This window comes from Bacteroidales bacterium (assembly GCA_023228145.1).
In the GTDB taxonomy this organism is placed as follows: Bacteria; Bacteroidota; Bacteroidia; order Bacteroidales; family CAIWKO01; genus CAIWKO01.
Window position 1 is genome coordinate 1 of record JALOBU010000002.1, and the last position, 57,671, is coordinate 57,671.

At 35.4% G+C, this 57,671-nt stretch carries 50 protein-coding genes (1 of these 50 running past the window's edge); 24 read left to right on the forward strand and 26 right to left on the reverse strand.

Annotation, left to right across the window (positions count from 1 at the left end):
* Nucleotides 1-697 (forward strand): OmpA family protein (locus M0R16_00890; protein MCK9611440.1); only part of this gene is annotated, 697 nt, incomplete at its 5' end.
* A gap of 805 nt (nt 698-1,502) precedes the next feature.
* On the opposite strand, the gene M0R16_00895 is transcribed toward M0R16_00890, so the two are convergent.
* Nucleotides 1,503-1,724 carry a hypothetical protein gene (locus M0R16_00895; protein ID MCK9611441.1) on the reverse strand — a complete coding sequence of 74 codons (222 nt, stop codon included), beginning with the start codon at nt 1,722-1,724 and terminating at the stop codon, nt 1,503-1,505.
* A 216-nt stretch (nt 1,725-1,940) separates the two neighbouring features.
* Between M0R16_00895 and M0R16_00900 the strand changes: the two genes are divergently transcribed.
* Entirely contained in the window at nt 1,941-5,204 is a 3,264-nt protein-coding gene (locus tag M0R16_00900) for a T9SS type A sorting domain-containing protein (GenBank protein MCK9611442.1), read from the forward strand.
* 12 nt (nt 5,205-5,216) lie between these two features.
* Nucleotides 5,217-5,966, forward strand: a complete 750-nt coding sequence (locus M0R16_00905; protein MCK9611443.1) for an FkbM family methyltransferase — start codon at nt 5,217-5,219, stop codon at nt 5,964-5,966.
* A gap of 108 nt (nt 5,967-6,074) precedes the next feature.
* On the opposite strand, the gene M0R16_00910 is transcribed toward M0R16_00905, so the two are convergent.
* From M0R16_00910 to M0R16_00965, 12 genes are all read right to left on the reverse strand, one after another.
* Complete coding sequence (locus tag M0R16_00910) at nt 6,075-7,541, reverse strand: glycosyltransferase family 39 protein (GenBank protein MCK9611444.1); 1,467 nt, start codon at nt 7,539-7,541, stop codon at nt 6,075-6,077.
* Between the two features lie 2 nt (nt 7,542-7,543).
* Nucleotides 7,544-9,034: a T9SS type A sorting domain-containing protein gene (locus M0R16_00915; GenBank protein MCK9611445.1), complete on the reverse strand. Its 1,491-nt coding sequence runs from the start codon at nt 9,032-9,034 to the stop codon at nt 7,544-7,546.
* Nucleotides 9,035-9,036: 2 nt separating this feature from the next.
* Complete coding sequence (locus M0R16_00920; protein MCK9611446.1) at nt 9,037-10,305, reverse strand: DUF5723 family protein; 1,269 nt, start codon at nt 10,303-10,305, stop codon at nt 9,037-9,039.
* 10 nt (nt 10,306-10,315) lie between these two features.
* The gene (locus tag M0R16_00925; GenBank protein MCK9611447.1) at nt 10,316-11,896 is read right to left on the reverse strand and encodes a hypothetical protein; all 1,581 of its coding nucleotides are present in this window, start codon (nt 11,894-11,896) and stop codon (nt 10,316-10,318) included.
* Between the two features lie 5 nt (nt 11,897-11,901).
* The gene (locus M0R16_00930) at nt 11,902-13,176 is read right to left on the reverse strand and encodes a replication-associated recombination protein A (protein ID MCK9611448.1); all 1,275 of its coding nucleotides are present in this window, start codon (nt 13,174-13,176) and stop codon (nt 11,902-11,904) included.
* A 106-nt stretch (nt 13,177-13,282) separates the two neighbouring features.
* The gene (locus M0R16_00935) at nt 13,283-14,287 is read right to left on the reverse strand and encodes a T9SS type A sorting domain-containing protein (protein ID MCK9611449.1); all 1,005 of its coding nucleotides are present in this window, start codon (nt 14,285-14,287) and stop codon (nt 13,283-13,285) included.
* 126 nt (nt 14,288-14,413) lie between these two features.
* Entirely contained in the window at nt 14,414-15,289 is an 876-nt protein-coding gene (locus tag M0R16_00940; GenBank protein ID MCK9611450.1) for a diacylglycerol kinase family lipid kinase, read from the reverse strand.
* A complete protein-coding gene (locus M0R16_00945; GenBank protein ID MCK9611451.1) occupies nt 15,279-16,703 on the reverse strand; it encodes an LTA synthase family protein in 1,425 nt (474 codons plus the stop codon). Before M0R16_00945 ends, M0R16_00940 begins: the two co-directional genes overlap by 11 nt.
* 550 nt (nt 16,704-17,253) lie before the next feature.
* A complete protein-coding gene (locus M0R16_00950) occupies nt 17,254-17,571 on the reverse strand; it encodes a DUF5011 domain-containing protein (GenBank protein MCK9611452.1) in 318 nt (105 codons plus the stop codon).
* A 10-nt stretch (nt 17,572-17,581) separates the two neighbouring features.
* The gene (locus M0R16_00955; protein ID MCK9611453.1) at nt 17,582-18,202 is read right to left on the reverse strand and encodes a DUF5011 domain-containing protein; all 621 of its coding nucleotides are present in this window, start codon (nt 18,200-18,202) and stop codon (nt 17,582-17,584) included.
* Between the two features lie 61 nt (nt 18,203-18,263).
* A complete protein-coding gene (locus M0R16_00960) occupies nt 18,264-18,899 on the reverse strand; it encodes a DUF5011 domain-containing protein (GenBank protein MCK9611454.1) in 636 nt (211 codons plus the stop codon).
* 141 nt (nt 18,900-19,040) lie between these two features.
* Entirely contained in the window at nt 19,041-19,721 is a 681-nt protein-coding gene (locus M0R16_00965; protein MCK9611455.1) for a DUF5011 domain-containing protein, read from the reverse strand.
* A gap of 153 nt (nt 19,722-19,874) precedes the next feature.
* Here M0R16_00965 and M0R16_00970 point away from each other — a divergent pair, with 153 nt between their 5' ends.
* Both M0R16_00970 and M0R16_00975 read left to right on the forward strand, forming a co-directional pair.
* Entirely contained in the window at nt 19,875-20,099 is a 225-nt protein-coding gene (locus tag M0R16_00970) for a hypothetical protein (protein ID MCK9611456.1), read from the forward strand.
* Between the two features lie 162 nt (nt 20,100-20,261).
* Nucleotides 20,262-20,546, forward strand: a complete 285-nt coding sequence (locus M0R16_00975) for a hypothetical protein (protein ID MCK9611457.1) — start codon at nt 20,262-20,264, stop codon at nt 20,544-20,546.
* Between the two features lie 48 nt (nt 20,547-20,594).
* Here the strand turns inward: M0R16_00975 and M0R16_00980 are convergent, their stop codons facing one another.
* A complete protein-coding gene (locus M0R16_00980) occupies nt 20,595-21,245 on the reverse strand; it encodes a hypothetical protein (GenBank protein MCK9611458.1) in 651 nt (216 codons plus the stop codon).
* 168 nt (nt 21,246-21,413) lie between these two features.
* Between M0R16_00980 and M0R16_00985 the strand changes: the two genes are divergently transcribed.
* From M0R16_00985 to citF (M0R16_00995), 3 genes are all read left to right on the forward strand, one after another.
* The gene (locus M0R16_00985) at nt 21,414-22,643 is read left to right on the forward strand and encodes an aldolase/citrate lyase family protein (protein ID MCK9611459.1); all 1,230 of its coding nucleotides are present in this window, start codon (nt 21,414-21,416) and stop codon (nt 22,641-22,643) included.
* Nucleotides 22,630-24,189, forward strand: coding sequence for a citrate lyase subunit alpha (gene citF, locus M0R16_00990; GenBank protein MCK9611460.1), 1,560 nt, complete (start codon nt 22,630-22,632; stop codon nt 24,187-24,189). Before M0R16_00985 ends, citF (M0R16_00990) begins: the two co-directional genes overlap by 14 nt.
* A gap of 247 nt (nt 24,190-24,436) precedes the next feature.
* Nucleotides 24,437-25,999: a citrate lyase subunit alpha gene (citF, locus tag M0R16_00995; GenBank protein ID MCK9611461.1), complete on the forward strand. Its 1,563-nt coding sequence runs from the start codon at nt 24,437-24,439 to the stop codon at nt 25,997-25,999.
* A 15-nt stretch (nt 26,000-26,014) separates the two neighbouring features.
* Here citF (M0R16_00995) and M0R16_01000 read toward each other — a convergent pair whose 3' ends face one another.
* The 5 genes from M0R16_01000 to M0R16_01020 form a co-directional block, all read right to left on the reverse strand.
* Nucleotides 26,015-30,001 carry a gliding motility-associated C-terminal domain-containing protein gene (locus M0R16_01000; GenBank protein ID MCK9611462.1) on the reverse strand — a complete coding sequence of 1,329 codons (3,987 nt, stop codon included), beginning with the start codon at nt 29,999-30,001 and terminating at the stop codon, nt 26,015-26,017.
* Between the two features lie 141 nt (nt 30,002-30,142).
* Entirely contained in the window at nt 30,143-30,892 is a 750-nt protein-coding gene (locus M0R16_01005) for an NADPH-dependent oxidoreductase (protein MCK9611463.1), read from the reverse strand.
* A 10-nt stretch (nt 30,893-30,902) separates the two neighbouring features.
* Nucleotides 30,903-31,595, reverse strand: coding sequence for a DNA alkylation repair protein (locus tag M0R16_01010; protein ID MCK9611464.1), 693 nt, complete (start codon nt 31,593-31,595; stop codon nt 30,903-30,905).
* Complete coding sequence (locus M0R16_01015; protein MCK9611465.1) at nt 31,595-32,566, reverse strand: hypothetical protein; 972 nt, start codon at nt 32,564-32,566, stop codon at nt 31,595-31,597. Before M0R16_01015 ends, M0R16_01010 begins: the two co-directional genes overlap by 1 nt.
* The gene (locus M0R16_01020) at nt 32,563-33,582 is read right to left on the reverse strand and encodes a hypothetical protein (GenBank protein ID MCK9611466.1); all 1,020 of its coding nucleotides are present in this window, start codon (nt 33,580-33,582) and stop codon (nt 32,563-32,565) included. Before M0R16_01020 ends, M0R16_01015 begins: the two co-directional genes overlap by 4 nt.
* A 113-nt stretch (nt 33,583-33,695) precedes the next feature.
* On the opposite strand from M0R16_01020, the gene M0R16_01025 reads away from it, so the two are divergent.
* The 3 genes from M0R16_01025 (at nt 33,696) to purB (ending at nt 37,506) form a co-directional block, all read left to right on the forward strand.
* Nucleotides 33,696-34,439, forward strand: a complete 744-nt coding sequence (locus tag M0R16_01025; protein MCK9611467.1) for a PorT family protein — start codon at nt 33,696-33,698, stop codon at nt 34,437-34,439.
* Nucleotides 34,440-34,462: 23 nt separating this feature from the next.
* Nucleotides 34,463-36,091 (forward strand): NAD+ synthase, encoded by a 1,629-nt coding sequence (locus M0R16_01030; protein MCK9611468.1) that lies wholly within the window; start codon nt 34,463-34,465, stop codon nt 36,089-36,091.
* A 77-nt stretch (nt 36,092-36,168) separates the two neighbouring features.
* Nucleotides 36,169-37,506: an adenylosuccinate lyase gene (gene purB / locus M0R16_01035; GenBank protein ID MCK9611469.1), complete on the forward strand. Its 1,338-nt coding sequence runs from the start codon at nt 36,169-36,171 to the stop codon at nt 37,504-37,506.
* Between the two features lie 92 nt (nt 37,507-37,598).
* Here the strand turns inward: purB and yihA are convergent, their stop codons facing one another.
* The 5 genes from yihA to M0R16_01060 form a co-directional block, all read right to left on the reverse strand.
* On the reverse strand, nt 37,599-38,210 hold the full coding sequence (yihA, locus tag M0R16_01040) for a ribosome biogenesis GTP-binding protein YihA/YsxC (GenBank protein MCK9611470.1): 612 nt from the start codon (nt 38,208-38,210) through the stop codon (nt 37,599-37,601).
* Nucleotides 38,211-38,214: 4 nt separating this feature from the next.
* Complete coding sequence (locus tag M0R16_01045; GenBank protein MCK9611471.1) at nt 38,215-39,141, reverse strand: GNAT family N-acetyltransferase; 927 nt, start codon at nt 39,139-39,141, stop codon at nt 38,215-38,217.
* A gap of 9 nt (nt 39,142-39,150) precedes the next feature.
* Nucleotides 39,151-40,014, reverse strand: coding sequence for a 1-acyl-sn-glycerol-3-phosphate acyltransferase (locus tag M0R16_01050; GenBank protein ID MCK9611472.1), 864 nt, complete (start codon nt 40,012-40,014; stop codon nt 39,151-39,153).
* 78 nt (nt 40,015-40,092) lie between these two features.
* Nucleotides 40,093-40,707 (reverse strand): hypothetical protein, encoded by a 615-nt coding sequence (locus M0R16_01055; protein MCK9611473.1) that lies wholly within the window; start codon nt 40,705-40,707, stop codon nt 40,093-40,095.
* A 69-nt stretch (nt 40,708-40,776) separates the two neighbouring features.
* Nucleotides 40,777-41,199 (reverse strand): hypothetical protein, encoded by a 423-nt coding sequence (locus tag M0R16_01060; GenBank protein MCK9611474.1) that lies wholly within the window; start codon nt 41,197-41,199, stop codon nt 40,777-40,779.
* A gap of 170 nt (nt 41,200-41,369) precedes the next feature.
* On the opposite strand from M0R16_01060, the gene M0R16_01065 reads away from it, so the two are divergent.
* The 5 genes from M0R16_01065 to M0R16_01085 all read left to right on the forward strand — a co-directional run bounded on the left by M0R16_01065 (nt 41,370) and on the right by M0R16_01085 (nt 47,242).
* Nucleotides 41,370-42,020 carry a CoA pyrophosphatase gene (locus tag M0R16_01065; GenBank protein MCK9611475.1) on the forward strand — a complete coding sequence of 217 codons (651 nt, stop codon included), beginning with the start codon at nt 41,370-41,372 and terminating at the stop codon, nt 42,018-42,020.
* Between the two features lie 73 nt (nt 42,021-42,093).
* Complete coding sequence (locus M0R16_01070) at nt 42,094-44,172, forward strand: glycosyltransferase family 39 protein (GenBank protein MCK9611476.1); 2,079 nt, start codon at nt 42,094-42,096, stop codon at nt 44,170-44,172.
* Between the two features lie 134 nt (nt 44,173-44,306).
* The gene (locus M0R16_01075) at nt 44,307-45,491 is read left to right on the forward strand and encodes a hypothetical protein (GenBank protein MCK9611477.1); all 1,185 of its coding nucleotides are present in this window, start codon (nt 44,307-44,309) and stop codon (nt 45,489-45,491) included.
* A gap of 52 nt (nt 45,492-45,543) precedes the next feature.
* A complete protein-coding gene (locus M0R16_01080; GenBank protein ID MCK9611478.1) occupies nt 45,544-45,912 on the forward strand; it encodes a four helix bundle protein in 369 nt (122 codons plus the stop codon).
* Nucleotides 45,913-45,940: 28 nt separating this feature from the next.
* The gene (locus M0R16_01085) at nt 45,941-47,242 is read left to right on the forward strand and encodes a glycosyltransferase family 4 protein (protein MCK9611479.1); all 1,302 of its coding nucleotides are present in this window, start codon (nt 45,941-45,943) and stop codon (nt 47,240-47,242) included.
* An 8-nt stretch (nt 47,243-47,250) separates the two neighbouring features.
* Here the strand turns inward: M0R16_01085 and M0R16_01090 are convergent, their stop codons facing one another.
* Nucleotides 47,251-47,607: a hypothetical protein gene (locus M0R16_01090; GenBank protein ID MCK9611480.1), complete on the reverse strand. Its 357-nt coding sequence runs from the start codon at nt 47,605-47,607 to the stop codon at nt 47,251-47,253.
* A gap of 148 nt (nt 47,608-47,755) precedes the next feature.
* Here M0R16_01090 and ligA point away from each other — a divergent pair, with 148 nt between their 5' ends.
* Genes ligA through M0R16_01125 form a run of 7 tightly spaced genes read left to right on the forward strand, consistent with a single transcriptional unit; the run spans nt 47,756 to nt 55,531 of the window.
* A complete protein-coding gene (ligA, locus tag M0R16_01095) occupies nt 47,756-49,807 on the forward strand; it encodes an NAD-dependent DNA ligase LigA (protein ID MCK9611481.1) in 2,052 nt (683 codons plus the stop codon).
* Between the two features lie 30 nt (nt 49,808-49,837).
* Nucleotides 49,838-50,413 carry a D-sedoheptulose 7-phosphate isomerase gene (locus tag M0R16_01100; protein MCK9611482.1) on the forward strand — a complete coding sequence of 192 codons (576 nt, stop codon included), beginning with the start codon at nt 49,838-49,840 and terminating at the stop codon, nt 50,411-50,413.
* 16 nt (nt 50,414-50,429) lie between these two features.
* On the forward strand, nt 50,430-50,996 hold the full coding sequence (locus tag M0R16_01105) for an HAD-IIIA family hydrolase (GenBank protein MCK9611483.1): 567 nt from the start codon (nt 50,430-50,432) through the stop codon (nt 50,994-50,996).
* Complete coding sequence (locus M0R16_01110; GenBank protein ID MCK9611484.1) at nt 50,980-52,011, forward strand: LytTR family transcriptional regulator DNA-binding domain-containing protein; 1,032 nt, start codon at nt 50,980-50,982, stop codon at nt 52,009-52,011. The genes M0R16_01105 and M0R16_01110 overlap by 17 nt, the downstream gene beginning before the upstream one ends.
* Before the next feature lie 4 nt (nt 52,012-52,015).
* Nucleotides 52,016-53,101 carry a tRNA 2-thiouridine(34) synthase MnmA gene (gene mnmA / locus M0R16_01115; protein ID MCK9611485.1) on the forward strand — a complete coding sequence of 362 codons (1,086 nt, stop codon included), beginning with the start codon at nt 52,016-52,018 and terminating at the stop codon, nt 53,099-53,101.
* 38 nt (nt 53,102-53,139) lie between these two features.
* Complete coding sequence (locus tag M0R16_01120; protein ID MCK9611486.1) at nt 53,140-53,814, forward strand: hypothetical protein; 675 nt, start codon at nt 53,140-53,142, stop codon at nt 53,812-53,814.
* A gap of 7 nt (nt 53,815-53,821) precedes the next feature.
* Nucleotides 53,822-55,531, forward strand: coding sequence for a S8 family serine peptidase (locus M0R16_01125; protein MCK9611487.1), 1,710 nt, complete (start codon nt 53,822-53,824; stop codon nt 55,529-55,531).
* A gap of 53 nt (nt 55,532-55,584) precedes the next feature.
* Here the strand turns inward: M0R16_01125 and M0R16_01130 are convergent, their stop codons facing one another.
* Complete coding sequence (locus tag M0R16_01130) at nt 55,585-55,833, reverse strand: hypothetical protein (protein MCK9611488.1); 249 nt, start codon at nt 55,831-55,833, stop codon at nt 55,585-55,587.
* 317 nt (nt 55,834-56,150) lie between these two features.
* On the opposite strand from M0R16_01130, the gene M0R16_01135 reads away from it, so the two are divergent.
* Nucleotides 56,151-57,671: the 5' portion of a PKD domain-containing protein gene (locus M0R16_01135; protein MCK9611489.1), read on the forward strand. Its footprint extends 723 nt past the window's final position; only the first 1,521 of its 2,244 coding nucleotides appear in the window; its start codon is at nt 56,151-56,153; the stop codon falls past the right edge of the window.

Genomic DNA, 57,671 nt, shown 5'->3' on the forward strand with positions numbered 1-57,671 from the left:
TGCCAGCGTTGTGCTAAAGGATTTGGCAAGCAATGAAACTATCAATGTAAGAACTAATTCATACGGAGAAGTGCTTTTGCCTCTTGATCATAAAAGCATTGGCGATAGTTTACGTTATCAACTTAATATAAGTAAAGAAGGTTATAAAACCAAAGAAACCGTAAATAAAAATGTTACCCTTCCAGGAGAGAATCTATTCAGCGAATCACTTGAAAAGATTGAAGTATTTCCTGAGATAGTAAAGGTAATTGAAATAAACTCGATATTTTTTGATTTTGACAAATACAATATCCGACCCGATGCGGCCATTGAATTGGACAAAATTGTAAAAATTATGAATGAATATCCGAACATGGTAATCGAGTGCGGCTCACACACCGATTGTCGCGGAAGTTATGATTATAATATTAAATTATCTAAAAAAAGAGCTCAATCAACAGCAAATTATATTAAACAAAGAATTACAAATCCAAATAGAGTATCTGAAAATAGTTATGGAGAATCAAAACTTATAAATAATTGTGATTGTGAGAATAATAAAATATCTAGTTGTAATGAAAAAGAACATCAGCTGAACCGGCGTACAGATTTCTTTAATATTCATTTTGTTGTGGGTAAAGACACGATAAATCCATTAAGTTTGGGAATAAAAATAATAAATAACTCCCCGTTATCAATTGAAATGGATAATAAATGAGAAATATTATATCAAAACAACAAGCATGAATTCAGCAACAATGGTGACGTTTTATTCCATGTCCAAATATCATCAGGAAGCAGCATGCTGCCCCTTAATGGCTATTCTTTTAAGGGATTAAAAATATTTTTATGTATAAACATAACGGACTCTACAAATACACATGAGGAAAAACCAACGATTATAATGAAGCACAAATTATTAAAAAACAATTACACAGCCGTGGATTTATAGACGCATTTATTGTTCCTTTTTATAAAAACAAAATAATAGGTATTCTTTAAGCAAAAAAAAATTCAACACAATTAGTCCTAAATCATTTCTGTTAGTATAATTTTACCAATCCTTTTAATACTGTTTCTTTTCAACTTTCACTTGAAGATTGTTTAGCATCTGGAGTTTCCTCAAAATTTAATCTGGGAATAAAGATAGTTGAAAAGTGTCGTATTTATGTCCAATTCGTGATTTAAACTGGTTGGGGCCGGCCCTGGAATGTTTTAGTAGTTCAAATATACCGTCAGCCATAGCGTAATTAAAGAAAGTTGGCACGCCAAATATCCTTTTTGAAAGGAAAAATATTTTTTGTACCATTACTTTTAATTTCAGCGGTACAAGGGTTCAGATATTGTAAGTTCCGGAGGATTATCCGAAACTTATTGCATCATCGCAATACTGGCAACACTAATTTTTTTCATCCTAGGAATTGTAAGATTTAAGAGAATGGATGTACTGATATAAAACGCGGTCAACTCAGATGCAAAACCAGAATTGATTCCCCTCAAAAATAAACTGCAGCTTAGGGTTATTAATTCGAAGTTCCAAAGCAATACACATCATAAATTTCAAAAATATGAATCGTTGTATCTATTTTGTATTTTATCTTCAGTTCATCAAGAAGCGGATTCTTACCAAAAGCAAAGTCGGTGCCGCAATCAAGATACACTACTTTCCTGTCTGTTAAATTTATGTTCTGAATCTCATTTAGGCCTCTTACAGGATAAATTTCTTCGCTGTTAAGCAGTTTCACGGTATTGTTATAATCCCTGAAATATGAAATGTTGTAGTAATAAGTGAACTCCCTGAAAGCATAATCGGGGGAAATAAATTCCCAAAAAATTCCATTCTTTGGTTCAATAAAAAATTTGTATTTTTACAATTTTTACAGAGATTTGGAACAAATTTGAAATAGAGAATTTAATAACACTTATAAACATAAGAAACTTACAATCAAAATTTATAAACTATGAAAACAAAAAAATTTTGTTTAACCTTATTGGGTGTAATCTTCCAAATAAATTTATTACAGGCGACACCCACAATTTCAAATGTTATTGCTTACCCAGCCAATAATGTCTACTTGTATGATAAATTTGAAATAACTTTTACAATGAATAATTATTTATTACCACATGATCCTGATGTAATTAATTCATATGGTGAGTTTTGGTCGCCAAGTGGAAAATATTACAAAGTATATGCATTTTATTATAAGGGTTATACAAAAACAGATTCAATTTGTTCTTGTGCTTATCCTGATAATTGTTATCCATGTGAAATACTTACAGAAAATGGAACTAATAATTGGAAAATCAGATTTACACCAAATGAGGCAGGAAACTGGTTATATAGAATTGTTGCAACTGATGCTTCCGGAAGTATTACTTATCCATCATCAAATTTCCGTTGCATACCATCAGCATACCCAGGTTTTATAGAAAAAGCAAATAATAAATTTTTGCATAGAACAACAGGAGAATTCTTTTTTCCTGTTGGACAAAATGTGGTATCGTATGGCACACCAACACCAACAGTTTATCCTTTCACTCTAACATTTGGAACAAACGAATATAAATATTATATTGACAATGCTGCGATTAATAATTCAAATTTCATTAGGATATGGTTGGATAACTACCCCGGAATGGCATTGGTTGGTAAGGATCTTACCACACAAGAATTTTACTTTGACTTATATAATCAGAAAGACGCATATCAACTGGATTTGATAATTAATTATGCGAAAACAAAAGGTGTCAATATTATGCTGTGTCTTTTTAATGTAGGATCGTGGGGTGATGGCAATCCATATACAGATTATAATCACTGGACTGACGAAAATGCATTCAATTTACATAATAATTATAATAGTCCTATTTCAAACCCCTATCAATTTTTTTCAAATGCCACAGCAATTGATAAAACAAAAAACCTTTTAAAATATATAGTGTCAAGATGGGGGTATGCCACAAATATTGTTGCCTGGGAATTATGGAATGAATTTAATGAATTTGTTAATGCTAATAGTTACCTTTATGAAGCACCTCCTCCCACTTTTGAAACTGACTTACTAAATTGGCATGATATGATGTACAAATATATTAAAAGCATTGACCCCTATAAGCATTTGATAACAACATCTGTTTCCGGAGGATTAACAACTTCAAACCAATCAATATTTTCTGCTATGGATTTTACACAGTCACATGTGTATAAGGATCCTGTTGATAGTAATAACTATTGGGATGACTTTCAGAACGACTTCTATGAACAAACTTTTCAACTTGAACTAGTTCAAATAAATAAACCTATTTTTACTGGAGAGTGGGGTTTTACTGATCCTGAAGATTGGAATCAATATGATCCAAATGGATTTGAATTACATAATTCTTTATGGTCATCTGCATTTTCAACTGCACTTGGCTCTGCATCTAATTGGTGGTGGGATAGTTATATTAAACCAAATAATTTATTTAATCGTTATAAGCCAATATCTGTATTTATGAATTCATTGCCAACACCTTCTGACTTATTTATTTCGGATAGAATAACAGATGAAAATTATTTGGACATAAATGGTTTGCGCACCTATTATATGCATAATACAAATTTTGATACAATTTATGGGTGGACACAAGATGTTAATTTTTATTTCAGAAAGCTTCACGAAACTCCAGAAGGTGACGAATACTTACAAACACTTAATCCTGTTTATAAGCCCGACCCATCTTCATTAAATAATGAAATTGCAATTATTGATGTTGATCCCATTCAAAACAATAAGATATATATAGTAAAATGGTATAGTTCTGAAACCGGGATGTTATTTGAAACAAATTCTGTTATATGTAGTAATAATCAAATAAAAATATATATACCTATAGCTTTAAGAACTAGTACATTTGGAGATGCTGTTTTTGCAATATATTTAGATTGCGATAGGTATTTTTGGAGAGAGGGTGTGTTGAGCTACAATACATATCAGAATGTATCTGGAAATATTGTTTGCAATAAAACGACCGGGCAAGTATTTTACAAAACAATTGATGGGAAAATACATTCCATGTGGTGGGATCAAAATTCCAATACTTGGCAATGGTCTGAGTTAAATAATACAGGGAATAACGTAGCTGGTGATTTAGCCATTTCGCAAGATGGTAGCCAAGTATTTTATAGAACTACAGATAATAAATTAAACTCTATTTGGTACAACACAAATATACCAGATTGGCAGTGGTCAGACCTTAATCAGGTTGAAAACGGAAATGTAAAAGGCCCTATCGCCGTAGGCCCTAATGGTGAGGTTTTCTATAGAACTCTTAGTAATAAATTAAACAAAATCTGGCGAAACCCAACTAATAATATATGGCAGAGGACCGATTTAAATAATGCAGCTGGTAATAATGTTGGTGATGCAATGGCGGTATCATCAAACTGTCAAGTATTTTACAAAACACTAGATAATAAACTGAATAATATTTGGTTTAATACAAGATCTAATTTGTGGATTTGTTCAAACTTAAATAATGCTGCAAATGGAAATGTTTGCGGGAATATAACAATAACCCCTAATGGTCAGGTTTTTTATCGAACTTGTACTTATAAGATAAATAATATCTGGTGGGATCCGTCAACTAAAATATGGAATTGGTCGGGATTAGATAATGCTGCAAATTATGTTGCAGGAGATTTAATGGCGGACAATGTTGGGAAGGTATTTTACAGAAATACTAGTTCAAATATTAACTGCATTTACTGGGATAATACCTGGCATTGGTCGGAGTTAGATAACTCAACAAGTAACAATGTTTATTCGGGCAACATTGCAACAGACAATAATGGCAATGTTTTTTTCAGAGGTACTGATAATTTAGTTCATAGGCTTTATTACAATAGTCAATGCTATTACATTCCCTCAACAAATTTCCTAAAAAATACTTCTGATGATTCAAACTTATTAGAAAACACATATATTGATAAGATCGATAATGATAATAACATTATTATCTATCCGAATCCCACGGATAATATAATTAATATTATATCGAATGAAAACATAAATAATCTATACTTGTATAGTTTTGATGGCAGATTAATAAAAGAAATAAATAATATAAATGTAAGTGAAACTTTGATAGACGTTTCCGGGCAAAATGATGGTATTTATTTTATAAAAGTATATCTTGCGAATGGTCAAATTATAAATAGTAAAATAATTATTAACCATTAAAATTAATTTGTTTTGAACATTTTTAAAGACACTCTCAGAGAGGTATTAATTTCTCTTCATTTAGATTTAACAAAAAATCTAAAATACGACAGACTTACAAGGAAAATATTAAAAAAATGCCTTAAAAGAAACTATAATTGCGTTGATATTGGCTGTCATAAAGGTGAAATATTAAATTTAATGCTAAAATATGCACCTGGTGGAAAGCATTACGCTTTTGAACCTATACCTTATCTATTTAATGAATTAGTAAATAAGTATAAGAATAAATCTAAAATTTATCCATATGCACTTTCCGACAATAATGGAGAAAGTACTTTTCAACTCGTCAAGAACGCACCTGCTTACAGTGGTATAAAAAGAAGGCGATATGATATAAAAAATCCTGTTATTGAAGAAATAAAAGTAGAATTAAAAACCCTTGACGAAGTTATTTCTTCAGCCGAAAAAATCCATTTTATTAAAATTGACGTTGAAGGTGGCGAATTCGGAGTAATAAAAGGCGCCAAAAATTTATTAATAAAAAACAAACCTTTTATTTTATTTGAATGTGGTAAAGGTGCGAGTGACTATTACGGAACAAACCCATTGGATTTATACAATTTTATTTCCAAAGAAATTGGATTAAAAATATACACTCTTAAATCATTTGTTACAAATCAACAGCATTTGAGCCTTGTTGAATTTGAAAATTATTTTAACACTAACGAGGAATATTACTTTATAGCTGCCTTTAATGATGATTCTTTATATCAACAGTAGTAAGCTTTTCAGGGACAGTAATTTGATTTGTAATATTTTATTTGTTTTTATAACTAATCGTGTCCAGTCAATTACGGGGCCGGATCAATTTTTCATTATCTCTGCACTTTAATTATTTGTTGAGAAACAGTATATATCATAAATTTGATGTATATGAATTAGTGTATCCAGTTTGGTTTTAGTTTTCAATTCATCCAGTATAGGGTTTGAACCAAAGGCAAAAACTGTAGCACAGTCTAAAAAAGCAATCTTTTTGCTTTCCAGTTTTTCCTTCGGGATTTTATCAATAGTATTTGCCGGGAAAATATTCTCTCTGTTCAAGTATGATATTGTGTTTCTGTAATCTTTAAAAAAATCTAAATTATAACTGTAAGAAAACTCACGAAAATAATAATCCGGAGATATTATCAAGGGCATTTCGGGGTTTTGCTTTTTAAGAGTTTGAACCGTGAAAACAAGTTCTTTAACATTTCTATTATTATCAGGATATAACGTGAAATTATATAACATTACAATAATAACAATCACAAGGCTAAGATACCTTAATAATTTCTTATCTGTCCATTGAAAAAATATAATACTTATTAATAAATATAAGCTTATGCTTGTATAGAGAATATAACGGTCGAGAAACATGGGGGCATAAAAAGAAAGGCAGAACATTAATAAATAAGGACACACGAAAAATATAAAAACAATTTTGCTGTAAATATTTTTTATAAATGATAAAAATGAAGATTTAAATCTGCCTTCTTTAATCTGTAACGCAACTATGAGCACTATCATAATAATTAAAGCAATAGTTGTGAATTTTGAATTTAAAAAACGATTTATATTCCCATATAATTCAGACCATTCAGGTTTTTTAAGCCATGTTCCATGCATAATTGAAACAGAAATTCTATTGATAAAAATTATAATATTGGGAATATAGGTAATTAATAAAGCTAAAATAACAAAGGCAAACCTTATTAATATTTTTCTGCTTTGAGGAATAATAAAAACACAGAATATTTCTGTAACAATCACAAAAAAGCCAAAATAGTGGGAATAAATTAAAAGAGCATTTGTAATGAAAAGCCATATATAATTTTTTTTCTTTTCAGGTTTATCAATAATTGACATAAATAAAAACAAACTCAGTGAAGTAAAAAACACAAAAATGGGATAAACCCGCGCTTCGTGAGAAAAATATATATGAAAATAGGATGCTGTATATATCAATGAACTAAACAATCCAGTATAAGCAGAGAAAAATTTCTTTCCAGTTAAAAAAATAACCACAACAGTTAAAGAACTGAACAACAAAGAAATAAAACGAACAGAAAATGCACCTAAACCAAAAATCTTAATCCAATAATGTAAAAGAACAAAATGCAATGCCGGGTTATTTTCAGTTGCCAGCATTTTAAATATTGACCGTACATCCATTTGAGCATAAAAGATACTGAAAGGTTCGTCATTGGCAATATCATTTTCTGATATGCCTATTATTTTTATTATAAAATTCAATAGAAATAAAAAAAGTGATATTATCAGGGTTTTGTATTTTTCAAAAAGACCGGGTACTTTCATAATCACCTGCTATTCTTGACTAACTTAATAGAAATGCGTTTTGTTTCATTGGTTACAGTAACAATATACAAGCCTGAAGCTTCTTTTGTCAGGTCAATAGTGTATTTACCATAACTTTCCGAAGCAATATTATCTGTTAGTATTTTTCTGCCCATAACATCTGAAACATCAATTATTGCCTTTTCAAAATTATCATCCATTCCAAAATGCAAGTAGAATATACCATCGGAACAAGTTGGGCTGATATAATATTTTCCCTTGTTATTACTATTTTCATTTATTTGTTCATCTACACCTAATATATGCTGTATGTTGGGATTAAAACTGCAGTCATTGCCGAATTTCAGCACATACATATTGACAATTCCTATTCCTAAACCTTCAGCTTCACCAATGATTATATAACCGCCATCGCTGGTTTGTGAGGCGTAATATCCCGCATCGTCAGCAAAAGAGCCAGCTGTCAGACTGCATTTGAAATCTACAAAGTCACCCATTACTGCAATACTCAATTCTTTACCTCCGTTACCGGCACCCGTTGTATATCCGGTAATCAGGTATCTTGCAGAATCATCAATGTTTACATGGTATGATACATCATCACCGGGGCCTATAGTCCAGAATTCAGGAAGTTTCCACACATAGTTGCCATTTTTATCGTATCTCATCAGCCAGGATTCATGTTCAACGGCGTCATAACTCATGGTAGAGCCTACAAAAACAAAACCCGTATCCGGTGTTTGTTTTATTGAATATATAATATCTTCTTTATCCTCACCGTATGTCTTTGTCCACAAGGTATCGCCATTCACATCAAGATTAAGAAGATAGCCGTCGAAACTGCCATAACCAAAACTATTGGTAGCTCCTCCTATCAGGTAGGTGCTATCGAACATTATTTCCAGAGATGTTGCATAATCGGAACTATCACCACCGAAAGTTTTTGTCCAGATGGTGTCTCCATCAGAAGTGGTTTTTACTATGTACATATTCTCGTTAGCAGCACCGTAACTATATGTCAGGCCGGCAATAAGATATGCATTGTCTTTGGTTTCTATTACAGCATTGGCAATATCCCATCCATCCCCGCCGATTGATTTCTCCCAGATTATGTTGGCATTGGAGTCGGTCTTCATAAGCAGCATATCATAGCCTTTGTCCGGATTTTCAAGGGTAAGCCCTGCTATCAGATATCCTTTGTCTGTCGTGCGAATAAAATCATTAGCCCAATACAATGACTGGCCCCCCAACGATTTTTGAAAAACAAGTAAGCCTGTTGAATCAATACGGAGCATAGCGATGTTTGAGTTTCCTGTGTTTGAAGTCACATTGCCCATTATCATAAAACCTTTATCTCCTGTTTCAATAATCCGCCTTCCATAGTTGTAAGGCATATTTCCATAGGTATAATTAAATTTTATATTTTGTGCCTGGCTAATAATAAAACAACACATAAAATAAAATACTAACAATGTCCTGAAAAAATATTTCATACTTATAGTGTTTTTATCAAAGAAATGTAACCTCCAAGTCCGGCAGAGTTTTTCGGGGACAAATATGAGTTGACGTATGAACTCCTGACATCAAAATAAAATCCTTTATTAATCCTTGCCGACACACCAAGCCCGCAATTAAAGCGGCCATGGCCTCCATACTGAAAATCAGCATAAACCACAACATACGAACTTTTACAAGGCAAATGTACAGCCGGTGTAATTTTAAATAAAGGGCTGTAGCGTAAGAAAAAGTATTGATTATAGTGGAGGGTAACAGACAATAAATTTCTCAGAAAATATCTCTTATATGTAAAATTGAAACTCATGGGTATCATCTCTGTAAAAGGAGCTGTTGCTTTGGCATAAGCATAGTCATTCAGGATGGTATCTAAACCTAAACCTGCCAGTGTTGAGCTGTCAATTACAAAAATATTTTGTATTTCGAAGCCCTCGAACTGTATCAGTGTATCTTTCGCATAGCTATGAGATTTTCTGTTCCATCTAATAAACCCTAAATTGTTAAGCCTCAATTCAAACACATTGCTCTCGTCCTGATAAAAATATCCTGCATCCAGACATATTCCCGAACCATTTTCTGCACCAAATCGTGAATCAAGAGTATCTGAACGTTTCATCTCAAGATACATATCCAGGGTTAATTCTTCCGCGTTGGGATGAGTGAAAAAATTAGCTTTCGGCAAGCTGAACTGCATCAGGCTTTGCCCGTTGCAATATCCAAGCCCGCCCATAATACGCTGAATAGCATCCTGCCCTCTCCATGTTTTATAAAAACCTGCTTTCAACTGTTGAAAATTTAAATTTTTATATAAAAAATTCCCCAACGGAACATATTTCCCGGCAAAGTCCTTATTGCCGTATAACACCAGTTGAAATAAGTATTTATTAAATGTCAATTCGAGAAAATTATGGTTTTCAAAACCGATAAAATAATTAATATCATATTTATTTCCAGGAATATTTAAAAATACAGAAGTATTAAACTGATACCCGGAAAGATTATAATTGGTATTCAGAAAGCTTTCTGTGTTTTTTTTCAGGTTATCACTTATATATTTGCCTTTATATATTGAACTTACAAAGTGATTTGTTAATCCGGTCGAATTAACATCCAACTGAGAATTCAAAGACAGAAAATATTCCTGATGGCTTATATCTTCCGTTATTGGAAACTGCGGGTAAGCATTATAAATATTTCCAAGAAGAAGCAAGCAGAAATAAAACCCGTATTGGTATTTGTGTATTCTCATGAACTTTCTATTACAACTGTATCAAATAATTAAAATCACCGGTCAATTTTATTTCTGCTTTGTAGTGGCTGTATATTTTTACATGATGGCTTGCACCCGCTGTATTGAAATGAGCCTTAATCACAAGTTTTTTTGATGCAAAAAAATTATCAATGCGGCTTTCGGGGACAGGAATGTATATTTCCGTGCGCTTCGGCGTAACAACCATGTAATTGGCATCCAGAGAAGGTGCATGGATTAATCCTGGAACAAGAACGGAATCTGTTATCTGATTGTTTTCATCAACGAGATAAAACTGAACATCAGCAGAAAAAGGGAATCCGTTGTCGGCAATTAGATTTAGTACTCCTGAGGCCGGTTGTCCGGGTTTTTCTCCCATTTCGAGCAAAACGGTATCCACAAGCACCAGTTCGTTAGCAATGAGGGAAAAAGGAATTTCCAGATTGATAGATGCATTCAGATAATTATCGTAATAGATAAAATCATTGCCCGCCGAAATATTTCCTAAGGGGTTGGTAGTAAATTTCATTTTGTAAATTGCCTTATTGGCCATGCTCTCTATCATCTGTTCGATGTTGGAACTGCTCATATCGAAAAAGTACTTCGAAGGAATCACCGGAGCATAAGGATCATATGTTTCTATTGCCCGGGATATGTTTATTACCTGTCCAATTATCGGATCATTCAGGGTAATTGCGTTCCCATTATGTGAGTTGTAAGATTCAAAATCTTCAAAAACCACCTGCCCGTCAACGCCAAAACGGTTTTCAATAGTCAGGTTGAATTGAACTGCCTCAAGGTCAATGATACCACTTTTTATATTGTCAAAGATGTTGGTAATGGTAGCTGTATCGGGGCCGAAAGCATAACTGTTGCTGCCGAAATATCCTTTTGCGTATTTAACCGTAATATCTTCAAAGCGAACATTGAAGTTAAAAACATCAGAATTATCAAGCACATAGGGATTGCCTTCGGGGTCAAGAACCGCAACCGTAGTATTTGATAACATATTATAGCTTAAGCCAAAAGGCCCACGTAAATCCAGACTGTAATCCGAGATATCGTATTGTTTTACATAATGAACCGTATTACCTCCGGAAGCAGCAGGCACAACCTCCGTAACCTGAAAAGGCAGGCCGTTTTTTGTTGCGTAGGGTATTTTGTAGGTAATATAAATCTTTTCTTCAAAAGTGCTGTATATTTCAAACACAAAAAAACCGGATTTAAAATCCACTCTTAGTAATTCTGCGTCAGGAATATTTAATTTTGTATTTTCAGTGAAATTAAAAAAAGTTTCGCTGGGTTCTATTTCCAAACCCACAACAGGAGGTAGTAATTTTTGTGATATCGTATCGGGCATTTTTACCAGCGAGTCAATATTGAAATTATAGAAAAAATAGCGGTAAACCAAGCTCAGCGTATTGTCAGGGTTGATTTGCATCAAAGAATCTGGGAGTATCTTTGTCAAATCCAGTGTTGAATGAATCAAAGGTATGTAAATTGCCACATCCCAACTTGAATTAATATCCTTACGGCACGAAAACACGACAATCAATAAGAAAAAAACAGGCAATAGGAGTTTTCGCTTCATAATAATTAATAGTTATACTTCTTATTCCATCGTTTTTTTAGGAAATCCCGAATTTCTTTTTCCCTTTTATTTTCCTGTGGCTCGTAAAGTGTAGTGCCTGAAATTTTCTCAGGCAGGAATTCCACTTCTGCAAAATTTCCTTCGTAATCATGTGCATACTTATAGCCTTTATGATAACCCAGTTCCTTCATCATGTCGGTAGGTGCATTCCGGATTGGTAAAGGCACAGGCAAATCACCGGTTTTCTTTATAAGCGAATGAGCCTTGCTGATGGCCATATAAGATGCATTACTTTTTGTTGAAGTTGCGAGGTATATAGCTGTTTGCGACAATATCAGCTCACATTCGGGGTAGCCCACCAGATGCACTGCCTGAAAACAATTGGTTGCCAATAACAATGCGTTGGGGTTTGCATTTCCTATATCTTCGGATGCTAATATTACCATACGCCTTGCAATAAATTTGGGATCTTCTCCCCCTTCAACCATACGTGCCAGCCAATATACGGCGGCATTGGGGTCGCTACCCCTCAACGATTTGATAAATGCTGAAATAACATCATAATGCTGCTCCCCCAGTTTGTCATACAATGCGATATTTTGCTGAATTACATCCAAAACAAGCTTATTGGTAATAATAATTTCATGATTTTTTTCCTGCTCGGCATTGACAACCAGCTCAATAGCATTAAGTAGTTTTCTCGCATCGCCTCCCGAAACCCTCAGTAAAGCCTCATTTTCAGTAATTGTAATCACAATGTCATATAACTCCTCAAGCTTCCTTTTCCCTTTATCAAGAATATGGAGTAATTGTTTTTCGTCCAGATTATTTAAGATATAAACCTGGCAACGCGAAAGCAAGGGAGAAATCACCTCAAAGGAGGGGTTTTCGGTAGTGGCGCCTATAAGTGTGATTATGCCTTTTTCGACCGCTCCCAGTAATGAATCCTGCTGAGCTTTATTAAAACGATGTATTTCATCAATAAACAATATCGATTTCTCGGTCTTTTCTGCTGCTTTTTCAATCACATTCCTGACTTCCTTAACACCTGAATTAACAGCACTCAGGGTATGGAAGGGGCATTGAAGCTGTTTGGAAATAATAAATGCTAAGGTAGTTTTTCCAACTCCCGGAGGCCCCCATAAAATCATGGAAGGAATGTTACCAGACAATAGAGCTTTCCGCAATATAGCGTCAGCTCCAGTCAGGTGTTGCTGTCCAATATAATCATCAAGTGTTGACGGGCGCAAAAGTTCGGCTAAAGGAGCAGATTTATTCATTATTTAAATAAAACACGAAAATAACAAAAACATGATGAAATCCATGTTTTTAAAGCAAAAAAAAAGCTGCAGAATCATGCAGCTTTTTTTTAAATAAAAAATACTATTAGATAATGGTAATTTTTTTAGTAATAGTATTATTACCATTAATTATCCTTACAAAATAATTCCCTTCATTATAATCACTAACATTAATAGTTTTAACATTTTTGTATGAACCAACCATTTGACCAAAAACATTAAAAATATCAACGTCTGTAAAATCATTCAGGTAAATAAAATCATGAACAGGGTTTGGATAAATTGAAATTTCAGATATTGAATTGTCTTGTATGCCTGCAGAACCGTTCATCCAAACAATGGCGTTATGAATTGCAACCCAGCAATCTCCCCCGAGTGTGATTGTGCCGTCTGGCTCAACCGGTAAAAGATTAAAACTTACTACATTTGGTTTTGCCGCAATGGCAATTGTGCCATCATCCCAATCAACAATCTCATCTGCACCAGTTGCTAAACTTGGGTCTTGGGTATCAAAATTTTGTGTCATAGAGCTAACTCCAACCATAATAGGATGTGCGGGTGCAATAACGGTACCCATGGCTGTTGCTGCCCATGAATCGGTTGTTGTTGAGCCAAAAGCGGAATAATTACCTGTAATGTAACTTCCTGCAAGCCCCCATTCGTCATAACTTTTCACATACTGGCATTCAATAACTTTCCCACCACCAGCAACATAAGAACCCAGTACATCTCCTGCTGCTGTTCTTGTCGTTCCAGCTGTTTCCCACTTCACATCATTATATATGAAACAAACATCGTAGGAAGAAATAGTTCCTAATGCTAATGAAGCAACACTTGCAAAAGGAATAGCTGTAACAGTAATGTCTGAAAATCCAGATAAGAACGACACAATTGCATCTGTGCTGGTTGTTGAATCCGGACTTAAGATAGCAACAGTAATGTTTTTGCCGGCTTTTAATCCCAAAGAATAATCAATGTTTGCAATTTGCGACTTCGATGTTGAGGCCACATAATTTGGACCTACCTTTTGCTGAGCACTAACAAATCCAAAGATTATAATACCCAAAGTAAATAGTGTAATTTTTTTCATGTTTAAATAATTTTAGTTAATAATACACAAATATATGATTTAATTCTTTTAAAATAATTTTTTTAAGTAATGTTTGGTTAATAAGCTAGTTTATTAATTGATAATCAACTGTATATTATTACATTTTTAGTAAATGATTTTTAATGATGCTGACAATGCTTTCACTTCTAAACACTTCCCCAAATCTATTTCATCACCATCAATGTGCGCTATGTTATTTCTGTGCTGAATTACTTTAATTTCTTTGGCTTTAATTATTTTCACAAAAGGGGTTTTATGCAGCCAACCGCCGAAGAAAAAAGGCAAAAGAAAAGGCGCATAAAAAATTCTTGGTTTTCGCACCATGCATAAATCAATAAATCCATCATCAATAATGGCTGTTGGAGCAATCTTGGCATTGAAGCCAAATTGGTTGGAGTTTGCAAAACTCAGCATGAAAGCACTTTTTTTAATCACATTGCCGTTTGCATATATTTTGAATCGTTTGGGCCAGTATGTAATGTATTCAAGGAAAGCAATTTTTGCATAAGGCCAGAAACCTCTTTTTTCAGATTTAGAAAAGCGTTCAGCAACATAAGCATCAAATCCAACCCCGGCTATGCTCACAAATAAATGCCCATTTATATTTCCTGTATCAATTTTTTTAATTTTAAACCTTATAATTTTCTCCAGCGCTTTTTTGGAATTCAGCGAAATTCCTAAAAAATGAGCCAGCCCGTTGCCAGAACCGGCAGGGATAATCCCCAAAGCAGTTTCAGAATAAATCAGCCCTCTTGCAACTTCATTTATGGAACCATCCCCGCCAACGGCAACCACTGCGTCAAAGTTTTTTTCTACTGCTTCTCTGCTTAACTCAACAGCATGTTCAGGGGCTTTGGTATAACAAATTTCATAATCAAAATCAGATGTGTCCAAACATTTCCGTATCAGTTTTTCAATTTTCTTTTGTTTTCCAATACCTGATTTCGGATTAATAATAAAGCGTATTTTCTTATTCTTCATCCGTTTCGGTAAATTTGTTTTTTAACATTCTGTTATTATAAACCTGAATAAACGCTTTAATAAATTTTTCAGATTCAATATATTTTCTAGGGGTTTCGCTTATGATATTTTTTGTGAGCATTTTATCATTTTGAAAATCGTAGCATGATATACTTTTCTCTCCATCAAACTGAAGCAAAATGCTATCGTTTATCAACTGATAAGAATTATTAAGATAATTAAGAGAAAAATGATGTGCTGTACTATCAAATACGCTGCTTCCAAAAGCGGCATATTTTCCTTCATAATTCAACAAGTGAAGCACAGAAGGTAATATATCAATCTGCTGGCATACATTATATTTAATGCCTTTGAGGTTATTGCCAGGCAAATAAAATATAAGTGGAACGGCAAAGGTGCCTGCATCATTTTTATAATATGGCTCTTCAGCAAGGGAGCTATGATCGGCGGTGATTACAAATAAAGTATTACTGTACCAGTCCATTTCGGAACATCTTTTAAAAAACATCCTCAAAGAATAATCGGCATAACCGATACTTTCATGTATTTCAAGGGTGCCTTTGGGGAATTTATTTTTATATCTTGGGGGAATCAAGTATGGATGATGTGACGACAGAGTAAATATTGAAGAAACAAAAGGCTGTGACAACTTATTAAGCTCAAGGGACGCAAATTGTAAAAACTCCTCATCATAAATACCCCATTTACCATCGTAATCCTTATCATTATTGTATTCATCTTTTCCAAAATAATGCTCAAAACCTGCCAGTTTTGCGTAAGCATCAAAATTCAATGTTCCATTCTTCCCGCCATGGAAAAAAGCTGAAGAATATGCATGTTTCTTTAATAAAATTGGCAACGAGTTTATCTTATTGCCTGAAAAAACAGATGTCAGGTAAGCATTATTCATTAATGAAGGAATACCGGAAAGAATTGCAGGGATTGCCTCTATGGAACGTTTGCTGTTTGCAAAAGCATTTGCAAAACATAAACTTTGGGAGATGAGTGAGTCAATAAACGGAGTGTAAGAGGTTTGTTTCGGTATTAAAGTATCTTGATTTAATGCGCCGATATATTCTTTTGATAAACTTTCAACAATAATAAATACCACATTGTAATTTTTAAAAGATTCTCCGTTTTTTCTGATTTTTAATTTTACAGGATTGAATATCTCTTTGCATTGCTCTGGCAAAAAAAAATCTTTAACTGTAATACTCGATTTATTGAATGTTGTTATTATGGAAAATGGTGTATTGATTATCAAAGGAACATTTCTTGCAGACGAATGTTCGGCAGCGTTGACAATACTTATCGGTCTTAATTGAAACCCGCCCCTGAATAAAACAAACGACAATCCTACTATAAGTACAAACCAAATGCTTTGTAAAAAATAAAATTTTAATTTACTGTACATAGGTGGTTTTTCCACATGAGTTCTTTTAAACAAAAACACCATAAGAAAAATCAAGAAAAAAAGCACAGGTAAAATGTACCAATAATCCGCAACGTAACTCCAGAAAAGGGTTTTTAAATCATCGCCAATCAGCACGGATTGTAATATATCGTATGTGGTGCGCCTGAAAATAAATTTAAAGTAAAAAAAATCAATACAATTTAAAGTTAAAGCAACAGAATTTGTTATATAGAAAAATATTTCGAAAAACCTCTGATATGTTTTTTTATACCTGAAAGAAAAGGGAATTGTTTGCGAAATAATATACAGTGAATTAATAAAAACAATTGCAGAAATATCAAAACGTAAGCCATACAATAGGATTAACCAAAATTCCGCAATATTAAGCTCTGAAAAATAATCAATATTAAATAAATAAAATAATATTCTGGTAAAAGTGAACAATAATAATAGTATCCCCACCCTTTTTAATAAAACAAAATAAATATTTTCGGAAGTTTTGTAATTCATTACTCCAATATAAAAAATAAGCTACAAAATTATTCAGGTTTTAATAAATCATCACTGTAACTTTTCTCCGCACTTCTTCGGCTTTATTACCTGCATTATCGGTAACATTATATGTTACATAGTAAGTGCCAAGTATGTTTACATTTACCGGGTTCACAACAATAATATCAGATGTAATATCTCCGTCAGTTTCATCAAAAGCTGTTGCCCCAGCATCAACATAAACGGAATCTCTCTGAGTAGTCACCTGAGAAGGCCCAATGAGGGAGATAACCGGAGGTGTTATGTCGTTACTGCTTTCTTTGCACGATGACAAAACAAAGAACAATAAAATAATGGGGGTTGTTTTTGTTTTCATCCTGTATGTTTTAATTTACATTAGTATAAACAGTATTTCCACTGATTATATTTCCCGAAACAGAGTCGGTAAAATTTATTTCAAAGACGTTATTTCCATCAATATTTTTAATTAATCCATTTCCTTCAAATTTGTGAAATACCATTGGGGTTCCTGCTAAAGTAATTTGGGCGGGAACAAAAACAGAATCCTGCCTAATATCGGCATAAACGGAAGCATTCTGATATGCAGCAAAACCGCTAAGCCAGATTCTGTAATTCAGAGTATTCGATACAACTAAGTCGGCAGAAAAATCAGTTGTGTCAATATTTATAATAGTTTTTGCCTGATACGCTCCTTCATAGATACCCGCCTGATTTCTGACAATAACAGTCCTGAATGCCACTGTTGTATTTTCTGAAGCATCAGAAGCAGAATAATAAATTATATAGGTTCCGGCAAAATCCGTATCCACTTCTCCGGATATTTCAACAGAAATAACACCTTCTGTTTCATCGTATGCTTCAGCGCCAGGGTCATTAAATGGTGAATTCAAAATAATTTCAAAAACAGCATCACCGTTTAATGTAATCACAGGAAAATCATTATCTTTTTTGGAACATGATGTTAATGTCCAGATTAAAACACTCAAAAAAAACAAAGTCGGATTTCTGAACATACAATTTGATAAATAATTATTTTCTCAATACATATCAGTTTTTAGAATAATTCCCATATCCTGAATACATAAAGCCGTTAACATCAACAAAATAATTTATTGTAAAAGCTGTATCATTTGAAAAAGTTCCCGTTCCTGAAAAAGTTTTATTTTCAGCAGGTTCACCGCAAAACACAATTTGTTCGGGAATGTTAATGCTCGTGCCACTAATGTTTGCGTAAATGCCTGCATTTTTAATTCCCGCAAAATGTTTAAATGATATTTTGTTGTTAATGGAACCTGCTACATAAATGGTATCATAATATGTGGTATCATATTCAACACCAATAAAATTTTCTACATTAAAATTATCTGCCAGTACGGCTGCTGCATCAATAATAACTGTTCTTGTAACGCTTATAGAATTTTCAGCTACGTCTGTTGCGGAGTAAGTGATTGTATAAACCCCGGCAGAAAACATATCCACAGAACCTGAAACCTCACAGGTTATTTCTCCGTCAAAATCATCGGTGGCTATGGCACCCGGGTCAAGATATGTTGAATCGCTCCCCCAAAGCAAAACATAAGGATTGGTTCCGTTAATAGTGATTACAGGGGCCGTAGTATCATCTTTACTGCAGGCACTTATGATTAGTAGTGTAAAAAAACTAATAATAATATTTTTTCTCATTTGCTGAATTTTCAATAGTGTATTATAATGCCAAAATTACGATTTTATTTTTTGCTAATGATAAATCAGAAAATAAAAAGTCCCGGCTGTATGCACAACCGGGACATATTTATTTGTAATATACTAAAAATTATATTTGTTTTACTGTTTTACAAAAGTATCTGTACCTTGCCATGGAGTTGGATTTCCTTCGTCTGTTTGAGTATAAGTTATAGTAATTGTTGTGCCATTTACACTTCCACCAATGTTTGAGAATGTACTGTTAGTCTGTGAACCTGCTGGGCCACACATAAATGTCTGTGCAGGTAATCCAGCTGGTGCAGATACTACTGTACCTGTTATCAAAAATTTTAACTTAGCATCAGTATAACCAGCAAATTTTGTAACCTCTAGAACATTGTTTTGTATTGATGATGCAGATATTGTTTCAACCCATTCATAATCAGGAGTAACGCCATCAACATGATCTGTAGCATCATAAGTCCCTGCATAATCTTTTGCTTCATTGTAAACAATAACTGTTCTTTTGGCTGTTCCCTCATTTCCGTCAACATCTGTTGCGGAATAAGTAAAAATATAAGTTCCTGCAACGTCTTCATCAAAAACAGGTTCGCAGGTAACTTCAACAGTAAGTTCAGTTCCATCTTCTGCTTTTGCAGTAGCGCCTGGGTCAACAAAATCAGTATTCAAAATGTGGTTGATAACAGCATCCCCTGTCAAAGTAACAGTAGGAGCAAGTGTGTTTATCTTATCACAAGATGTAAACACGTAAGCACTTGCAATCAATGCAACCGATGTTAAAATCAAAGCAATTTTTTTCATGTCTTTTTTTTTAGGTTAATGTTTTCTTAATTAATCTTAATATTTTAAATTTTTGCAAAATTAAATAAAAATTATTGTTTTAAAAAAAAAATTTGCATTAAAAAAATTATTACATTTGCGCACCAAAATTTATTAACAAAAATTTATTTTAAAATGAAAAAATTATTCTCATTGCTCGTGATTGCAGGAATGCTTGCATTTGTTGCTTGCGGACCCAGCGCTGAAGAAAAAGCTGCTGCTGAAAAAGCAAAAGCAGATTCTATTGCAGCTGCCCAGCTAAAAATTGACGATTCCATTGCTGCTGCTCAGAAACTTGCTGATTCTCTGGCTGCTGCACAAAAAATCGCCGATTCAATTGCAGCTCTTCCAAAAAAATAATAAAACGAGAGTTTTTTTAATAAAAGAGGCGTAAAATTCCGCCTCTTTTATTTTTATGCTTTTTTTGTTAAAAAAACCGTTTAAAAAAATTTTTAATTTTAGTTCTCTTTAATTTGAATTTTATTAATTTTGCTCCCGAATTAATAACCTAATTAAAAAAAAATGAAAAAATTATTTAGTGTATTGCTAATCGCCGGTATGGCAACTCTTATTGCTTGCGGCCCCAGCGCTGAAGAAAAAGCTGCTGCCGAAAAAGCAAAACAGGATTCAATTGCCGCTGTTCAGAAAGCTAAAGAAGATTCTATTGCTGCTGCTCAAAAAGCTATAGATGATTCTATTGCTGCTGCTGAAAAAGAAAAACGCATCGCTGATTCACTTGCTGCACTTGCCAACAAACCTAAACCAACAAAACCAACTACACCTACAGGACCTAAAAAGAAAGGTTGATAATTTTGAGAATCTAATTATGAAAAAGGGCTGGATTTTAGCCCTTTTTTATTTTCCACTCACTTCATTAATAAAATTCAAAATACCAAATAACTCCACCGATGATTCGCTTGGAAATACAAAGTATGAATCATCGTTACATCCTATTTTAGAAATGATAAACAAACTATATTTCTGAGTACTGTGGTCAGGTATTCTGATTAATGTGGCTTCCAGTTTTGCCCTTTCTTTGTAATAATTGTCAATTTTAATTTTATCCTGTTCAGTTACAGGAGTATATACAATATTTCCTTTACCGCTTAATTTCGCATCTTTCAGATGTTGAATACCCATTTTCTCGGGTAATTTTCTAATCTCACTGTTAACAGAAGAATTGTGTAAATTTGCCTCCTGGCGCTTTAAAAAATCCCATTTGTCTTCATATCTGATAACTATTTTTGCCACAGTTTTTAAACCATCTCTTACAATTCTTTCCTGCCTAGCTTCTTTCTTTTCTTTCTTAACGTTTACCGTATTTGTTTTCAATACCCATACGGAATCGCTGCGTTGAATAATAAAATTCCCATTTGATTCTGAAAAAGTCCATCCTTTTGGCAGGTAATTTATAATAAGATTAATGGTGGCATCGGTCCGATATCCTGTTGTAAAAATCTCAGCTTCTGAACTTTGTGCATTTGCTTTTATAGAAAAAAGGTTCAAATTAATAAATATTGCTAAGAATAAAACTGTTAATGTCTTTTGGGCATTCATAATAATTTCATTTGTTTGATTATTTCAAAAAACATACCATAAAAGTAAAAAAAATTTATAATTATATTAAAAATAATAGACGAATGAGTAATTTTGCGTATCAAAAACATAAAAGAAATGAAGCAAAATAAAATAGTTAGTGCAGGGAATAAAGGCAAAAGCGTACGTTCCGACTGCTATATTACTCTGGAACTATCAGAAAAAGGCGGTATAACAATTGACCTGACAAGTAAAGTAAAAGCTCTTTATGAAAAAACAATAATAAAACAATTAAAAGACATCCTTGTTTTTTTTGATATTAAAAATGCCAGGGTTACTATTGAAGATTCCGGAGCTTTACCTTTTGTGATATCAGCACGTATGGAGGCGGCAATTAAGCAACTTCTTAAAACAGAAAAAGAATACCTTCCCGATTTATTACTATCCAATCAGTACAAAACGCTTAAAGACCGCAACCGTATTTCACGCCTCTACCTGCCTGGCAACACCCCTAGCCTGATGATAAATGCCGGAATTCATAAGCCCGATGGCATCATTCTGGACCTTGAAGACGCTGTGTCGCCGGATAAAAAGTTTGAAGCAACTTTTATTGTCAGAAACGCATTGAGAAACTTAGATTTTTACGGAGCAGAACGCATGGTTAGAATAAACCAGGTACCGTGTGGCCTTGATGACCTTAATTATGTTGTACCACATTATGTCAACCTTATTCTGATACCCAAATGCGAAAATGCATTACAGATTCATGCTGTAAATGAACGTATTTCCAACTTAAAGAAAAAACATAAATTAGATTATGACATTTGGTTAATGCCCATCATTGAAAGTGCAAAAGGAGTTCTAAAATCATATGAAATAGCCTGCTCTGCAGAAAATGTCGTAGCTATGGCCATAGGGTTGGAAGATTACACTGCCGACATCGGGGTTAAAAGATCCGCTGAAGCTGAAGAATCGCTCTGGGCACGCAGTATGGTTGTGAATGCTTGCCATGCAACCGGAATACAAGCAATTGATTCTGTATTTTCAGACGTCTCCGATATGGAAGGATTAAAACAAAATGTACTCAAATCAAAAGCCCTGGGATTTGATGGCATGGGCTGCATACATCCGAGGCAGATACGGGTTATTCATGAAAATTTTGCACCAGACAGCACTGAAATTGCCAAAGCTAAAAAGATAGTGAATGCATTTCTTGAAGCCAGAGAAAAGGGATTGGGTGTTGTTTCTCTTGGAACAAAAATGATTGATGCCCCCGTGGTAAAACGTGCGCAAAAGACCATTAACCTTGCCATTTCAACAGGAAAAATTTCAAAAAACTGGAGAGAAGAAGAAAATGAAAAAATTTGACAAACTTGTTGTGAATGCCATCGGCCGGACTGTTCCGACCGTCATCAACGGAAAACCTGCTGTTCCTTTTATGGGCGTGGGAAAGCACAGGCCCGACGGAGTGAAATATGCTCCGGCTATTCCTACTTGTATTGATTATCCCGACGACGGGAATAAAACCCTGGCTTCGCTGGGCGAAGCCTTGAAAAAATGCGGGCTGAAAGATGGTATGACCATCAGCACACATCATCATTTACGCGACGGAGACCTTGTAAGTAATACCATTTTTGATATAGCCCACGAAATGGGCGTAAAGGATTTAGTGTGGTTTCCATCGGCATCATTTCCCTGCAACGAGCCTCTTATAAAATACCTCGAAGACGGTACCATAAACCGCATCGAAGGGTCTATGAACGGTCCGCTGGGAAAATATACCAGTAAAGGCGGTATGAAAGGTTGCGCCGTGTTGCGTTCGCATGGAGGCCGTGTTCAGGCCATACAGGACGGCGAAGTGCATATCGACATTGCCGTGATAGCCGCCCCTGTGGCCGACCCTTTTGGCAATGCAAATGCCCTCAGCGGAAAGTCTGCCTGCGGCATACTGGGTTATTCTCTGGCGGATTATATGTATGCCGACAAAGTGATAGTGGTTACCGATAACCTTATTCCTTTTCCATGTATGCCCATGCAGGTGCAGGGAAATTATGTAGACTATGTGGTGGTGGTAGACCATATCGGTATTCCTGAAAAAATTGTTTCCGGTACTACCGAAGTAACTAAAAGCCCCGACCGTCTTTTGCTCGCTGAGTGGACTGCCCAGTTTTGCGATGAAGCTGGCCTGCTGCATGAAGGTTGCAGTATGCAGTCGGGTGCCGGTGGAACATCGCTGGCTGTGGGTGTATATCTGGACCAAATTCTGAAATCCCGTGGCGAAAAAGCACGGTTTGCATTTGGTGGCAGTACCAAATATATGGTGCAGATGCTGGAAAGCGGCACACTCGACTACATACTTGATGCACAGGCTTTCGACCTCGAAGCCGTTAGGTCGGCAAGGGAAAACGACCGTCATATAGATTTATCTGTTTTTCAGGCATACAATTTCCACAGCAAAGGCAATTACACCTCCATGACAGATATTATGATACTGGGAGCTACCGAAATTGATGTAAATTTCAACGGCAATGTAGTAACACATTCCGACGGACTTCTGCTCCATGGTATTGGCGGCTGGCAAAACTGCCTGCATGCAAAAACCGTCATCATACCCATTCCGCTCTTCCGCGACCGTATCCCGGTGCTGGTAGATCAGGTAACTACCGTGTGCGGCCCGGGAGAGATGATTGATGTTATTGTTACCGAAAGAGGCATTGCAATCAATCCATTACGTACCGACCTCATTGAAAAGATGAAAAATTCTTCTTTGCCAATCAAGACTATCCAGCAGCTAAAAGCTGAAGCTGAAGCGATTTGCGGAGCGCCGGAAAAGATTGAATTTGAAGATGAAATTGTAGCGGTGATCAAATGGGTTGACGGTACTGTGATCGATTCGGTACGAAAAGTGAAGTAATCAATATTAATTTGTGATTTGTTCTGCGAATAATGGGAACTTGCAGAATAAAAGCTTTGCGAATAAAGAGACGTTGCGCAATTGATAAGATGTTTATTATTACCTATTTATTATTATTTTTGGGTAATTAAACGGTTTTGCTGTTAACAATAATAAGTTAGCAATATCTATATAATCCATTACATTGTTTCCTGGCTATCGTGTCTTAAAAATCAGTTCTTAAAACATATAAGGAGGGAAAAAGACAATGAAAAAATATGATAAACTCGTAGTCAACGCACTGGGACGCACCGTTCCCACCATCATCAACGGAAAGCCAGCGGTTCCTTATATGGGTATCGGCAAATACAAACCCGGGGGAGTTAAACATGCCCCTCCTATCGTAAGTAGCGCTGACTACCCTGCAAATGGCAACAAAACCGTTACTTCACTAAAAGAAGCTTTGAAAAAATGTGGATTAAAAAACGGAATGACCATATCAACACACCATCATTTTCGAAATGGTGACCTTGTGGCTCATAAAGTTTTTGACATTGTAAAAGAGATGGGAGTAAAAGATATTATGTGGTTTCCATCCGCTTCATTTGAATGTCATTCCCCTATGACAAAATTTTTAGAAGACGGGACAATACATCATATTGAAGGAAGTATGAATGGTTCACTGGGGCGTTTCACTTCAGAAGGGAAAATGAAAGGCCTTGGTGTGTTACGTTCGCACGGCGGCAGATATCAAGCGGTGCAGGACGGAGACGTGCATATTGATATAGCTGTTATTGCCGCTCCTACAGCCGATGCATTTGGCAATGCCACGGGTGACAGGGGACCAACAGCTTGTGGTTTGCTTGGTTTTGCCCTTGCTGATTCACAATATGCTGATAAAGTTATCGTTGTAACAGATAATCTTGTTCCCTTTCCATGTATTCCATGGCAGATTCATGGCAATTATGTTGATCACGTGGTGGTACTTGACAAAATTGGTATTCCTGAAAAAATTGTTTCTGGTACCACAGAAGTGACCAAAAGCCCCGACCGTTTACTTCTGGCAGAATGGACCGCGCAGTTTTGTGATGAAACAGGAATCATTCATGATGGTTTTTCTTTTCAGGCGGGGGCCGGCGGCACAGCACTTTCGATAGGAATATATTTTGCTGAAATACTTCGTAAACGCGGCATGAAAGCAAGGTTCGCCCGGGGTGGCAGCAATAAATATCTGGTACAGATGCTTGAAGAAGGATTAACAGATTATATACTCGATGGACAGACATTTGACCTTGAGGGAGTTCGTTCCATGCGTGAAAACCCCGGACATATTAATACCAGTCCATTTACAAGCTATAATTACCACGGAAAAGGAAACTTTGCTACCATGGTGGATGTGGTTATCCTCGGGGCTACCGAAGTTGATGTTAACTTCAACGCAAATGTTGTAACTCATTCCGATGGGACTTTGCTGCATGGCATTGGGGGATGGCAAAACTGCCTCTTTTCAAAATGCACTATTTTGCCCATACCGCTTTTCCGCGACAGAATTCCTGTGATTATTGATGATGTTACCACCATTTGCGGCCCGGGAGAACTTATAGATGTGATTGTTACTGAACGTGGTATTGCTATAAATCCTTTACGCAAAGATCTTATCAAAAAGATGAAACATTCAAAACTCCCGATAAAGTCCATACAACAGCTGAAAAAAGAAGCGGAATCTATTTGTGGTGTCCCTGAAAAAATTCAATTCGACGATGAGATAGTTGCTGTAATAAAATGGGTTGACGGGACCGTTATTGATTCTGTCAGAAAGCTAAAAATATAGTTCGATTGATACCTATTAGCGGATTAAAGTAACATTTCCGCTTTTTTTAAAGAATGTTTCATTGTGGCAACGGGCACTTAAATAATATACAAAAACAGCCGGATCACAAGGTTTCCCTTTATATCTTCCATCCCACCCTTCGTCAACATTTTGTGTTTCAAAAACTTTCTCGCCCCAACGGTCATATACCATAAAATTCATCTCTGTCATCATCTTGCTTCTAACATAAAGTACATCATTTTTACCATCGCCATCAGGCGTAAAAGCATTGGGAACATAAATATATGGTTCATCACAAATAACCTCCAGAACAAATATTTTTAATGTGTCGGTATAGGTACATCCATAAGGGTCAGTTATTGTGAGATAATAAGTTGTTGTTTGTTGAGGACTGGCAACAGGGTTGGCTATCAATGGGTTATCTAACCCATCAGCAGGGTACCATGAATAATTACAACCCGGAATACTTGTCGCATGTAAACCTGTTGACTGCCCCTGAAATATGGTATCTTTGTCTGAATACACTTCGATACCAGTAAAAACATAATCCAGTACAATATTAAACCCGGCGCTGATGTAACATAGTCTGGAATCAGTTACAGTCACATTATATGTTCCTTCACATAAAGATGTAAGTGGATTGGAAGTTTGTGCATTATCCCAATAATAGGAATATGGAGGTGTCCCACCATTGATTGTTAGTTGAATATAGCCAACACAAGCTTCCACGCAGGGAATGTTCATTGACTCGGAAATTTGTATAAGCGGGTCAGGTTCCGGCAGGCTAATTGATGAAATTGAAATACAGCCTGTATTGTCTGTAACTGTTACTGAATAATTACCTGCGCAAAGGTTATATATGGTATCATTACCTGAACCGGTATTCCATAAATATGTAAATGGAAAATTCCCGGAATTAACAAAAACAGAAACCTGCCCGTCACAAGAATCGTAACAGGAAGGCGTTACATAATGAAGAGAATCAATAACAACAACAAAATCAACATATACGCTGTCAGTCAGGGTACAATGTCCATTACCTACCATTATATAAAAGTAACCAGGGCTCGTAATAGTTGTTGTCATGCTTGGGTTAAACGATGGAGAATTCAACCAGTCGGTAAACTGATTATTTGATGACCAATGAAAATAATTTGCCTGATGTTCAGTGTTTGCAGTAAGAGTTATAATACCACTGCAGGAAAAAGCACTATCCGTTGGGTAAGGGTCCATATCAAATACGTCAACTATTTGCCGAAGTGTATCTGTACAAACACCGTTTGAAACAAGTAAGGTGTACGTTGTGGTAACAATTGGGTTGGCTAAAGGGTTACATATAGTGCTATTAGTCAGATAAGTTGCCGGAATCCATTGAAAAGTAACTGTAGGGTCTCCTACAGGTAAAATGCCAATCTGAACCGCATCGCCGATACAAATATATTTTGTAGGTAATGTGTCACTGGTGTTTGAGAGTACAACCACCTGTTTAATTATAGAATCAGAAAAGTTACATGTTCCTGTGTCGGAAACCAATAAAGTAACATCATATACACCGGAATTAAGATACACATGGCTGGGATTGCAGTTGGAAGAGTTTGTTCCGTCACCAAAATCCCAGTAACAAACCATTCCCTGCCCGCCTGTATGTGAAATATTATCAAAAGTAACGGAACCTGGAGCGCAAATTACAGGAGGTATCACAAAATCGGCTACAACCAGAGGCAGCATAAAATCATATTTAAACACGCCATTGTTACAATTGCTGCTATTATTGGTATTTGACCAAGCCTCGGGAGTAGTTGGAAAATCGTCGTGGTTTCCACAACCAGCACAGACAGATTGGTAAATTTTCCCATTCTTATCAAAGCGACTGGTTCCGCCGTCAACATGTTCATTTGATAATGGGCCTCCAAAAAAAGTTGCATAAGTCAGAGCAGAAGCATCATCTTCCATGACCATAAGATAATAATCGCTATTGTCAGTTGTTGTTTGAAAAGCATCATATGTAATTGGGAGCCCTGAAGTCCCGCCAAAACCGTTTACAGCTCCGCCCCAACCCGATAAATATATTTTATCGCAAACATCAACCAGAAATGCTGTCGGTGAAATATCAGGGCCTCCGTTGCCCGTGCCAAATGCCGTGGACCATATTAATGAATCCAATTCTGCACTCATTTTACTGATAAACTGCCCTCCGTTAAGAATATACCACTGAACATTATTAATATAATAACTGCCAGCAGCTGCAGTTTGCCCAAGTGCATAAATATTTCCGTGATGGTCATTTTCTATCAGGTAAACCTGGTCATAAGCACCTGAGCCATAATAAGTGGAATGCAAAATCTGGCTGCCGGTTTTATCAATATGAGTGATAAAACCATCAGCATTACCTCCGGGTTGTGTTGTGTACAATACACCAGATGTAACGGAAAAATTTGATGATGTTGTTCCTCCCCCGACATAGATATCCTGATTGTTATCAATCACAATACTGTATATAGCATCATTAGCAGAACCGCCAAGGTAGGAACACCAGTGCAGACTGGATAAATGACTGTCAAATTTAGCAATAAATCCATCCTGGGCACCTCCTCCGTAATTCGGCTGAAATGTACCTGATGTTCCGGGTAAATCGTTTGACTGTGTAGTTGCTACTATATAAATATTATCATTTACATCTATCATGATTTCACCTCTTACATCGTCAGCGTAATTATTTCTCAGGGGTGCTTGAGTATTAAGTCCATCGTTGCCTGAACCACCAAAAAATGTAGATGCCAGCAATGCCGTTCCGATACTATTAAATTTGGTTACCACAACATCTGACCCTGTATAATTCAGGACGTATGTCAATGTATAGGAAGTTCCACCATTAAATGTCTGGTCGAAAGCATCAGATGATACGGGATAGTTAGCAGAAGATGTTGTCCCCATAACACAAAGGTTATTATAACTATCAACAATCAGGCTATTTGGGACTTCAGTGCCCGAGCCTCCAAGGTAGGTTGAGTAAATCATAAAATGCCCGGAAGTGTCGTATTTTGAGATAGCTATATCACAAGAGGCGCCACCAAAATATGTCTGATATGCTCCTGTCGTTGTAGGATAACCCAGAGCAAAAACATTCCCACCTGCATATAAAAAACCAAGTGCATCATAAGTTGCAGTATATCCCCAGTTATCAGCCAGTGAGCCTGAATACGTTGAAAAAATTAGTAATGGATCTATAACCAGGGTTTCATTTTTATCATATTCACCAAGTTTGAAATGAACTTTATTTTGTTTAAGATCATACGAGCACTTAATCTTTTGCTGTTCGTTATTATTAGAAATCTGATATGCATAAGGTTCAAGCTCAGTTATTTTATTCACAGTAGTTTTGATAAGCAGATTTCCATCTTTCAAAAACATTGCAGAAACTCCTTCGTATTCAAAACGGACATCAGAAAGATTGGCCCCGGGATGAAGTATTAATTCGTATTTAAGTTGGTTATTTCTGGAATAAACTCTTAAGTCAATATTTCTGTATATCTCCAGATAAGTAACTTCATCATATTTTCTTACTTCCGTTGCCCATTTTGAGGGGTCATTACCAATATAATAATTTTGATAATCGGCAGAAGGTTCTGATTTTTCAATATCACAATGAGTGTTGCCATTTACAAAATGAATTTTATAAGCATGAGCATCAATGGAAGTAACCGGTAAATCAGAAAGCCCCTTTTTTTCATCTTTGTTAAGATATTTAAAGCCCATCATTTTACGGTATGCTTCCATGTCAATGAAATTAAAAGTAATGCCATCTTTTTCAAGATACATTTCGCCGCCCGCAATAAATGCTTTAAACATTATATTAGGTTCCCACTGATTTTTATTTTCAATCAGCTGAAATTTGGAAATGTTTAAACTATCATTATGATGCGCATATAATTTATGCGAAGCCAGAAATATATAAAAGGCAAGGGCAAATATTTCAATGTATAATTTCCTATCGGATTTCAACTCGAAAAATTTTAATAAAGGTATAGCAAATTTAACAAAAAAATTAGAATCATTCAAATTATCTGCTACAATATAGGTTATAACGAATTTTAAACAAAAAGTACTTGTATGTGAGTTACTAATAACAAATTAATTAATCCTTTACTCTTCATGATTCATAAATCCCTGTTTTTCTATTACATGAAGAAAACTCTTCGAAAAATAAACATTATCCTTCTTAGTATAACGCTTTTGGGTAAATATCTGAGCCAGTGTCTCAAGTTTATTTTCTTCAAGGAGGCTTTTTGTCATGGGAAGAGATTCTTTCTCCCGGTATATTGTATCAATCTTTTCTGAACTATATGAGTGGTAAGTTTCTTCATGCACTACTGCTTGATATGGCAGGCGGTCGGTTAATTCCGGGCTTTCATCAGGATAGCCAAGCACTAAAGTTGTAACAGGTACTACACCTGTTGGGCAATTAAAAAAATCAATCAATTTATCTGCATTATAAGTTGTTGTCCCTAAATAACAAATTCCCAATCCATGTGCTTCAGCAGCAATGGCAACATTTTGTGCGGCAAGCAAAGCATCAATGGCTGCAGTCATAAAAGATAAAAAATTGTCATATCCGGGTTCCGCTTTGCGTTGTCTGCACCATATATTAAAACGGTTGAAGTCGGCACAGAAAGTAAGCAATACCGGTGCCTGAAGCACCATATCCTGTTTAAAATGATATTCCCATAATTGTTTTTTCTTTTCTTGGTCTTTTGTAACAATAACACTATATACCTGCATATTGCCTGTAGTGGAAGCTCTGAAACCCGCTTCAAGTATCTCTTTTAATATTGCATTTTCTATAGGGTGATTTTTATATTTGCGAATGGTGCGATGATTCATTATAGTACTAATCGTTTCCATATTATTTTGCTTTTTTATTTTTAATTCTATCAATGATTTTTTCGTTTGTAAGTTCTTTATAAGCGTCTCTGCCAATCCATCTTGCTGTTTTATCAGGTGAATTCATGAGTTCGTTTGCCAGTTTAACAGCATTAGCATGCAGTTCCATGTTTCTTTTTCCAATTTGTCTCAGAGCCCAGTTAACAGCTTTTCTGACAAAATTCCTGTTATCATCCGACCGGGAACCTATCACAGGTAAGAAAGATAAAAAAATGTCATCATTCGCATTTTTATGATGCACGGCCAGACAAGCCATCATGGCAAATCCTGCCCTTCTCACAAATTCCTCATCGCAGACGGTCCACTCATATATTTTTTTTAGAACGTAAGGCGTATCAATAAAAACTTCATTGCAGCACTGGTCACAAATATCCCATGAATCAAAATCATGACACCATGTTTCCATTTGCTGTTCCGTAACTTCTTTATAATCTTCAATAAAACACGCCAGCATTCTGGCCTCATGATAACCGCTTTGCCATAAGGATAATGCCAGTTCATGGTCTTTTTTATAATCACGTGCCATCTGCCTGAGAACAGGCAATGAAATACCAAATGCTTTTTCGGTTTGAATACCAAAATGAGCCATGCCTTTAAGATTCTCAGGGCTTCCCAAAACTCGGAGTTTTTCTATAATCTGTTCAGCTTTTGTCATTATTCAATCATTAATAATCCATCATTGGTAGCAAACCATTTATGATTTTTTGAATCAATCGCAACATGATTGACAAAATAACTCGGATTGCATGAGTTTGTAGGCATGTATAATAGCCATTTTTCATCATTCCACTCCATTACACCTGAATTGGTCGCCATCCAGTAAATGCCTGAATTATCACAGCATATCCTATAATTCAAAAACTTTGGTAGTTTGGAATTCTCAGGAGAGTAAATAGTCCATTTGGTTCCTTCAATCTTAATGAATCCGCTCCAAAATACTACCCAAATGATGCCTTTTTTATCAACATAAATATAACTCACCTGGTTGTTCGGCAATAACGAGTTGGAGTTCTTATATATCGTCCAAAGCTTGCCGTCGAAACTTGCAAAACCATTATTTGTTGCTACCCATTTATTGTTTTTTTCATCAACAGCAACAGCATTCACCACATTATCCGGGAGTCCTTTTTCGTCAGCTTTGTAAACGGCCCAGTCAGTTCCATCAAACGATGCAAGCCCGTTGTCAGTGGCAAACCACATTACATCATTATTATCTTGAGCAATCGCGATGATGTGTACATCAGGCAAGAGACAATTTTCCGGTGTGTAATTATACCATGAGTTGTCATCATATTTATAAACTCCATGATAACGGCTACCTATCCATTTGTTATTATTATGGTCAACAAAAATCACTGTAACAAAGCTGTCCCGGATAGCAGAATTCGTTGAATCATAAATTTTAAACCCGTTACCGTCATAAAACACCAGATCTCCTCCGTAAAAACAATCGCCTGTCGCGAGCCATAAGTTATCATTGTGGTCAACAGTAAGGGTTTTAATAATTATATCGGGAAGGTCAGAATTGATTGTATCAAATACCCTGCAATTAAATCCTGGGGTTTGTGCGTGGGTTTGAAGAACAAAAAATGACACAAGCAATATTAGGAAAAACAACTTTTTCATGATAGTTTTTTTGGTTTGTACCCTGAAGCTTGTAAAATTTCCTGAGAATTATCCTTTTCAAAAAGTTGCTTCAGTGTTAGCTTTTTATTTTGTTTCATATATTCCCTGATTATCTGCCAGCCAATCCATGAACCAACTCGTGCAGGAGATTTTTTTGCAAAGGCCGTAGTGAAAGGCCCTGGAGTGAAAAATTTTCTAAATGAGCTCAAATCCTTACTGTACAGAAGGTTATTGTCAATGAAAAAAGCCCACATCCTGGCCTCATTCTCATAACACCATTCCAATTGTTTTTGCGAATATTTTACTTTAATAGAATCATCAGCAGCCGGCAATAATGCATCAATAAAATAAAGTTTCCGTCCTTCATATATCATATAATCAAGACATGAGGCATCTTTCATCTCTTTATAAAAATGATATTCAGTGATAGCTTCAATACAATCCCTAACGATATATTCTTCCGACATAAATTTGCGAATGTACAGCGGCAAGCCTAATTCCTGATACAACTTATAGCCCGGTCCCAGATACATATCCAACGCAATAACCAAAACACTATCAGAATAAATAACAGGGTTTTCGATGTCCATACCACAGATATAAGTATATACCCGTGGTATTTTTTTTTCAGGAAAATGACTTTTAAATATAGTAAATACTGCCGAAAGTTGTTTTTCAAGCGATGAAAGTTCAGGGAAATTTTTCTGGCATGTATTATAATTCTCTATCATCTGAAGGTCGTTAAGATATTCTTTTATTTGCCTGATATTTCCCGGGTCTGATAAGTCTCCGTTAAGAAAAAAACTGTATTCTGGTTGTATTCTTAGCAACTCTTCCTGAAGTTTACTTTTGTCAAGATTAAATAATGACTTTTCATAGCGGTTTATAGTTATCTGCACCGTAGTATCTTTCAAAACAACTTCTTTTTTATTTTCCTCATCGTTCCGATTACAAGTACACGAATAAAAAAAACCGGCTATTATTCCTATTAGTAAGAATGAGAATATGTGTTTCATATTTCTGGAAAATTATTGCTAATTAATACAATTATCAACTGATGATTAATTACAAAAATATTACTTTTGAAGGTAATTAAAAATTAATTGTATTATATTTGTAATAAAAACTTATGAAGACTTCTTTAAAAACCCTGGTATTTAGTACAATAATCATATGTCTGGTTTTTTCAGTAAAAGCGCAGGACCGCAAGTTCAATTTCGGCATACATATTTCACCGAACATCAGCTGGGTAAAGCCCGATGTTGACGGCGGGGAGGCATACAAATACGAGTCTGATGGTGCCAGGTTTCTGATGGGTTATGGTGCTGATTTCAACTATTTCTTTATCCCTAACATTGCCCTGGGCACAGGAATTAATGTTGTTTATAACGGGGGAAGGATGAAGTACCCGACTACTTATACCATTAAAGACGGTGAAGGCGATTCGATAGGTACCGCACAATGTAATCTTTACAGAAAATATAAGTTGCAATACCTGGAGATCCCTCTTGTCCTTATCGGCAGCACCGGCGACCTGATGGGAAATTTCTCCATTTATGCCAAGTTTGGGTTGGGTACATCCTTTCGCCTAAAAGCCCGTGCTGATGATGAATATGTTGACAAACTTTCGGAAGGCACCACCTATAAGGAAGAAAATGCAAACATCAGCAAAGATGTGAGTTTTTTTAAAGAATCGCTCATTATTGGCGTGGGAGGAACATACAAATTTAAAAAAATAATTTCCCTTAATTTCGGGCTGACATTTAACAGTGGCTTTACGGATATTCTTAAAGATTACAATGACCAGAAAACCGATCTGAAAGAGAATGCCAAAGCCAGTTATATGGACCTGTATGTCGGTGTCCTGTTTTAATACCATTTACTAAAACATTTCCAATGAAAATTGCTTTAGCTCAGCTTAATTTTCACATAGGAAATTTTGAGCTGAATACAAAAAAAATCCTTGATGCTATACGGAATGCCCGTTTACATAAGACGGATCTGATTGTTTTTCCCGAACTTGCTGTGTGTGGTTATCCTCCGCGCGATTTTCTTGATTATTCCTATTTTACTAAAGCCTGTTCAAATGCTTTGCAACACATCGCTAAAGAATGCATTGAAATTGCCGCCGTAGTAGGCTCACCTTCTGTTAACCCTGATGTTGAAGGAAAAAACCTGTTTAATTCCGCATTTTTTTTATCAGACGGGAAAATTAAATTTTCACAACATAAATCCCTCCTGCCCAATTACGATATATTTGACGAATACCGCTATTTTGAACCCAACAGGAAATTCGGCGTTGTTGAATATCAAGGAAAAAGCATCGCACTGACCATTTGCGAAGACTTGTGGAACATCACTCCTGACCCGATGTACGTTATGAACCCTATGGAAGAACTCGATAAGCTTAAGCCGGATATTGTGATTAACATCGCCGCCTCACCTTTTTGTTATCAGCAACATGAACAACGCCTGCAAATTCTTTCAGACAATGTTCAAAAATACAAAATTCCTATTGTATATGTCAATCATGTTGGAGCACAAACCGAACTGATATTCGACGGAGGTTCATTTGCCATGAATACCCGGGGAGATGTTGTGTTGCAGTCCCCGTTTTTTGAAGAAAATATTGCATACATTGACACGAATGATTTTGAAAAACCTGCCGTAACACAAGTTCAACAATCAAAAGCAGCGCTGATACATGATGCGCTGGTGTTGGGAATCAAAGACTATTTTCTCAAAATGGGCTTTAAAAAAGCAATACTTGGGCTGTCGGGAGGAATAGATTCTGCTCTGGTTCTGGCATTGGCTGCCGAAGCGCTGGGCACGGAGAATGTGCTAGCTGTTCTGATGCCCTCGCAGTTTTCATCACAGCATTCGGTTGATGATGCCATGCAGCTGGTTAATAATCTTGGATGTAAATCCTATAAAATAGCAATTGAAGAAGCGTACCAGGTTTTTAATAACTTACTCCAACCCGTTTTTAAAGGGCAAACTTTCGATGTAACGGAAGAAAATATCCAGGCACGTATTCGCGCCATTCTTTTAATGGCTATCTCTAACAAGCACGGCTACATCCTTCTCAACACATCTAATAAAAGCGAAGCTGCCGTTGGCTATGGCACGCTATATGGCGATATGTGCGGCGGACTTGCTGTGCTTGGTGATATTTATAAAACACAGGTTTACGAACTGGCATATTATATCAACCGAAACAAAGAAATTATTCCTGAAAATACCATTACAAAACCACCATCAGCAGAATTGAGGCCGGGACAGAAAGATTCCGACTCCCTTCCCGAATATGAAATACTTGATAAGATACTTTATCAATATATTGAAATGCAAGCAGGCCCGGATGAACTTATCAGCATGGGATTTGAAAAAGAAACGGTGCAAAAAACTTTAAAGCTGGTAAATACTAATGAGTACAAACGCTACCAGTCGCCCCCCATACTCCGTGTTTCGCCCAAAGCTTTTGGCATGGGGCGCAGGATGCCGATAGTGGGGAAGTATTTTTAAAAGTTTGATGCTTAAAGGGAATCTTATTTCACTTTTTCTTATCAAAAAACAATATCTTTGTATATAAATCCAAAGTCATGGAATTAAATCCATTAACCGCTGTTTCGCCTATTGATGGCAGATACCATAAAAGCACCGAAGTACTTTCAGATTATTTTTCTGAATATGCGCTGATAAAAAAAAGAGTTTTTGTTGAAGTGGAATATTTCATCGAACTATGCAAAGTGTTACCCGGCTTGAAAAATTTCCCCAAACCCAAAATTGCCCTGCTGCAAAAGGCCTGTTATAATTTCAGTATCAGCGACGCTGTTCATATCAAAGAAATAGAAGCCTCCACAAACCATGATGTGAAAGCCGTGGAATATTTTTTACGTGAGAAGTTTGATGAATTAAAACTTGGAGCTTATAAAGAATATATTCATTTCGGGCTAACATCGCAGGACATCAACAATACAGCTTTGCCACTACTTGTAAAGGAAGCGTATGTAAATATTCTGCTTCCTGCTATCAATAAAATTCTGGATGTATTAATAACACATTCCATTGAATGGAAAGATGTTTCCATGCTTGCCCGCACCCATGGGCAACCAGCATCACCCACAAAACTGGGGAAAGAAATTATGGTGTTTGCTGAACGCATTATGAGCCAGCTTGAACAAATGGAACACCTTGAATTTGAAGGAAAATTTGGAGGAGCAACCGGAAATTTCAATGCTCATTATGCTGCTTTTCCAAAAATAAGCTGGCATAGTTTTGCAGATAAATTTACAAACCGCCTGGGCCTCAAACGTCAACAATTCACCACGCAGATTGAACATTACGACAACCTCGCGGCATTTTTCGACCTGCTTAAACGCATTAACACCATACTTACCGATTTGTGCAGAGATATGTGGTTATATATCTCCATGGATTACTTCAAGCAGGAAATTGTTAAAAATGAAGTAGGTTCATCGGCTATGCCCCACAAGATTAACCCTATAGATTTTGAAAATGCAGAAGGAAATTTCGGCGTTGCCAACGCCCTGTTTGAACACCTGTCCGCTAAACTTCCTGTGTCTCGTCTTCAGCGCGACCTGACTGATTCGACAGTAACACGCAACATAGGCGTTCCCATTGCTCATACCCTGATAGCCACAAACTCATTAAACCGCGGACTTGGTAAATTAATACTTAATCAGCATAAAATTGCAGCTGACCTTGAGAAGAACTGGGCTGTGGTTGCCGAAGCCATACAAACCATACTCCGCAGGGAGAACTATCCCAATCCCTATCTTGCGCTGAAAGAACTTACCAGAAATAATAAAGAAATAAGCAAACAAACGCTGTACAATTTTATAGAAAAACTTAAAATAAGCTCAGCAATTAAAAAAGAACTCAAAAGCATTACTCCTGAAAATTATACAGGCAAATAAGCAAATATCACATACAGCATCGCATACTTGTAATTGTTCGGTAGAAAATAATTTTATAAACTTGACTTCTCCGTTACAAATTCTGGTTTTATTTACGCTTTACCCGTTTTGAAAACCTTATTGGTTTCATCAACACATCGCAATATTTCCTCTTTTCCCCTTTTATCCTTGGAAGAGGTAATAATTGTCTGTGGCAAATTTTCCCATTTTTCAGAAAGAGTTCTTTTAAGGAGGTTAATTTGTTTTGACATTTCAGCTCCGGATACCTTATCACACTTTGTCAATAATATTATAAAAGGCAGAAGGTTTTCGCCCATTTTATTGATAAAACTTATATCGTTATTCTGCAAGGGGATACGTGCATCAACCAATACAAAAGTGTAAAGCAGGTTTGTCCTGTTTAAAAGATATCCTGAAATCATTCTTTCCCATTCGTTTTTTATTTTTTTCGAAACTCTTGCATATCCGTAACCCGGCAAATCAACCAGGAACCATGCTTCATTTATAACAAAGTGATTAATCAACCTTGTTTTTCCCGGCGAAGCAGAAGTTTTGGCAAGCCCTTTAATGCCTGTAATCATATTTATCAAGGAAGATTTACCTACATTGGAACGTCCTATAAATGCATACTCTGGCTTATCAGGCTTAGGGCATGCACTATAAGACACGCAACTTGAATGATATTTAGCGGAATGAATCAGCATTTTTTTATTTCCGGTAAGTTGACAGGTGCCTGTCTTTTTTGCTGTTGTATATATCCCCTATGGTTACTAAAATACCCGTTTCATGAACATTACCAAACCCATGATTGACGGCAGTCCCGAAAGTACGCATGGTGGATGTAAGATTCATATATGCATTTACTAGAGGAGGAATATTTTCATTCAGTTCACGCATGGTCTGCATTAGAAGTTTATAATCCGCACCATAATTACCTCCATTAAATAACAATTCTAATTCTTTTATATCTGTTTTAATTTCAAGAGGAGTAATGGGTTTTACCAGATTATCTTTATCGGGAAAATATTTAAAAAGGAAATACATGATAATGTCTCGTGCCTGTTGATTGAAATGAGGGTACATAGTTACTTTTCCAAAAAAATATTTTACATAAGACTTATCAATAACAAGAGCTCCAAGCCCATCCCAAAGATTATCAAGAGAGAATATTCCTTTGCGACTATTCACAACAGGTTGATAATCAGGCTGAACGAACGAACGCCCTAATTCGATAGTGTAAGGTGAAAACTCTTTTAAAAAGCGTTCGGAGAAATTAAATAACTCGGTAGTTGCAATAAAAGGGACACCCTCTTCATTATAGGATGCTTTTCGGCACTCAATAAAGCGATATCCTCCAATAATCTCCATATCACTCGGATCCCAGACAATCATTTGCTCATAATGATTTTCGCAGGTATCGAACTCATCAATATCCACAGCTTTTCCCGTTCCGCCACCCGCATCCCTGAATGTGAGTTCACGCAAGCGGCCTATTTCACGCATTACATTAGGGGCATTATGAGCATTCACAATATAAATTTCATTATCTCCAAAGTTGGTTTTCCTCAGAAACAAATCATTCGCCAGTTCTTTTTCCAGTAACTTCTTCTCAACAGCAGGAATCAGTATTTCCATAGTTTATCTTTAAATTTTAAATTCTGTAAAACAATCCGATTTCAAAGAATAAACATAAGATTTTACTTTTGCTGCCCATTCTTTATCTGAAAATCTTTTGTCAAATAATGAATAAGGTATAGGCTTGCCAAAAATAATGTTTATTTTTTTATCTTTTTGTTTATACACTTCATCAACAAGATAGAGCATCTCAATATTTGATTTAATTCCAATTTTCACTCTGAATTTTGCAAAGTTATAGAAAAAATCAGAGTTGCGGCCTTCCATATAAACGGGTATAATATCACGTTCGTATTTTCGTGCATAGGAAATGAAAGTTTTTTTCCACTCCAGATCATGAATAACTCCCCGTTTTTGCCTTCGCGATACCAGGCCTGCAGGGAAATAAAGAATGGTGGCATCAGAGTCAAAAGTATCATTTATTATTTTGACATTCTGGGCATTGCTCCCATGCTTATTGATGGGGATAAAAAGACTCTTCAGATTTTTAACATTCATAAGAAGGTCATTCACGGGGAACAAAATATTTTTCCTTATTTTTCCGGCTATATGCATCAGGGCAACCCCATCAAGGCCTCCGAGTGGATGGTTTGAGGCAATAAGTACCCGTCCTTCTGCAGGCAGGTTCTCTATTCCGGAAACATTTAATTCTTTGATAAACTCCTTTACAATACGCTCAACGAAATCAAGCCCGAAAAACTGATTGTTTCTGTTAATAAAATCATTGATTTCATCCTGATGCAATATTCTTTTCAGATAATTAATAATAAAACGAGGTAAAATCTTTAAAAGTTTTGGGTTTTTATTCCCGATAACTCTCTCGATTTCAATAAATTTTTCAGGAGTTTTGTCCTGAATATTATTTCCCTGCATATAAACAACACTATGTATTAACTGTCTGTAAAATTAACAAACTTTTTCTAAGCAATGTAAGTTTAATTTCCTTGGGTATTAACCTCTTTTCCTGAGGTGGTGATTAATAATGATTTCGAATTTTGTTGAATCAAGAAAGGTATCGAAACGAAGATGGTCTTTTCTTTCATTGTTTTTTCCGGCCATAATATCGTCATGAAATTCATTCAGAATAATTTTCCATGGCAACTCGGTGCAATAAAATTCGGAACTATCATCAATATTAAAAGCATTATCGAAAGGAATTTTTTTTGCGAGATAGTCTTTCGCTCTTTTGCTGATAGCAGACAAAGGTTTATTTATTTGGGGCTTATATCTTATGACTATCACAGAATTGTAATGACTGTCTTTAATAAAACTTTTCAGATCCTGAGATTGGACTCCGTCAACATCAGACAGGGTGCTTGATACTGAATGAATTATTGAATAATTTGTATCGTCTTTACATACGATGGCACAATGCGAAATGTCATATTTCTCCCCGAGTTGTTCTACAATTAAATCACTTACCAACCCATACCCATGTCTTAAAATAAGGTCTCCATCATGAATTTTATTTATTTCTTCTTTAGTAAGTGTATAGCTAAAAAAAGATTGTTCCTGCATGCTACGGTTTTCGTATGCATGCAGGAACAATCTTAATGATGCAGCCATTGATATAATTGTAATGAAAAAAACAACCAGTATTCTCTTCATTAATCAATGACCATTAGGGACAATTAATTATTCAACAGCAGCGGTTGTATCAACAGCAGTTGTATCTTCAACAGGAATATCTTCGCCAGTACCTTCTTTTTTCTGCTCAACTAACCATTTGCCATCTTTCTTTACTAAATCTAAAGTTTCTTCTTTGCCATCAGCTGTATATTTACATGCTGATTTGTCTTCTGTTGTTTCGCATTTCAGGTTTTCAATTTTTACTTCTTTCACTTCCTGTGCTCCACCAACACCTGAAAAACTCTGCATCATGTCAAGCATCTGGCCAGTTTCTTCTGTGGCAAGTTTCTTAGCTTCAGCAAATTCTTTCTTGTTGAGGTGGTTCAGGTATTTTTCTGCTACTGCTTCGGGGGTGTCTTTTTTACCGCCGCATGAACTGATTGCTACAACTACGATAGCTGCAATTACTAAACTTAATACTTTTTTCATGTTTTCTTCTTTTTGGTTATTAATTTCATTTTAACTTTGCAAAAGTAATAAAAAAAATACTCTTTTAACATTTTTTAAGAAATTTTTTTACTAACAACATCAATTGTTAGTAACTTTTTTAACTATTTAATTGAATTTCAATAAAATAAACAAAAATCAACTGGTAATAAATGCAAAACTTAACGAAAATCATTGAATTTCTGAAGCAGAGGTTACAAAAAGAATTACCCGGCATATCTGCACATTCAAAAATGATTCCTCAGGTAAGGCACTTAGAATTTTTTCCTGTTCCGGAGACTGCCCGTAAAAGCAGCGTCCTTTTTCTTTTATTTAAAAAAAACAGTAAAATCTGCACCTTAATTATAAAAAGACCACCATATAATGGGGTTCACAGTTCACAAATATCTTTCCCGGGAGGTAGCTTCCAAAAAACAGATATATTATTGAAAAACACTGCCCTCAGAGAAGCGGAAGAAGAAATCGGAATTAACAAAAAACATGTCGAAATTATTGGAAGCCTCACAGAGCTATATATTCCTCCAAGTAATTTCCTTGTAAAACCATTTATCGGCTACACAAAATATTCTGAAAACTTCATACCGGATAAACGTGAGGTTGAAAAAATAATAATTACCGAAATAGATAAATTTATGGATGTAAAAAACCTCAAAACTAAAAAGATTAAAATTCAAAGCGGGCTTGACTTTGAAACCCCATATTATGATATTTGTGGCGAAACGGTATGGGGAGCAACTGCTATGATTTTCAGTGAATTTACAGAAATAATGAAAGAATATGTCGGAACTTTATTTAAAAAATAACCCTCAAAAAATCTGTGTTCTCTCCGAAGCAATATAAATTAGTATTTTTGGCTCTGATTTCACAACATAACAAATGAGAAAGTTCTTAAAAAAACGATATGGGTTTATAATCTTCATCTTATTTTATTCGGGATTCTTTTTTTTCTATAATTACAATAAAATACTGACTTATCGCCCCAAATCAATCCATCAGCACAGGCAATGCGATTGTTTGTCTTTTACATATAACTTTTATAAAACAGGAAATAGCTTATTTGAACCTCAACTAAACCTGAAAACAGGGAAGAACTTTTCCGGAAAAAATGCCTCGGAATTTCCCATTCTTTACTGGACTGTTGCAAAACTCTGGAAACTATTTGGATATCACGAGTGGATTTACCGCCTCTTTTTTGTTATTATAATGTTCTTAGGATTATTTGCATTGTTCAGAATATTTGAAAACATCCTAAAAGATGTTTATTGGGCTATTCTTTTGCCCTTGTGGCTTTTTACATCAACAATCATTATTTACTATGGAAATAACTTTTTAACCGATGTTCCGGGTTTGTGTTTTGCTTTTATTGGTTGGTACTTTTTCCTAAAATATGTAAATACTAAAAAATACTGGTTCATCATTGCAACATTGTCATTTTTCTGTTTAGCCATGCTTGTTAAAATAACAGCAGGAATCAGCTTTGCAGCTCTTTTAATTATCTTCATTCTCGAATGGACAAAAATTATCCGATTTGACAGCAACTATATTTTCAAAAAAAGAATTCTTACACTATTACTATTTTTATTTGTTGGAATTATTGTCGCTTCCTGGTATTTATATGCGGTTTATTACAACAAAGTTCATGAGAATTATCTTTTTCAGACGGGAGTGTTACCTATTTGGAATATGAAATCTTCTGAAATAACTATCATGTTCAGAATTCTTTTCGATTTTCAATTAAAAAATTATTTTCATACCATAGGGTTGATAATTATATTAGCTTTTTTTGTGATCGCCCTTTTAAATTTTAAAAAGCAAAACCGTTTTTTACTCATTCTCAATATAATAATTTTTCTTTGCTGCATAGGTGGTATGTCTTTATGGTTTGGGGCATATAATGTTCATGATTATCACCTGATAAATTACTTAATATTCATACCCGCCACATGCCTGACATTTTTTAATTTTCTCAAGCAAAACTACCCCGATATTTTCTCTTCGCTTAAGTTCAAAATTGTAATGCTCGTGATTGTATTAGTTTGTGCACATTATGGAAAAGAAAAAACATGGGCAAGGTATTGCGGGCATAACAAACAGTTGTATGACTATTCTTCATTCCTCTCGCGATGGGAGGTGGATTTTTACAGATATGAAAACTGGGCTTATGGAACCAGAATGGAAGCATACGAAACCATTACCCCGTACCTTAGGGAAATTGGCATTACAGAAAATGATAATGTTTTTTCGTTACCAGATGCTTCCCCCAGTATCACTTTATACCTTATGGGGCAAAACGGCGTCTCCTTTATTGCAGAAAAAGGCCCGGATTTTATCCACATGATAAATCATTATAAAAGCCTAAATATTAAATATGCAATAGTTGGCGACACATCCATCCGTAAAGACCCTATGATTGCAAAGGTTCTTTCCGAAAAAATCGGCCAATATAAAAATGTGGCAATATATAAGATTTCTTACGATTATAAATTAAACAGTACTACATTTTTTTGTGACAGTGAAACAACTGACTCCGCAGGAATTAACTTTATCGGGAATCCGGATTCTATTAAATTTGCAGTTGCTGACTCAAGAAGTGAAGAGAAAGCTCTAAGCGGTAAATATTCCGTTTGTTTGATTGATTACAAACAATATGGCTTTGTAACTACCTTGCCTTTTGTTACCAAAAATCAATATTTTGTTATAAGTGTTTGGAGATATTGCGAACAGGATACAGAGGCCGGAATATGTTTATCTGCAAAAAACTCAGAAGAGTTTTATAACTTCAGTACGGATGTGACTGAGGAAAATGATACCGGATGGGAAAAAATCAGATTGGTAGTTACTATCCCCAAAAATATGGACGGCAAAGAAGTTTCTCTTTATGTTTACAACCCTGATAAAAACAAAAAAGTATTTTTTGACGACTTTGAAGTGAGTATCTTAAACTTTCAGGAATAATTTATTATTAATCGCACAACTGATTCCATCTATAAACTTAATTTTTAATTAATTGCACTTTATTATTCAATTAAACTCTTTTCTATAGTTCGGTGTCTGAAGTTGTATTATTATTTTTGTTAAAAATTATATAGATGAGCAATACTCATGAAAAAATAAAACTTTCTCTCACAAAAGTTTTAGACTACGCACACGAACGTAACTATAAAGGCTACAATAAATATGACGCACTGGATAGTAAGTTATTGATGTTTTTATCCTTTGGGAACAAATACCTTCGTTTATTATACAGTCAGGTAGTTATGCGCTCTCCTGTAAATATAAGACCTTTATTTTTTATTCCCAAAACAAGAAATCCTAAAGGTATTGCATTATTCGCCATAGCACACATGAATCGTTACAAGGCTGAACAAAATAATGAAGACTTAAAACGTGCAGAAAATTTACTTGAATGGCTACTTCAAAATCCTTCAAAAACCGAATGGGGCATGTGCTGGGGGTATCAGCACCCATGGCAGGATGTTGGTTTTTTTGCACCAGCCCACCTTCCCAACCGCGTCGTTACTTATTTTGTAACTACGGCAATGATGGATGCCTATGAATTAACTCAAAATATAAAATACCTTGAAGCAGCCAAATCCGCACTGACATTTTTATTAAAAGCACCTAAAGTACTCTATGAAGATGATTCCATGAAATGTCTCAGTTATGTTCCTTCCGAAAAAATAAACTGGATAGTGATGGACGTTAGTATTCTAACCGGCTCAATTGTGGCAAGGGTAAATAAATACATTAAGGATGAACAACTGTCAACAGAAGCCCGTAAACTTGTGAATTTTGTTGTGGACAAACAAACCGATTACGGGGCATGGTATTACACATACCCCGCTGGTGATCACCCGCGGAAACACGATAACTATCATACGGGTTATATCGTTGATGCCATACTTGATTATATGGACCATACGGGAGATAATTCTTTTATGCAGCAATATCTAAAAGGTATTGAATATTACAAAAACAATCTTTTTCTTGCTAACGGAGCACCAAAATGGGCTAATGACAAAACCCACCCCTTTGATGTACACGGCTCGGCACAAGGCATTATATCCTTTGTGAAAGCATCAAGGTTTGATAAAAGTTATATCACTCTTGCGGAAAAAATTGCCAGCTGGGCTATTGATAATATGCAACATAAAAAGAAAGGATATTTCTACTACCAGAAAACATCATTATTCCGGAAACCATATACTCTGATGCGCTGGTCATGTGGCTGGATGAGCCGTGGACTGAGCATGTTGTTAATTTATAAACCATAGTTAAAGTCAGGATTTAGAATTATGAATTCGGAATTGAAATTCTATTTATTTTATGACAGAATTTGATTTAAAATTAAGAACACGAAAATTTGCAGTTCTGGTTTTTAAATTTGCTGAAAAAATGCCAAGAACTATTGGCAATGATATAATCGTTAAACAATTGCTCCGTTCATCAAGTTCAGTTGCTGCAAATTACAGGTCTGTAAATCGTGCAAAATCACAGGCTGATTTTATTAATAAACTCATTATTGTACAGGAAGAAGCTGATGAAACGCTCTTTTGGCTTGAATTTATATGTGATCTGGAAATAATCAAAAATAAAAATGAATTAACTATACTGGCTAATGAGTGCGAACAATTATTATCAATAATCACAAAATCTATAATAACATCGAAAAATAAAAGGAATACAAACAAATAATTCTGACTTTTAACTTCTGACTTCTGAAATGAAAAAAGTCCTTTTCATAACATATTACTGGCCTCCGGCAGGCGGGGCACCAATTAACCGCATCCTGAAATTTTATCAGTACCTTCATGATTTTGGTTGGGAACCCATCATATTGACTACAGAAAACGGTGATTTTCCTTTTGAAGATGAAAGCCTTCAAAAAGAAGTCAGGTCAAATACTAAAATATACCGTTCTAAAGGCTTAAGCCTTCATAAGATATTTAGTTCGGTTTCTCCGAAATCTAAAAAGAACTTCCTTCCTTATGGGTTTACTGATGCTTCAAAAAGCACCCGTATGGACAAACTTTCACGCTGGGTGAAGTATAACTTTATTCCAGATACACGTTTCCCATGGTACTTTTCCACTGTCAGTAAAGCGGTAAAAATTATTTATGAAGAAAAAATTGACTTGATTTTCAGCTCATCTCCCCCACAAACAAACCATATCATTGCACGTAAAGCCGCAGCCAAAACAGGGCTACCCTGGGTTGCCGATTTCCGCGATCCCTGGACAGATGTCTTCTGGCTGTTGAATAACTCTATCAGGTGGAAATGGATACATAATATTGATAAAAAGATTGAGAAAAAAACCATTGACAAAATGGATGCAATTATCACTGTAGGGCCATCACTTGTTCAGATTTTAAACCGGAAAACCACAAAAAAAATTCACCTGATAAGTAACGGTTTTGACGATACCTATTTTTCGGAGCTCACATATGAAGCAAATACCAAATTTCGAATAACTTATGCCGGGAGCCTCAGCAAGGAACAAGACCCTCAGTGTTTTTTTGATACCCTTGAAATACTTAAATTAAATAAAGAATTTTTTGACAATACTGAGTTGGAGTTTCTGGGCAATTTCCCCATTTATCTTCATGACATCGTGGATGCATCTCCTTATAAAAATCACACACATTTTTCTCCTTATACTTTTTATACCGATTCACTTAAAAGTATTGCTGCATCAGAGCTTTTACTACTTATCATCCCTAAAACAGATGATAACAAATGCATCATCACCAGCAAGCTTTTTGATTATATGGGAGCGCAGCGGCCGGTGCTGGCCTTTGGCCCTGTGGATGGAGATGCTGCAAGCATTTTGAGAGAAACAGGTGCAGGACAAATTTTCGATTACTCAGATATAAAAAATGCTTCCGAGTTTATTCTTTCTGAATTTAATAATTGGAAAAACAAAACTAATTCATACCAAGCTGATAAAAATAAGATCAAACAATTCACAAGGAAAAACCTCACTAAAAAACTTGCGGAGATTTTTGATTCGTTAGTAAAAAAATAAGATTCAGGTTATTTTAATTCCTCTTTACTCTGAATCACGGGTAAAAGAAATTTTTCAAGGTAAGGTTGAATAAAATCCAATAAAGGGCTATACACATTAATTAACTTCAATGATTTATCGTAAAAATCCATTGCAGCCTGCTTTTGATCAGCCTTTAAAGCACGGGCTATGCATGTATTTATCAGGCAATGGGCAGCTGTGGAATCGGCTAAAGATTTGCCATTTTCAAATATCATCCCAATCAGGTCATCTGCTGTACCATCAGGTATGCCACAAGTATTATGGCTTATTCTGGCAAAAAAAACATTATCGGATTCGTTATTATCCTGCTGGGCAAAAATATCACTACTAACAAGAAACATCATGCAAAAAAACATTAAGGCGCTTTTAAAGTTTTTCCTCATTCTTATCAATTTCATTTAACAAAAATAACAAAATCACTGTTAATACAGACAACCTGATATAACAACGCCATTTTTTTCAATATTTATTATATTTGTCTAAAATCTACAGATGGATAAAGATTCGGCAAAAACGAAAATCATTGAGTTGAGCGAGAAAATAAACCGCTGCAATTATGAATATTATAATTTGTCGGCGCCTACTATTACTGATTATGAATTTGACATGCTTCTTGAAGAGCTTATCCGCTTGGAAAAAGAATATCCTGAACTCGCACTTCCAGATTCTCCCACTAAGCGTGTAGGAGGGGAAATAACTAAATCTTTTAAACAGATTACACATAAAAACCCTATGATGTCATTGGGAAATACTTACTCTGAAGAAGAAATTACAGATTTTGATTTGCGAATAAAAAAACTTCTTTCCGGAGAACCCTGTGAATACATTTGCGAACTTAAATATGATGGTGTAGCCATTGGACTAACCTATGAGAAAAGCATTTTAAAATATGCCGTCACCCGCGGCAATGGCATTCAGGGAGACGACGTAACTACAAATGTCAAAACCATAAAAACAATACCACTCCGGCTTTTTGGCAAAAATATCCCCGATGAATTTGAAATCCGCGGCGAAATCATTATGCCAAACCGTGAATTTGAAAGATTGAATGAAGAGCGTACTGAAATCGGCGAACCCCCTTTTGCAAACCCACGCAATGCAGCTTCCGGAAGCCTGAAAATGCAGGACTCTGCTGAAGTTGCCAAACGTTCTCTGGACTGCTATCTTTATCATATTATTGGTGATAAACTGCCATTTGATAATCATTACGACAACCTGATGAAAGCCCGAGAATGGGGTTTTAAGATACCTATGTATATCGCTAAATGCAAAACAATCCTTGAAATCAAAGAATTTATCGAATACTGGGAAGTTGCGCGTGAAGAACTTCCTTTCGGTATTGACGGCATTGTTATAAAAGTTAACTCCTACGAGCAACAGAATCGGCTTGGCTTTACAGCAAAATCACCACGCTGGGCCATTGCTTACAAATATAAAGCTAAGCAGGCACTGACAAAATTACTGTCTGTTGATTTTCAAGTAGGGCGCACTGGGGCCGTTACGCCTGTTGCCAACCTTGGGCCGGTTTCTCTTGCAGGAACTATAGTAAAAAGAGCATCTCTGCACAACGCAGATATTATTAAAAAACTGGATGTACGCATCGGGGATATGGTTTTTGTTGAAAAAGGAGGCGAAATTATTCCAAAAATAACCAACGTTGACTTGTCCCAACGAAATCAGGATAGTGTAGAATTGCAATTCCCTAATATTTGCCCTGAATGTGGAACAGAACTTAAACGTAATGAAGGCGAAGCCATTCATTATTGCCCTAATGAAAACGGCTGTCCACCTCAAATTAAAGGTAAAATTGAGCATTTTATCAGTAAAAAAGCCATGAACATAGACAGCCTGGGGGAAGGCAAAGTGGAATTACTTTATGAAAAGGGTTTAATTCGTAATATTGACGACTTATATAATCTAAAAGCCGAAAACTTAATCGGCCTTGAAAAAGAATATTTACTCGAAAATCCGGAAAAATCAAGGATAGTAAAATTCAGAGAAAAAACTGTTGAAAATATTCTTAAAGGAATTGAAGTGTCAAAACAGGTTCCTTTTGAAAGGGTTTTGTATGCCATTGGGATTCGTTATGTTGGGGAAACTGTCGCTAAAAAACTTGCATATCATTTCAACAACATTGAGAACCTCCAAAAAGCCAGTTTTGACGAGTTAAAAGAAGCTGAAGAAATAGGTGAAAAAATAGCCGGAAGTATTCAAAAATACTTCAACGAACTGCAAAATATTCAAATAATTAATTCATTAAAAACTCAGGGATTAAAATTTAATATTGATAAATCTTCTTTTTCAAAGTTGTCAGAAAAATTGAAAGGTAAATCTTTTGTTGTTTCAGGGGTTTTTACTGTCTCGCGCGACGAAATAAAAACTTTAATAGAAAAACATGGTGGGCACAACACAGGTTCTATCTCAACTAAAACAGATTATATACTTGCAGGAGATAATATGGGACCGGAAAAAAAGAAAAAAGCTCTAAAATTGAACATCCCGGTTATTTCAGAGAACGAGTTTTACGAAATGATTCGCTCATAAATCTTATATTTGTAACCTAATTAATTTGTTATGAATATCGAACAATGCATTAATGAATCTATTGAAGTTAAAAAACGTTTGCTGGAAAATACTTCTCTGTTAAATACCATTAATGAAATAAGTATGCTGGCAGTTGAGGTATTTAAGAATAACGGGCGTATTTTGTTTTGCGGCAACGGTGGAAGCGCTGCAGATGCCCAGCACATTGCCGCCGAATTATCGGGGCGTTTTGCTTTCGACAGAGAACCCCTTGATGCCGAAGCTTTGCATGTAAATACATCCTATCTTACAGCCGTAGCTAATGATTATAATTTTGATGAGGTTTATGCAAGGTTGGTAAAAGCCAGGGGCAGACAAGGAGATATGCTCATAGCACTTTCCACATCAGGAAACTCCCCTAACATAATAAATGCTGTTGATGCAGCAAAAAAATGTGGCATTATTACTGTCGGATTGACAGGAGATAGTGGCGGAAAGATAAAAGATGTAGTGGACTATCTCATTAACGTGCCTTCAAGCGAGACACCCCGTATACAGGAAGCCCACATACTTATCGGCCACATTTTCTGCATGTTGGTTGAAAATAAATTATTTAAAAGCAAGTAGAAAATTAATTTTATTTATGTTGTTACGTTTAACCGACAGGCAAAAATGGACACTGTTTCTTGACCGTGACGGAGTAATAAATAAGAAACTTCAGGATGATTACGTAAAGAATTGGCAAGGATTTGAATTCCTTCCCGGAGTTATTGAGGCTTTGTCCCTCTTAAAAAAGTATTTTGACCGTATTATTGTAATTACCAATCAGCAAGGCATAGGAAAAGAATTAATGAGTGAAAAAGATTTAAAAAATATTCACAAACATATGTGCAATGTGATAGAAAACGGTGGTGGTAGAATTGACAGAATATATTTTTGTCCAGATGTAAACTCTAAAAATGACTCCTGCCGCAAACCAGGCATCAAAATGGCGATGATGGCTAAAGCTGATTTTCCAGAGATAGACTTTCAACATACAATCATGATTGGAGATTCAATTACTGACATGAAATTTGCAAGAAATATCGGTGCTTTAACTGTATTCATCAGCAATAATAAATCATTGCAAAATGATAATAAACAACTTATTGATTACGTTTTTAATAACCTAAATGAATTTGCTAAATATTTGTATGATATCAACCATTAAATACAAGCTTCTAACAACAATTTTTGTTTTTATAACAGGAACTATTTTAGCTCAGCCCCAAAACGTAACAGACTCGTTGGGCCGTAAACAGGGATATTGGAAAAAATATGTTAAAGATACACTTAAATACGAAGGGCAATTTGTTAATGATAAACCCGTAGGAGAATTTAAATATTATTATCCTGACAAAAAAATCAAAGCTATAACTCTTTATTCTGACAGCGGACGAAATGCACAAACGGTAATGTACTTCAACAATGGAAAGAAAAACGGCGAAGGGTTGTACATTGACAAAAAAAAGGAAGGGCTCTGGGTTTATTATGGCATGAATGAGTTGAAAATCTCCGAAGAAAATTATAAAAACGGGATTAAAGAAGGTACTTGGAAATATTTCTATGATGACAAAAAAATCAACAGGATAGAAAATTACATAAATGGTATACTTGATGGGGAATGTATGGAATTTTACGCAGATAGTATTTTAAAAATGAAATGCTTTTATAAAAACGGGAAACTTGATGGAAAATATCAATATTTTTATATCTCGGGAAAAATATTATACACAGGTTATTATAAGACAGATTACAAAGATGGAGAATGGATGTTTTTTAATGAAAATAATTTTGGAGAACGAAAATTAACTTACAAGAATGGAACACTTTTAAAGGAAGAAATTATTTTAAAGCATCAGGAAGGAAGTATAAAGTATATTAACATTGAAGATATTGCATACTGTTATTTTAAGGACAAATCGACAATTATAAAGTTGAATTCAGGTGAAGAACTTCCCTTTTCAACTGATTTTAATGAACTTGAAAAACAACTCGGGCAATATAAATTCTTCAGAGTTAAACAGGATTTTATAGTTTCTGCCTGGTCAGTTAAAAACCGAAAGACATTCAACACAAGCAACCCTGTGCTCATACTTAACCCTGACCCCGGCAAACAAATTGAAGTTCAAAAAGATAATCTCGAAGCTTTTATGTCCTGGGCAGGCATAATTAAATACGAATAATGCAATGCCGGAAAAAGGCCGAATATTGGTAGCAATGAGTGGAGGCCTCGATAGTAGTGTTTCCGCTTTATTATTACAAAAAAAAGGATATGAAATTGTTGGGGCGACTTTTCGCACCTGGGATTATATTACTGAAAGTTGTAATGCAAAAAACAACGGGTGTTGCAGCATTGAAGCCATTCACGAAGCATCCGCATTTTCAGCCGAAAATGGTTTCGAACACCACATTCTTGATTTCAGGCAGGATTTCCGTAAAATAGTAATCGACGACTTCGTGAATGAATACCGGGCAGGCAGGACGCCCAATCCCTGTGTCACTTGCAATGCAAAAATAAAATGGGGATTGCTGCTTGAAAAGGCCAAAGAGCTGGGATGTGCCCAAATTGCAACCGGGCATTATGCTTGTATTGGCAATAATAGCGACAGGTATTTCCTAAAAAAAGCAGTTGACAAAGATAAAGACCAGACTTACTTTTTATGGCAACTCACCAGTGAACAACTTAGTAAAACTATTTTTCCACTGGGCAGTTATCGCAAAAAACAAATCAGAGAGATGGCTTCTGATCTGGGATTCAGCAAACTTTCTTCAAAACGTGAAAGCCAGGAGATTTGTTTTATTCCCCAAAATGATTATGCTGAATTTATTGAAAGGGAATATCCTACTGTAATGAATTCAATTGGAGAAGGAGACCTTTTAGACACACATGGAAATATCATCGGGCGTCATAAAGGATTTATTCATTATACTATCGGGCAACGTAAAGGGCTTGGTTTTGCAGCAGGTTACCCCCTTTATGTTAAACAAACAGATGCTTTAAAAAATACGGTAACACTTGCTAAACGCGAAGAATTATTTAGCAATGAGCTTTTTGCATCGGGGTTAAACTTCACAAAATATGAAGATTTTGAGCACTTTGAAAATATAACTACGTGTATCCGTTACAATGATAAGGGGACAAAAAGTAGCATAATTAAAAAGGAAGGAAACGTACATGTCATTTTTGAAGAGCCTGTCCTTGCGATTACACCCGGTCAATCAGTTGCGTTTTATGAAGGGAAGAATTTGATCGGGGGAGGTATAATTAAATGAAAACCATATATTTTTCATAAATTTGCACTATCCCCATTATGAAAAAAATTCACTTCATAATATTCATTGTAACTTCCCTGTTCATTCTTTTTTCATGCAAAAAAGAAACTGAACTACCATTAAATATGGGATACCGGTATTTCCCAATCAATACAGGACATTGGATGATATATGATGTTGATTCTGTCAGTTATAATGATTTTACAGGGCAAATTGATTCATTCAGCTATCAGATTAAAGAAGTTATTGAATCTGTATTTATTGACAACTCCGGTAATGAAACGCAACGCATTGAAAGATATGTAAGGGAAAACGATACTTCTGAGTGGATTATCAGGGATGTATGGTATCAGAACCGAACAACAACAACAGCGGAACGTGTCGAGGAAAATTTAAGATTTGTCAAACTTATTTTCCCTGTCGAAACTGGGAAGAAGTGGGATGGGAATTCATTTAATACTCTTAGCCCTCAAACTTATGAATTGCAAGAAACCCACTCATCAAAAACTATTAATGGTAATTATTTTGACTCAACGGCTACAATACTTCAAAAATCATTTTACACCATCATTAGCGAAGATTTTCAACAGGAAATCTATGCCACAGGGATGGGGATGGTTTATAAAAAATACACATCCCTGATAAAAACTCCTGCCGGGTTGGTAACTAGCGGAATTGATTATACTTATTCAATACATACATACGGAAATTAAAAATAAAATGAAAAGAATATTTTTTGTTCTCATCTTGATGTTTTTTTATCTAACTACTGATGCACAATATATAGTTTCTAAATTCAGGGTTACTTTCACTGATAAAAACAACTCTCCTTATTCCATTGATAACCCCCAGGAATTTCTAAGCCAAAGAGCAATTGACAGGAGAACCAAACAAAACATCCCTGTTTCTGTTGACGATTTGCCTGTAAACGCATGGTATATTGACAGTTTAAAAAACGCAGGCGCAATCGTATTGACTGTTTCAAAATGGTTTAATTGTGTTACCATTCAAACAACAGATATCAATGTGATGAACAAAGTTCTCTCCTTTCCCTTTGTAATCGATGTTGATTCTTTGGCAGAGACATCTCTGAAAAAAGGCGTAAAACTAAAGAAACATAAAGACACCATGGAAGGAAACCTGAACTATATTAACAACACTCCTCTTCTATCAAGTCAACCAAATATTAAAATGCATGAAAATACGACATCATATGATTACGGAAATGCTTATTCACAAGTTCATATGATAGGTACAGATTATTTACATGAACAGAATTATCGTGGTGAAAATATGGTTATTGCTGTTTTGGATGCGGGTTTTTTTAATGTAAATTCTTTGCGCGCTTTTGACAGTTTATGGCATAATGGCCAGATTTTAGGCACAAAAGATTTTGTTGAACCTGGAGGCGATGTATTCCAGAGAAGTACTCACGGAATGATGGTACTATCTATTATGGGAGGTAATATTCCCGGAGAACTAATAGGCACAGCCCCCAAAGCAAAATACTGGCTTCTGCGTTCAGAAGATTCTGACAGCGAGTACCCAATAGAAGAAGATAACTGGGTGGTTGCAGCTGAATTTGCTGACAGTGTTGGGGCTGATATAATCAACTCATCACTTGGATATACTGATTTTTACTACGACGACTGGAGTTATACATATCAGAATATGGACGGGCAAACGGCACGTTCGACACTAGGAGCAAAAATGGCTTCTTCACGGGGAATACTTGTGGTTAACAGCGCAGGCAACTCGGGTAACAATGATTGGTTCTATATTGGCGCTCCTGCCGATGCAGAAAATATTATTACAGTTGGTGCTGTTAACTCAAAGGGCAATATCTCAAATTTCAGTTCAAGAGGCCCCACAGCTGATGGAAGATTAAAGCCTACTGTTTGTGCAATGGGAGAAGGAACATATGTTTCCTCTTCATCAGGTAGCATTACTTCCGGAAATGGGACTTCCTTTTCTTCACCTGTCATTGCAGGCTCTATGGCGTGTTTATGGCAGGCAAACCCTAACAAAACAAATTTGCAAATAATTGAAGCAGTTATCGCTTCCGGAAACAGATATCTGAATCCCGGGCCAGAATATGGATTCGGTGTCCCCAATCTTATGGCCGCAAACCTTATACTTAATGGAAATTCATTCCAGAATTTTGACAAGGAGAACAACCTGACTGTATTCCCCAACCCTTTTGAAGAAACATTTCAGATAATCTTTTATTCAAGCGATACGACTGCAATGGATATTTTTTTATATGACATGACAGGGAAAGTGGTTTATCAGAAAGAAAAAGTTTTACGCACATTAGGATGTAACAGTATAAACATCTCTGCTATTGGTGATTTATCAAAAGGTTATTACACCTTAAAAACGATAACATCAAACGCAACTTATTCGACAAAAATTATGAAGTTGAAATAATCCAAAAAAAAAGAGGCGTTCCTGCCTCTTTTTTATAGTGGTATGTAAAAAAATTATTTTCTTTTACTTGCAGTCGGCACTCCACGCCTGTTTTGTTTGTTTTTAATGATATAATTCTTGTTAATAGGAATTATATTTTTCTTCAATTTTTTCTGATAAGGTGAATGATATCTTTTTGAAATAGCAGTTCTTCTGCGCTTTATCATCCTTTTGTAGCGGTAATGCCTTGTACAGGACTCAAATGCTATCTCAACAATGAATACTGCAAGCAATATCACGTACCATTTTTTTAAATATCTCATAATGTTATTTATCATTTTACGAGAAAGTGCTCTTTTTTGTATGTATAATTTCCGACGGTAAAACTAATAATTTTTTTTTACAAACAAACAAAAAAAAATATCCATTTTTAATTAATACGTTTTATACTGAAAATTTATAATTTATGTTACAAAAGAAAAACATTTTTTTTAATTAATTCAATTTTTAAGAAAAAATATATTTTTTGTTTGTATTTGCAGATTGCTAAAATAACTAAATCTTTGCTCCCTTGCTCTATGTTTTTCTTATTTTTTATATGTGCCTTTTAAAAAAGTCAGTAACTTTGAAGAAAAATATTATGCAAAAAAGGATTTTCATCTTACTATTTTTGTTGTTCGCCCTGTATTTCAAAAATTTTACTTTTGGACAGTTAAATGGAATTTATACAATTGGAAACGCACCCTCTGATTATCAAACTTTTACTGCAGCCCTGAACGACTTACATTCACAAGGTATTATCAGCAGTGTCGTATTCGAAATAAAACCCGGAACTTATACCGAACAAATATCTATTAACCCCATTACCGGCGCAAATGCAACTAATACAATTACATTTCAACCACAAGACAACAATGTCAGCTCTGTAACACTACAATTTTCATCATCTGCCTCAGCTGCAAATAATTATGTTATTAAGCTTGACGGAGCTGATTTCATCAATTTTGACAAGCTGACCATCATAAGAACTGACACTTTCTTGTACAGCAGGGTAATAGAAATTTCAGGCTCGGCTCGCAAAAACTCATTCACAAATAATATTATTGAAGGTAATACCAATCAAAATACTAAAATTGTAGCTTCAGTTATTGGAACTGACAGTTCCGGCAGTAAAAGTTATAATACTTTTAACAATAATATTATCAGATACGGTTCTCATGGCTTATTTTATGTCGGTCAAAGCAACACTATCCCCGATTCTTGCGTGATTGTGTCAAACAATCAATTTATTGGCCAGTTCGCCAAGGGATTACGCATGAAATACCAAAGATTCCTCAACATCAGTAATAATGAAATAACTTCTAATGTAATAAACAATAATTATAATGCCATGTATTTCCAATATTCAAACGATACCATGCGCATTGTGAACAATAAAATTGCTATTGCAACAGGTTATGGCATTAATATGTGGAATTGTAATGAAACTGTTGTAGTAAATGCTCTTATTGCAAATAACTTCATTTCAATAATCAGCAATCAAACGAGCATTAACGCAATCGGAATTTATATTTTTAACAGCAAATATCAGCACATCCTTCATAATAGCATTAATGTACAAAATGGCACACCTATAAATAGTTCATGCATAAATTTAAACGGCAGTTCAACCGCAAGTTTATATATTAAAAATAATATTTTTAAAAATTCCGGTGGCGGATATGCTTATTATGTCAGCAAAACAACAAGCACTCCCATTGCAGCTTCCAATTATAACGACCTTTTCGTTGGCACAGGTAATTATATTGGGTACTGGCAGTACAGCGAAAATATTTCTCCCCCGCTTACCAATTGGCAGAATGTTTCTTCATTTGACCAAAATTCTTTTACTACCAATCCTAATTATATTTCCTCAACCGACCTGCATGTTACAAGCACAGTGCTGAATGGCGCCGCAACAAACAATTTATCTCCATTTGTTATTTCAACAGATATTGACGGAGATATAAGAAACGCAACAACACCTGATGTCGGGGCTGATGAGTTTCACATTAATGACCTCGGAATAGACTCAGTGTTGATGCCCGCTTCGGGGGTTTATTGTCAGAATACAGAGTTTAATGTTAAGGTTCGGATTAAAAATTATGGGTATAATAACTAT

Bases quoted from the DNA above. Each gene is read 5' to 3' on its own strand.
- M0R16_00935 (MCK9611449.1), bottom strand. From the start codon at position 14,287: ATGAAAAAAATTACACTATTTACTTTGGGTATTATAATCTTTGGATTT.
- M0R16_00900 (MCK9611442.1), top strand. From the start codon at position 1,941: ATGAAAACAAAAAAATTTTGTTTAACCTTATTGGGTGTAATCTTCCAA.
- M0R16_01080 (MCK9611478.1), top strand. From the start codon at position 45,544: ATGACAGAATTTGATTTAAAATTAAGAACACGAAAATTTGCAGTTCTG.
- M0R16_01025 (MCK9611467.1), top strand. From the start codon at position 33,696: ATGAAGACTTCTTTAAAAACCCTGGTATTTAGTACAATAATCATATGT.
- M0R16_00965 (MCK9611455.1), bottom strand. From the start codon at position 19,721: ATGAAAAAAATTGCTTTGATTTTAACATCGGTTGCATTGATTGCAAGT.
- M0R16_01060 (MCK9611474.1), bottom strand. From the start codon at position 41,199: ATGAAAAAAGTATTAAGTTTAGTAATTGCAGCTATCGTAGTTGTAGCA.
- M0R16_01100 (MCK9611482.1), top strand. From the start codon at position 49,838: ATGAATATCGAACAATGCATTAATGAATCTATTGAAGTTAAAAAACGT.
- M0R16_01065 (MCK9611475.1), top strand. From the start codon at position 41,370: ATGCAAAACTTAACGAAAATCATTGAATTTCTGAAGCAGAGGTTACAA.
- M0R16_01090 (MCK9611480.1), bottom strand. From the start codon at position 47,607: ATGATGTTTCTTGTTAGTAGTGATATTTTTGCCCAGCAGGATAATAAC.
- yihA (MCK9611470.1), bottom strand. From the start codon at position 38,210: ATGCTGATTCATTCCGCTAAATATCATTCAAGTTGCGTGTCTTATAGT.
- M0R16_00970 (MCK9611456.1), top strand. From the start codon at position 19,875: ATGAAAAAATTATTCTCATTGCTCGTGATTGCAGGAATGCTTGCATTT.
- mnmA (MCK9611485.1), top strand. From the start codon at position 52,016: ATGCCGGAAAAAGGCCGAATATTGGTAGCAATGAGTGGAGGCCTCGAT.
- M0R16_01130 (MCK9611488.1), bottom strand. From the start codon at position 55,833: ATGAGATATTTAAAAAAATGGTACGTGATATTGCTTGCAGTATTCATT.
- M0R16_01020 (MCK9611466.1), bottom strand. From the start codon at position 33,582: ATGAAACACATATTCTCATTCTTACTAATAGGAATAATAGCCGGTTTT.
- M0R16_00985 (MCK9611459.1), top strand. From the start codon at position 21,414: ATGAAGCAAAATAAAATAGTTAGTGCAGGGAATAAAGGCAAAAGCGTA.
- M0R16_00950 (MCK9611452.1), bottom strand. From the start codon at position 17,571: ATGAAAACAAAAACAACCCCCATTATTTTATTGTTCTTTGTTTTGTCA.
- citF (MCK9611461.1), top strand. From the start codon at position 24,437: ATGAAAAAATATGATAAACTCGTAGTCAACGCACTGGGACGCACCGTT.
- M0R16_01045 (MCK9611471.1), bottom strand. From the start codon at position 39,141: ATGGAAATACTGATTCCTGCTGTTGAGAAGAAGTTACTGGAAAAAGAA.
- M0R16_01030 (MCK9611468.1), top strand. From the start codon at position 34,463: ATGAAAATTGCTTTAGCTCAGCTTAATTTTCACATAGGAAATTTTGAG.
- M0R16_00910 (MCK9611444.1), bottom strand. From the start codon at position 7,541: ATGAAAGTACCCGGTCTTTTTGAAAAATACAAAACCCTGATAATATCA.
- M0R16_01055 (MCK9611473.1), bottom strand. From the start codon at position 40,707: ATGGCTGCATCATTAAGATTGTTCCTGCATGCATACGAAAACCGTAGC.
- purB (MCK9611469.1), top strand. From the start codon at position 36,169: ATGGAATTAAATCCATTAACCGCTGTTTCGCCTATTGATGGCAGATAC.
- M0R16_01015 (MCK9611465.1), bottom strand. From the start codon at position 32,566: ATGAAAAAGTTGTTTTTCCTAATATTGCTTGTGTCATTTTTTGTTCTT.
- M0R16_01105 (MCK9611483.1), top strand. From the start codon at position 50,430: ATGTTGTTACGTTTAACCGACAGGCAAAAATGGACACTGTTTCTTGAC.
- M0R16_00930 (MCK9611448.1), bottom strand. From the start codon at position 13,176: ATGAATAAATCTGCTCCTTTAGCCGAACTTTTGCGCCCGTCAACACTT.
- ligA (MCK9611481.1), top strand. From the start codon at position 47,756: ATGGATAAAGATTCGGCAAAAACGAAAATCATTGAGTTGAGCGAGAAA.
- M0R16_00920 (MCK9611446.1), bottom strand. From the start codon at position 10,305: ATGAGAATACACAAATACCAATACGGGTTTTATTTCTGCTTGCTTCTT.
- M0R16_00915 (MCK9611445.1), bottom strand. From the start codon at position 9,034: ATGAAATATTTTTTCAGGACATTGTTAGTATTTTATTTTATGTGTTGT.
- M0R16_00940 (MCK9611450.1), bottom strand. From the start codon at position 15,289: ATGAAGAATAAGAAAATACGCTTTATTATTAATCCGAAATCAGGTATT.
- M0R16_00945 (MCK9611451.1), bottom strand. From the start codon at position 16,703: ATGTACAGTAAATTAAAATTTTATTTTTTACAAAGCATTTGGTTTGTA.
- M0R16_01125 (MCK9611487.1), top strand. From the start codon at position 53,822: ATGAAAAGAATATTTTTTGTTCTCATCTTGATGTTTTTTTATCTAACT.
- M0R16_01075 (MCK9611477.1), top strand. From the start codon at position 44,307: ATGAGCAATACTCATGAAAAAATAAAACTTTCTCTCACAAAAGTTTTA.
- M0R16_00975 (MCK9611457.1), top strand. From the start codon at position 20,262: ATGAAAAAATTATTTAGTGTATTGCTAATCGCCGGTATGGCAACTCTT.
- M0R16_01110 (MCK9611484.1), top strand. From the start codon at position 50,980: ATGATATCAACCATTAAATACAAGCTTCTAACAACAATTTTTGTTTTT.
- M0R16_01010 (MCK9611464.1), bottom strand. From the start codon at position 31,595: ATGACAAAAGCTGAACAGATTATAGAAAAACTCCGAGTTTTGGGAAGC.
- M0R16_01120 (MCK9611486.1), top strand. From the start codon at position 53,140: ATGAAAAAAATTCACTTCATAATATTCATTGTAACTTCCCTGTTCATT.
- M0R16_01050 (MCK9611472.1), bottom strand. From the start codon at position 40,014: ATGCAGGGAAATAATATTCAGGACAAAACTCCTGAAAAATTTATTGAA.
- M0R16_01070 (MCK9611476.1), top strand. From the start codon at position 42,094: ATGAGAAAGTTCTTAAAAAAACGATATGGGTTTATAATCTTCATCTTA.
- citF (MCK9611460.1), top strand. From the start codon at position 22,630: ATGAAAAAATTTGACAAACTTGTTGTGAATGCCATCGGCCGGACTGTT.
- M0R16_00960 (MCK9611454.1), bottom strand. From the start codon at position 18,899: ATGAGAAAAAATATTATTATTAGTTTTTTTACACTACTAATCATAAGT.
- M0R16_00925 (MCK9611447.1), bottom strand. From the start codon at position 11,896: ATGAAGCGAAAACTCCTATTGCCTGTTTTTTTCTTATTGATTGTCGTG.
- M0R16_01085 (MCK9611479.1), top strand. From the start codon at position 45,941: ATGAAAAAAGTCCTTTTCATAACATATTACTGGCCTCCGGCAGGCGGG.